The sequence below is a fragment of the Haloferula sp. genome (genome assembly GCF_049672945.1).
Lineage (GTDB): Bacteria > Verrucomicrobiota > Verrucomicrobiia > Verrucomicrobiales > Akkermansiaceae > Haloferula.
The window spans coordinates 1-46,355 of sequence record NZ_JBATWY010000212.1 but is presented as its reverse complement, the minus strand read 5'-3'; the positions used below and the strand labels follow the sequence as shown (position 1 = coordinate 46,355).

Genomic DNA, 46,355 nt, shown 5'->3' with positions numbered 1-46,355 from the left:
CGAAACAGTCAACGTCATGTCCTGACCCATTTAAGCTATCTGATTTGGCGATTCGATTGCCTGTATCAACAAGGCCGGGGCACGAGTTTCTTGAGTCAGTTTCCGGTCGATTCCGGAATGAACTTCGTGCGGAAGAAGCCCCGCTCGGGAAGGGTCTCCGAGAGTGGCACGGTGAGGCGATCGGGGCTTGGATCGACCGACAGTGTGGTGGGATTCCAGGTTTGAAGGTCCAAGCTTGTCTCTACGGTCCATGTGCCGAGCGCCTCTGGATTTCGCGTGCAGGAAAGGCTACGTGACGGGAGGTCAAACTCCTGCCATCCGGCCGCGTCGGAACGCAAGGGATCGGAACCTCGCGCATATTCCAAAGCCAACGGAACTCTGTCGCCATCGTAACTTCCCCGATCGGCCCCGGGGTCGCCGCTGAAGCCGCTGAGGGAAAGCAGACCGCGAGTCCAAACAAAGTCGATGCCCGACAGTCCGTGTCCGACGCCCAACTCAATTTCAAGAACCTCATCGGCGGGATCCGCTCCATCGGCATCGTAGAGTGCAAGGTCATTGGTGCCGCCCTCGATTCCGAAGTAGTTGCTGCCGGCCACGATGGGTCGATTGGCCCGCAGTTTCCGGGGGTCTTTCCGGAGGTCTTGTACGGGGGTCGGTCCTTGCATTTTGCGTTTGCCTACTACTCTGGTCTGGGGTCCGCCTAGTGTCAGGCTCCTCCAAATTCAAAATGCAAGGACGGACCCCCGGACGGACCAGGACCGACCCCCGGACGGACCCCCGGACGACCCCCGGAGATGTAGTCGATGTTCGGGAAACCGAAGCGGTCGGCGGACTGCGGACAGCCAGTGGCGGTTCGGGACGTGAACTCGTGGGCGATTCCTGACAGGTCAGGTTGCAAACACCTCGTCTGGACGGGAGAAGGTTTTGAACTCGAGTGGATTGCCGTCGGGATCGAGGATGAACATCGTGCGCTGCTCGCCGGGAAGTCCCTCGTGACGGATCCGCGGGCGGACGAGGAACTCGACGCTTGCTTCTTCGAGACGAGCTTGGAGCGCGTCGAACGCGGATGCATCCAAGACGCAACCGAAGTGGGGAATCGGAACCCGGATGCCATCAACTTCGCCACAAAAGTCCAGCTCCGGAAAATGGTCCGAGCGGTGGACGGAGAGTTGGTGGCCGAAGAAGTCGAAGTCGATCCACGTATCGGTCGATCGTCCCTCCCGGCATTCGAGCACCTGGGTGTAGAATTTCCGACAGCGCGCGAGGTCGCGGATCTTGAATGAGTAGTGGAAGGGCTGTGGCATTGCGATAGAGATAGTAGCTTGGATCGCGCTTGTCTAACAAATGGAGTGTGACCCTGTCGGAGCTGCGGAGGTAGAGGGTGCCGCCGGTCAGGCAGGATTCGAGGGCTTCCTGGAAGGCCTCCGCATCGGGGCCGTAACCCTGGATGCGTTGGTGTTGCAGAAGGACATGTGGCAGAAGGACACACCTTTAGTAAAGAAGCCGCCTGAGCTTTGGATTTGAGGCTGGCAAGGTCCCACGACTCGGTCGCAGTGGATTGCTCCTTGGAAGGAATCGGTGAAGAACCCGGCGATTTGGCACGGGGGGCTGTTCCGCCATATTCCAGCCGCTTAGGGCCGCTTGAACTGGGGGTTGGCCGCCAATCAGGATTCCAGCGCCTCCGGATCCCGGCGGCGCCAGTTCGCCGTCAGCGTGCGAAGGCTGGTCTCAAGCGCCTGTGGCTCTTCGATGCGGTTCAGGTATTCGGCACCGAGGGCAGGATCCCGCTGGGCCGCAAACCAGACCAAGCCCTGAACGCTGGTGTCGGTGGCGATTTCCGGGTAGGCATCAATGATCGCCGCCGCCTTTTGAGGGTCTCTCTGTGCCGTGGAACGCACGAGCCCGGAGAACGCCTCATCCCGCGCCGAACCTTCCGGTGCCGCAAGGGCGTAGCCGAGTGCAGCCTCGGTGTCGGTCGCGGCCAAGGCAGACACTGCGTCTCGATAGGCCATGTCGCGTCCCGGACCGTCCATTTCGGCGATCCATCGCATCGTGTCCTCCGGAGAGTCCCGGACCAGCGCGGCCGCCAGTTTTGATGTGGCGACGGCCTTCAGGTCGGGATTCTCAAAATAGTCCGGCCAGAGCTTCGCCTCGTCAGGCCCGAGCGATAGAACCTGCGGAATGACCTGACCCAGAATCGATGGCCTCTCTCTGATGGCCGGTTGGGACTCCAGCAACTGCGCTGCCAAGGCCGGCTGGCTGCCGGCGATGCCCTTGGCGACATACAGGATCGAGTTGTTCAAGCCCCCTTGCCCGGACGGATTCCGATTCGCCCAGGATAGCGCGGAAAGGTAGTCGCTCTCGGCCCACTGCGTGAGGACAGTGCCCCGTTCGAAGTCTCCCGTTGGAAGCTCACGTGCGATGTAGGCCAGTGCCTCTTCCGGACGATCCTTGGCCCATTGACCGAAAAGAATCTCATACTCGCTTCGATGTATTTCGAGTTTCCCCAGGCGAAAGGCCGACACGACTTTCTCCATCTGGGAAGGGTCGATGCTGTCGACGAATTCCAACCACTCCCGCGCTCGATCGACCGGATCGGATTGTCCGAGAATTGTTGCAAGCTCGGTGCTGATCCCCTGGACTTCACCGCTCAAGATCTCTCGGAGACGGGCTGATTTTTGTTCCCAAGCCGGGCGTTTTGAAACCGTCCCAGCCGGCCGAACCCTTGGAGCGGGAGGTGCGTCCGCCTCCGGAGGTCGATCCCCAGTTGCCACTTCGGAAGCTGGTTTTGTGGTGAAACGTACAGCAAGAGGGATCACCGCAAGCAACAGGCACCCCACCGTTAGGAGCACAGCCCGTTGTCCATTCACATTCTCGATTTTCATTGGGCCTTGGGTCGAGCCATCATGCCTACGGATGGAATCCGAAGTGAATAGCTCCGTGAAGTTCCAGCCTTCCCCGGTGATTGGGATAAACCCTGAACGATGGGCATGCAAGCAGGCTCACACATTGGCGGCGGAACAGGCAACGGGTTTGTTGGAATGGGTAATAATCAATTGGTTACCGGCGGAGACCGATTTCCCTTTTTATCTGCCATTCAGCGTTTCCGAGGGTCTTCCGGGGGTCGGTCCTTCTTCCGGGGGTCGGTCCTTGCATTTTGCGTTTGCCTACTACTCTGGTCTGGGGTGGGCCTAGTGTCAGGCTCCTCCAAATTCAAGGACCGCCCCCCGGAGAATGTGTTACCGATATGCTCGGTTCGTACCATGGCGGCCGGATGGGTGAAACGATCACCGGGCGCAAGCTGCGATCATCGGGAGTGTTTGGCGACGGTCGTCCCGATGCTTCAGGGTTCATCAACGGGATTGAAGAACTTACGACTGGTGGCTTGAGCCCTGGAGGAGAGTCGCGAGAGATTCTTCAGTGACGGCACGTAGGCGTTTTCATGAAGTTAGGTCTTATCGCTGCGTTCGTTACGATGTCCGTGCTTGAACTCCCGGCTGAAGATGGCCTTCCCAAGTGGCGGAGTTTGTTCAATGGCCGGAATCTGGATGGATGGGTGGACGTCAATACCTCTCCGGAGACCTGGTCGGTGAGGGACGGAATGCTGATCTGCAGTGGGCGGCCGATTGGCGTGATGCGCAGTGATCGGCAGTATGAGAATTTTGTGCTGCGTATCGAGTGGCGACACATGGAGCCCGGCGGGAACTCGGGCATTTTCGTTTGGAGCGAGGGGAAGCCAGCTCCTGAGCGTCCTTTGCCGAAGGGGATGGAAGTCCAGATGCTTGAGCTCGACTGGATCAACAGGAATCCGAAAAAGGATGGGACACCGAATCATCCCGGTTACATCAGTGGAGAGCTTTTCGGGGCGAACGGACTGACCTGCATTCCGGATAATCCCCGTGGCAGTCGCAGCATGGCTACGGAGTTTCGTTGTAAGCCTCATGGCGAGTGGAATACGTATGAGGTGGTTTGTGTCGATGGCACGGTGAAGCTGGCGATCAACGGCAAATTCGTGAACGGCGTGAGGGATTCCTCGGTCAAGAAGGGCTACCTTTGTCTCGAATCGGAAGGTTCCGAGATTCACTTCCGCAATATCTGGATCATGGAGTTACCGCCGGGAATGGTGACCGCTGCCGAGACGGCGCCGGAATGAGGAATGAGTTTAGATTTGCGAAAGGTATGCCATGAGATGCTCCGTATTCCTCAGCTGATCCGTCGTTCCATGAATCCTTCCCGCCTCACTTCACGCCGCCGATTTCTCAAGCAGTCCGCTGCCGGTGTCGGCATGCTGATTCTTCCCTCGGGCATTGTTTCCGGGAAAAATTCTCCGAACAACAAGCTCAACCTCGCGCTGATCGGTACGGCGGGTCGGGCTGCGGCTCACTTCAAGACGGCGAAGAACGAGAACGTGGTGGCCTTGTGCGACGTCGATGAGAAGCACCTTGCCAGTGCGGCGGGTCAGTTTGCCGGGGCGAAGCATTATGTGGATTGGCGGAAGTGCCTTGAGCAGAAGAATCTCGATGGGATCATTTGTTCGACCACGGACCACACGCATGCCCACATCGCGACGTGGGCGATGAAGCGTGGGCTGCATGTTTACTGTGAAAAGCCACTCGCCAACACGGTGGAGGAGGCCCGGATGGCGCGTGAGGCCTATCTGGAGCAGAAGGGAAAGCTGGCCACTCAGATCGGAACCCAGCTTCATGCGGGAAACAACTTCAAGATGGTAAAGGAGCTGATTCGCGCTGGAGCGATCGGCGAGCTGAAAGAAGTGGCCGCCTGGGGAAACCGCAAGATCCCTCGTTCCGGCTACTTGGCTGCCCAGGGCCAAGCGCCGAAAAACCTGCACTACGACTTGTGGATCGGCCCATCAGCATTCCATCCCTACAACCCCGGCTACTTCGATTATGATGCGGCCGGATCGAATTGTCTCAACTGGAACATGTTTTGGGATTTCGGAAGTGGTCAGATCGGGGACATGGGTTCGCATACCATGGATCTCGCCTGGAACGCGATTGATGCGGAAACTCCGACGTCCATCGTAGCTGATGGTGATGCCTACAACGCCGAGGTGACTCCGGTAAGGTTGACCGCCCATTTCCAGATTCCTGCGAATGACTGGCGGCCGGAAATCAAGTTGTCCTGGTTTCAGGGTGGTGCGATGCCGGCTGAACCCATCCCCGGAGCCTTGAGGGGAATCGGGCACGGAGTGCTCTTTGCCGGCACGGAAGGTTGGTTGGTGTCGGACTTCGGATCCCACGTGATCATTCCGAAGGATGCCAAGGAGGGAGATCGGTACAGTCGCACTGGAATCAAGGGTGGGTACGACCATCAAGGCGAATGGATTGCAGCCTGCAAGGGCGGCGCGAAGCCGTCCTGCAACTTTGACTACTCGGGCAGGATGATTGAAACCATGCTGCTCGGATTGGTGGCCTATCGGACTGGTGAGAAAATCGAGTACGACGGCACGATTGGCAGGGTCACCAACAGCGAGATGGCCAACAGCCTGCTCAGCAAAAGCTATCGCGAAGGTTGGCCGCTGGTGGGGTGAGGGTCGGGTGATGCGCTACCCGGGCGTCGCTACTTTTCCGGAGCGTAAACGACCGTTTTTTCCGTCGCATTGTAGCCGTCGGCACAACGATGGAGCGAATTTTTGTATTCAATGAGACATCCATCGCGGGTGAACCGGAGTTCTCTCTCGGTTCCGGGGAGGACATTGATGCCGTTATACTTGGGATAGCCCGAGTAATCGAACGCTCCAGCGCTGACCTCCCAAGTCAGGTCACGCCAGAAGATGTAGTCCGGGCTCGGGCGGTTATCGACGCGGATGTATGCCTGTTCGGACCAGTTTTCACGCTTCGAAACTTCGGCTTTCGCCCGCGCCAGAATGTCGGATTGAGAAGTCGTGTTGCCGCATCCCGAGAAGAGGAGGGCGAGGGGGATAAAGAGGAGTCGGCGCATGGTCGATTTAAGGGAATGGAATGAGAGAACCCGGATTTCGGTCGACATTTAGAACATTCTTTGAGGCTCTACCATTCGAAATCGCGTGTTTTTAGCGATACGGGCGGGCTCTGGCAGAGTTCGCTTTGAAGTTTGCCATTTTGGCGAGGTCAACGCTGTTTGACGCGGTAGAAGCGTCGCGTTTTCCCGATGGCATCGGCGTCCGTGAAGTTGATCAAGGTCGTTCCTTCTTCTCCGGGTATGTGCATGATGCTCTTGAACGAATGAGGTGAGCCTGGATCGCTGGAGGCTTCGATCTCATAGGCTGCATTGAGGAAGGATGACCATTCCAAGGTGCCACTCCCGTCTGATGGATTGGGGTTGAAGCTTAGGATCTGAGGAGCGGGGACTTCGAAGACAGAAACGCTGTTCGCGACATTCCAGTCGCTGTTGCGTGCAATCACATCGGCCAAGGTGGTCGCCTGAATCTCTGCGAGTTCCTCGCTCGAAAAGGGAGACGAACGGTTGGTATTTTCGAACCAGTTGGGATCGCCGTCGCGCAGCCGCGTGAACTGATCGGTCCAGATCCAATGAAAGGTCTCGCCGAGAATCGAGTTCGGTTGATGATCTTCAGCCATGCTGCCGACCCAAAGGTCGACATCTTCCACGTCATCATTGTAGGCTTGGCTCAGGGCGGATTGGATTCGTGGATCGGAGCTGATGTCATTGAAATCCTCAGCCGGGATCAGGCCGAGACCCCTGCGAACCTGATTGTAGCTGCCGAGACCATGGTCGCGTCCGCGCTGAATATTGAGCGCGGCGAGATCGAGTCCGCCGGCACCCGGTGGTCCGAAGAGCATGTTGCGCACTTCATCGACCACCATCGGATCGGTGCTCTCGAGCGGAATGCAGGCCAGCCCGCGGAGGTAGGGTGTGATGCCCATGTCGGCGACTTCGTGAGGAACAAAGTAGGCGGCCGCGAGGGACAGGTGTCCGGCGGCATGCTCATGGTTCGTCGCGTCCATTCTTGGCATCATCGAGGGGAGCATGGAATGACCGACCCTGAAAGCGGCGGTGGCGAACTCGTTGGAAATGCACGGGTCGACACCGGGTTGGTATCCGTTGTAGTCCGGGATCGAGTTTTCGCCCAGCACGGCAGGCAGGAATTCCCGGTAGGTGATGTTTTGGATCAGGGCGACGAGGTGGCGCCTTGCGAGTTGAAAGAGGTCTTCTTCACTCAAACCTGGCCGGGTGGTGCGGAGGCGGCGTGCCAGCCGGTTGTGCTCGCGCAGAAACAGGGTGTGCATGACGAGCAGGCCGCTTTGTTCGTTGCAGCGGATGTCGCCGGCGATAAAGAGCTCGTCTGGATCCAGAGCCGGATTCTCATTGGCGTTCTCGAGGGGCTCGAGCGGATCGTTGTAGGGTGGGAGTTCGCCGTCGGGGCCGGGGCTTGTCCTGAGTTCTCCATGGGAGAAGAGCCGCAGGGCATTGGTTCGGGAATCATCCGATCCGTAGACGGCGGACCCGTCGATCAATGAAGTGATCTGATTGATTTGTTGAAGGGGTGCTCCTGATCCGATGGAGCGGGTCATGGGAATGAGCTTGGTGCCAGTGCTGAAGGGGTCGAATTCAGGGTCGCCGCTTGGGACGGCGATGGGAAGATCATCACCTCCGGCGTGAATGAGGGTGATGTCATGGTCGATGAATTGTCCCCATTGAAAGACCATCGCTGCCAGTGCCTTGCGGCTTGGGAAAGATGCCGTTTGTGTGCAGATCAAATTGCTGATCAGGCGCGCGCTCAGTAGCCCTCCTCCGCCGCGCGGACTGGAGTTCGAGTCGTCGTAGGCCGGTGCGGTGAGCCTGATGAGTGGGGTGCCTGCCGGGCAGGGCGGATCCAGGGGCTCGGCAACTGCCCTTGGTCCCGTGACGAGAAGCAACGATGCCCAAATCCAGCAGCGGAGAAGCAAAGCCATGGGGCAGATTGCCATTCAATGGGTGGCGATGGCAAACCAATGTATGGGTCATGGCGAGAATGGTTCGTCATTTCGGGAGCATGGCACGGGTGATGGGGCTCTTCGTCGATGAATTCTGGTTTCACCGCAAAACAATGACTGATTGAATCCGCGGCTTTCCTACGTTCTCTCGATCTATGACTGAACCGATCTCGCGACGCACCGGCCTCAAGTTGATCACCGCAGGCTCTCTGATGGGCCTTGGAACCCGTGGATCTCTGGCGATCGATGGCCCGGCGGTCAGAGATCCTTGGGAGAAAACCCACGATCGGGTGTTTCTTGGGGGCGAATTCTGGGCGAATCCGATGGAAGACTGGCAGGTGAGTGAAGGAGGTGCCGAATGCCTCAGTGTCGGCCCCGGTCGGAGCGTGCATTCCCTGACCCACCAGATCACCGGCAATGAGAGCTTCACGATGGCGGTGACCCTGACCCGCCTTGAAGTCGTCGGTGAGGATACTGGTGCGGGGTTCCGGATCGGGGTCAAGAGCGAGCTCAATGAGCACCGCAGCAATTGTTTCGTGACTCGGGGGATCGTGGCTGGTTGGAAAGGGAACCGCCTGATTCTCGATAAACGCGCGGTGCCGCTTAGGAGGGCCGCGTCATTGAAGCGCCTCAGGATTGAATTGAAGGGTGAACCCAAGGCCAACGGCTGCAGCCTGACCTTGATCGCGACCGATCCGGGGTCGGGCGTCGAATTGGGGCGCCTGTCACTTGGGTTTCCGCTCGAAAAGGTGCTCGGCAATGTCTCGATCGCCAACAATCTGGGAGGCGCGCAGAGAACCAGGGTGAAGATTGCTCCAAAGGGTCAGGGCAGCCGTTATCGATTCTCGAACTGGATGCTGAGCGGCGAGGCTTTCACGGTGACACGGGCCAATCGCTTCGGCCCGATCCTGTGGTCGATGTATTCGCTCAGTGATTCCCGCGGCGACGAGGGCTTCGTGATGAAGATGAGCGCTCTAACAGGACCGATGGGAGCGATGGATTGTCAGCTTGTGGAGTTACAAATCATGAAGGATGGCGAATGGACATCCCTCGGTGAGGCGAAGCTCGATCCCGATGCCTGGGTTGCGACTTTCCGGATTCCCAATTGGGATGAAAAGCAGGCCTATCCTTACAAACTGATCTATCGCGAAAAGCACCGTGATGGCAGTGAGACTCCGGATGAGTGGACCGGCTTGATCCGCTCAAATCCCGTGGGCCGTCCCCTTCGGATGGCTGCCCTGACCTGCCAGAACGACTATGGTTTTCCCTATGCGCCCGTGGCCGAGAATCTCCGCAAGCTCGATCCGGATCTGATTTTCTTCTCCGGCGACCAGATCTACGAGAGTCATGGTGGATTCGGCATCATCCGCAATCCGGCCGATCGTGCCATCCTCAACTACCTGAGGAAGTTCTATCAATTCGGGTGGGCTTTCCGGGAGACGATTCGCGATGCTCCGACGCTCTGTCTTCCCGACGATCATGATGTTTTCCAGGGAAATATCTGGGGTGAAGGCGGTAAGAAGATGGAGACCGGGGAGAGCCACGGTGCCTCCTCCAAGGGTGGTTATATTCAGCCCGCCCGCATGGTGCGTGCGGTTCACAAGACGACCGTTGCCCACCATCCCGATCCCTTTGATCCCACTCCAATCAAGCAGGACATCAGCGTCTATTATGGCGACATGGTCTATGGTGGTGTCAGCTTTGCGATCCTCGCCGACCGGCAGTGGAAGAACGGGCCGGAGCACGTTGAAACCGGAGAGGGAAGGGCGGATCACGTTCCCGATCCCGAATTCGACATGTCCACGCTGGATAAGCTGGGCCTCGTCCTCCTTGGAGAGCGCCAGGAGGCTTTCCTCAAAAAGTGGGCGGACGACTGGCGCGGCCACAGCTTGAAGGCCGTGCTCAGCCAGACGGTCTTCGCCGGAATGGCGACGCACCACGGGGCTTACGACGGCTACCTCAAAGGCGATCTGGATTCGGGTGGCTGGCCACAGACCGCGCGCAACCGGGCGATCGACATGATGCGTCCTTCGATGGCCCTGCACATCAATGGCGACCAGCACCTCACCACGCTCAGTCAGTACGGGGTGAAGAAGCAGCGCGATAGCAACTGGTCCTTTTGCACGCCGGCGATTGCAGTGGGTTACCCCCGGTGGTGGCGGCCGGACGAAGTCGGCATGACGCATCAGAACCGGCCCCAGCACGGCAACGAATTTACCGGGGAGTATCTCGATGGCTTCGGCAACATGGCCTACGTCTACGCGGTGGGAAATCCCGTCGTTGGCAAGGCACCAAATCGCTACGACAAGGCCCATGAAAAAGGCAGCGGCTTTGGCTTCATCACCTTCGATACGGAGAAGAAGACCTATTTCATCGAATCATTCCGTTTCAATATCGATGCGACCGACATCAATCCGGAAAATCAGTTTCCTGGGTGGCCGGTGACGATTCATCAGAAGGAAAATCGCGGTGAGAACCTCTTGAAGTAGGAGACTTTGGTTGGCACAGCGCCCCGTTTGGCCGAATACTCTGCGCCATGGAAACAAAACACTTCGACTACATCGTTATCGGTGGAGGCAGCGGTGGTTACGCCGCTGCTCGCACGGCCCGGGAAAGCCTTGAACGGGTCGCGATCATCGATGACGCGCAGCCACTTGGAGGCCTGTGCATTCTGCGCGGCTGCATGCCTTCAAAGACGCTGATCTACTCGACGGAGGTGCTTCACCTGGCGCAGATGGGAACGAAGTTCGGCTTGAGCATTCCCGAGGCGAAAGTGGACATGGCGGAGCTCCATCAGCGAAAGCTCAGGATTATTGGTGAGTTCGCCGACTATCGGCAGGAGCAGTTGCATAGCGATCGCTTCACGCTGTTTCGGAGTCGGGCGAAATTCATCGATGAGAAGACGGTCGAACTGACTGACGGGACAAAGTTGACCGCCGATCACTTCATGATTGCGACGGGTTCGGTGGTGGCAGTGCCGCCGGTGAAGGGTCTCGAGGACCTTGACTGTTGGACAAGCGATGAGGTGTTGGAGCTCGATTTCCTTCCGGAAAAAGTGATCGTGCTTGGTGGAGGGATCGTGGCCTGCGAATTGGCTCAGTTTCTGCGGCGTGCTGGCTCAGAGGTCGTCCAGATTCAACGCAGTTCCCATGTCCTCAAGGAGATGTCACCCGAGGCTTCGGATGTGGTCGAGACAGCCTTTCGCAACGAAGGTATTGTGCTCTACACGGACACGCATCTTCACTCGGTCGAATTCGAGGAGGGGGAGTTTATCGCCCGTTTCGAGCATGAGGGTAAGGACGTCACCGTGAAGGCTCCGCATTTGATGAATGCCTTGGGTCGTCGGCCGGCGAGCGATGGACTCGGCCTTGATCAGGCGGGGGTGGAACTTGCGAAAAGCGGGCATATCAAGTGCGACGGCATGCAGCGCACGAGCAACCCCGGGATCTACGCCTGCGGTGATGTGGCTGGGCCACATGAGATCGTGCACGTCGCGATCATGCAGGGTGAGACGGCGGCGAAACATGCCACCGGGCGGCCAGCCGAGGCGGTGAACTACGACACCCTGTTAGGTGTGGTTTTCACCGATCCGCAGGTGGCCAATGTCGGTCTCGGTGAAGCTCAGTTGAAAGAACGGGGAATTGAGTATCTTTCAGCGGACTATCCTTTCGATGATCATGGGAAATCCATCCTGATGGAAGCCAAGTATGGCTACGTGAAGGTTTTCGCGTCCAAGACCGGGACGGTTCTAGGTGCGGAGTGTGTCGGCAAGGATGCCGGCGAGTTGATTCACGCGCTGGCGGTGGCGGTCAGCTTGAAGGCTGATGTTCGTGACCTGCTCAAGGTGCACTGGTACCATCCGACGCTCTCGGAAATCTGGAGCTACCCGATTGAAGACATTGTCGATGAACTGGGTTCTGCGGAGGCTTGAATGGGTGTCGGCTCAGTTCGTCTGAGATTCGCGCGCAAGACTACTCAGAAGAGTTCTCCCTGGGCGGGAGGTGGTTTCTTTTTGACCAGCGGGTTGGGGGCATCGGCGACTTCGAGTAATTCAGGAGCCGGCGTGAAGCTGCGCAAGTCACCAGCGAGATAGGCATCGACTTCTGCGTCAGTGAGAATGGCCGGCATGCGGTGATGAATTTTTCCCACCGTTGAGTTGGCCTGCGTGGTGATCATTGAGAAGCAGGGTCCAAGGGTTTCCGAGTCTTCCCAGATACCGGCCATGAGAAACCATCCATCGTTCGGCGAGGTGAAGCGATGGGTCCGCTTCTGTCCTTTGGGCCCGGACCACTCGTAGAATGCGGCGACGGGGATGAGGCAGCGCCTTGTTTCAAAGGACTCCTTCCACATCGGCGAATCCAGTTTGTCGGAGCGCGAGTTGTTGATCGGCCCGAGACCTTTCCGCTCGAACCCCCAGCGCATCGTGACGAGATCGCCCGCAGAGTTGATGACCGGAGCCTTGTCGGTGCGGCGAATCAGGCGGAATGAGTCGATCGAGAGAAGCTCGCGGATCGTCGATGCCTTGATTTTCGGTGAAAAACTCCCACCCCGCTTTCCGAGCTCGTAGGCGTTGCACATGCAGGACAGATTGGGTTTGGAATGGTGGTTTGGGGAGCGGAAATTGTGGGCCCGGCGTCTTTCCATCCCGTAGTTCATACTGATTGCTAGACCCGCGTTGTAGGATCCGTAAGCTTGGATCATGATGAAACCGACCATTGCCCTTTTGACCTCTGCTGCCTTCGCTCTCGTCACAAGCCTATCGTTCGCTGAAGAAGGATTCACACCGCTGTTTGACGGCGAGACTCTTGAGGGCTGGAAGGTCTCGGAAAATCCCGCGTCGTTCAAAGTGGTCGACGGCTCGCTCGTTGCCCACGGCCCACGAGGTCACGCGTTTTACGTCGGTGATTTCAACGGGGCCAAATTCACGGATTTCGAACTCAGGCTTGAAGCCATGACCAAGGAAAATTCGAATGGTGGTGTGTTCTTTCACACCGACTGGGTCGATGAAGGTTGGCCGCCGAATGGTTACGAAGTGCAGGTGAACAACACCCACAAGGATTGGCGGAAGTCAGGGGGCCTCTACGCGGTGGTGGATAACAAGGAACCTTTTGAGGACGAGACGTGGATGAAGTACGTCATCCGTGTCGAGAACGGTGTCATTACGGTCTCGGTGAATGGCAAGGAACTCGTCAACCACACGCCCGAAGGTGAGGAGAACAGGCTTCAGAAAGAGGGTGGTGCCATCGCCCTTCAAGCCCACGATCCAGGAAGTGTCGTTTACTATAAAAACATCCGGATCAAGCCCTTGAAGTAACATCGCCTGGTGCCTCTACCGAGAAGGCCCCATTCGGTGGGCTATCGATCTTCGAGCTCGGCAACAGGAATCCGCAGCATCGTATCGGTCTCGGTGCCACCACGCGTGACGGACCCGCGTCGGCGGTCGGCGGGAATCTCCGGACCTTCGCTCCAGCGGTCGGAAGAGGGGTCATAGTAGTAGAGTCGATCGACCGGGGTCTCGGCGGGAAATTTTCCGGTGAAGGCGCCGGCGACAAGGACTTTGCCCTGATGGCTGAGTGCCTGAAAGTGGTGAAGTTCGATCGGAGGCTCTTGGCCTTTGGTCCAGGCGGTGGACTGCGGGTCGTAGATGTCGACGGCCTGAATGCGGCGCCCACCGAGGGCCAGGAATTGGTTTTCAACGGCGACAAAAGCGTGCTCGTGACGTTTGCAGGGATCTCCTTTCGATTCGACTTCGTTCCACCGGGAATTCTCGGGAACCACGATTTGAGAGAGGCCGGTGGAGGCGAGGAGGATGAGCGGGAGGGCGAGTCTCATGGAAGGGAATCAAGCAGTGATCGGGCGGCGGGACAATGCATCTGACGAGGACGGGAGATTTTGGCTGGGGAAGGCACCGAAAAGGATGGCCAAACCTCGGATCTCTTTGTGAGCATGCTGGCGTCATTATTTGGCCCGATACTTGTTTAACCCAGATTTCACTTTCTCATGAAAACCCCTCGAACCCTGACTGTTGCTTTTCTCTTCGTGATTTTTCTTTCATCACGACTTCAGGCAGCCACTTGGCATGTCAACGACGACAGCCCGCCCCCCGGTGATGGGACCTCGTGGGGCACTGCCTTTGCCAAGCTTCAGGATGCGCTGGCAGCTGCGTCGGCTGGCGACATGATTCTCGTTGCCGAGGGAATCTACTATCCGGATGAGGGTGGGACGGCGGTCGACAATGATCGCAATGCGAGCTTTCAGCTGATCGATGATGTCCAGATATTCGGCGGCTTCCCCGATGGCGGAGGAACAAGGAACCTGGCGACACACCGGACAATCCTGTCTGGAGATATCGACCAGGATGATGTCGATGCTCCGGTCGGTTCAAACAGCTATTCGGTGGTAACCGGATCAGGCACGGGCACGACGGCGGTTCTCGATGGCTTCACGATTGCGAGGGGCTTGGCCGACGGGCCTTCTGGTGATGCCTTCGATGGACCGACCCGTGCAGGTGGAGGTGTTTACAACCTGAGTGGAAGTCCGACCTTCAAGAACTGCACCTTCGTCAACAACTCGGCGGGCTTTGGAGGGGGGCTTTTTGGCAAGAACTCATCGTCACCCGTATTGATCAATTGTCTGATCGCTGGCAACGAGGCCGGATTCTTCGGTGGTGGAATCAACAACCGGGATTCTTCGTCACCTGTTCTCGTCAACTGCACCATCACCGCGAACTCGGCAGGAAGCAGTGGTGGCGGCGGGGGAATTACGAATTTCAGTTTCTGCAATCCATCGCTGACGAACTGCATCGTGTGGAACAACATCGAGAGTGGGGATGGCACTTCGCCACAGGCATCCATCAATGATTCGGGCAGCTCAACCACCAGTTCTGCGTTCTCACTCATTGAGAATATCAACCCAGGCGGCACCAATCTGGATGGCACCAATTCTGCCAATGGCCCTGAGTTCCTGTTCCCGGGAGATCCGAGTGCCGCGCCGACACAAGAGGGTGATTTCCGACTCGAAGTTGGTTCCCCTGCGCTGAATGTGGGAAGTGATGCTGCCAATATGGAGGCCAAGGACCTTTTTGGAAACCCTCGGATCGCCGATGGACAAATCGATCTAGGGGCCTACGAAGGCGCTTTTGCCCCGATCTTTTTTGATACTCTGCACGTCGATCATCAGGTGCTGAATCCGGGGAACGGGAGCGACTGGTCGCAGGCTTTCGCGACGCTCAATGATGCCTTGAATGGAGCAGTGAGCGGGCAGACGATTCTCGTCGCCAAGGGAAGCTATTTTCCTGATGAGGGTGGTGGAGCATCAGATGGTGACCGCAATGCCTCTTTTCGATTGATCAGAGGGGTCATCATTCAGGGTGGCTACCCGAATGGTGGTGGTCCACGGAATCTCGCAGCGAATGAAACCATTTTGAGTGGCGATATTGACCAGAACGATGCTGGTGCCCCTGCAGGCAACAACAGCTACACCGTCGTGAACGGTTCCAACACCGGTCCTGCCGCCGTTCTCGATGGGTTTACGATCACTGCCGGCTTGGCGAATGCCAATGAGGGGGAGTTCGACGATCCGGTGAACGCGGGTGGAGCGATCCACATCAACGATGGCAGTCCGACGATTCTCAACTGCATCCTGCGTGGAAATTTTGCTCTAACCGGAGGTGCGGGGATGGTGATTGAGAATTCCGATCCGCGATTCATCAACTGCGTGGTCTCCGGCAACAAGACACCTAACTTCGGTGGTGGCTTTCACAACCGAAGCGGTTCCGCCCCGAGGTTCCTCAACACGACATTCTCCGGGAATTCGGCCGGTAGCAATGGAGGGGCAGTGAACAATTTCGGGGCGAGGCCGGTCTTCACCAACTGCATCGTCTGGAACAATGAGGCCAATGGAACGACGACGACCGAAGGTGCCTCGATCAATACGGGAGGAAGTTTCGACGCGACCTACCAGTTCAGCCTCATCGAGAATTTTCCTGCGGAAGGTACGAATTTCGACGGCACCAATCCGGCCAACGATCCGCTTCTTTTTGTGCCGGTTGATCCTTCGACAGCTCCGAGCAACGGTGGAGACCTGCGCCTCACCAGCGGCTCCTTCGCGCTCGATATCGGCGACACCACCGCAAATCCGCAAACCCTTGATGTGGCCGGAAATCCTCGTGTGGACAATCTGGTGATCGATCTCGGTGCCTTTGAAGGCGCGACCATGGCAGTCGATTCCGACGACGACGGGCTTTCGGACTCCTTCGAGTTGGCGAATACGGATCCGTCTTCGGAAACCTCGCTGACTCCGGAGTCGAATGAGGACAAGGATCCGTTCACGGCGATCGAGGAATTTGCGTTCGGCCTTGATCCGGGTGTCAGCAACGCAATCTCCGATGCCTTTTCGACAGCAATCATCGAAGTAGGCTTGGAGGACTATCTGAGCATCACATGGAATGTGAACCAAGCCGCCATTCCGTTCGTCGATATTGTCGCGGAAGGTTCGGAAGACCTGGGATTGATCAATGCTTGGGACGAAGACGAAACGGTCCCGATCATGGCTCCCGCGGGAATGGGAGGCGCTCGATCCGACACTCCGATCAGCAGTCAGCTTGAGGACTTTTTGAGATTGCGGGTCGAGAAAAGGGTGACTCAGGCGAACTAACGAATTCCCGAGCGATCCTTGACCACGTGGTAATAGTGCCACAAGAGTCGGGCCGCCACCGCTCTCCATGGGCTCCAGTCCCGCGCCATCGCACGCAAGGCGGCTTCGCTGGGTCGATCCTGAAGCTCAAAGAGAATCCGGGTGGCTTCCTGAAGGGCAAGATCGCCGGCGGCGAAGGCATCGGCGTGACCGAGTGAGAACATCGAGTAAATCTCAGCGGTCCATCGACCAACTCCCGGGACTTCCGTCAGAATGGAAGTGACCTCTTCGGTCGAGAGTTTCCGGAGCGCCGGGTAGTCGATCCGGGCATCAGCGAGTGCCTTGGCGTAGCGGATTTTCTGACGCGAGAGGCCGCAGGTGCGAAGGTCTTGATCGCTGGCGGCCGAGATCTTCCTGGGGCCTGTGAGTTTTGAGGCTTCCAGCCGCTTCCAAATGGCGTCGCCGGCAGCGACGGAGACCTGTTGGGAAACGATGGCGTCGAGCAAGGCCTCGAAGCCGTCCTTTCTGCGGCGGAGCGGCAGCGCCCCTGCCTTTTTAAGGGCATGGGCGAAACGTGGCTGCTTTCTGGCAAGCCACTTGGTGCCCTCGTGAACATCTTCAAGTGTTTCAATGATCCGCATTTTCAGGATGCTTGCCCGGGTTGCCGACCGTAGCAAGAACGGGCGGATCTTCTCGACAGACTGTGATGTCGAGCGTGGTATAGCTCACGATGAAAGGCGTGATATGCTTGGGAATTCTACTGTTGGGGCAGGTGCAGGCGGAGAACTGGCCGAGTTGGAGGGGCGAGGGCGCTCGCGGCGCTGCGCTCGAGGCGGACGTGCCCGCCAAGCTGGAGGAAGGCTCGAACCTGCTTTGGAAAGCGCCTCTCCCCGGGCAAGGCTGCTCAACACCCGTCGTGTGGGGAGATCAGATCATGGTGACCTGTGACCTCGAGGGGAAGGATGGAGTGATCGCTTTCGATTGGAAAGGGAAGGAGCGCTGGCGGCAGCACTTTGGAGAAGTGGCGGGAACCCGCCACAAGGCTGCGGGGAGCGGTTGCAATCCTTCCGCCCTGACCGATGGAGAGCAGGTCTATGTCTACTATAAGTCTGGTACACTGGCTGCGCTAACACTTGAGGGCAAGGAGGTTTGGAAGAAGAACCTCCACACCGAGTATTCAGCAGATGGCTTGAAATGGGATCTCGGAACCTCACCGATCTTTGCCGGTGGCAATGTCGTGGTTGCCCTGATTCACAATGAGAATCCCTCTTACCTTCTCTCCTTTGACAAGAAGACCGGCAAGGAAGTGTGGAAGACTTCACGCGAATACAAGGCGCCGCGGGAGGCGCAGGATGCGTATACGACGCCGTTTGTTGTCGAAGTTGACGGGGTCGAGACGATCGTGACCTGGGGTTGTGATCACCTCAGTGGCCACGATGCCAGGACGGGTGAGGAACTCTGGGTGCATGGAGACTTTAATCCGAAGCAGCAGTCGAACTGGCGGGTGATTGCCTCGGCGGTCGAGACGGATGGAATCGCCCTCGTGCCCTTCGGTCGCGGCGAGCATGTCGCCGGGGTGAAGCTGGGTGGAAAAGGCGACACCACGAAAACGAATCGACTCTGGACCGTGAAAGGTGTCGGTAGCGATTCCTGCACGCCGGTGGCGATGAACGGCAAGTTCTACATTTTGAATGATAAGGGAAAAGACCGGGGAACCCTCACTTGCCTCGACGCAAAAACGGGTGGCATCGAATGGCAAAGCAAGCTGCCTCGCTCGGCCGCGATCTACTATTCGTCACCCTTGATCGCCGGTGACAAGCTGTTCGCAGGACGCTCGGACGGGACCTTGTTTAGTGGAACGATCACAGCTGACGGATTGAAGGACGTGGTGGAAAACGAACTCAACGACACGCTCGTGGCTTCACCAGTGGCCGTCGGTTCGAAGCTGCTGGTGCGCACTCACGGCTACCTCTGGTGCTTCGAGTAGGGATTTGCCAGCTTGGGACTTGTTCATGGCGCTGATCAGGTGATGGTCGACGGCGTGAAGCCGTTTGTGAATCTGGCCGAGGCCCGCTTGCCCGATGGGACTCTCTATTCCCTGCACAAGCACGATGGGAAGTTCTACCTGAAATACAACGGACTCGACCTGATGAGTACGGCGCTGACCTTTTCGGAGCAGCTATTGGCCGAGAAAGGCTGTGCGAATCTGACAGACGGTCATGCGTCGAGGCCCAAGCATCCTCAAATCCTGATCGGTGGCTTGGGTATGGGCTTTACCTTGAAAAAGGTTCTCGAGCTCGTTGGTCGACCGGCGACGGTTGAGGTGGCGGAGCTGGTTCCCGAGATCATCGAATGGAACAGGAGTTTCCTCGTCGAGCACAACGGACCCTTGATGGAAGACGATCGAACCAAGCTCTACCTCGGTGATCTTTACGACTTGATCACCAAGGGTGAGGCCGGACGCTACGATGCGATCCTGATTGATATCGACGACACGCCGGAAATGCTGATTACGGAGATCAATGGTCGTCTCTACACACCGCGATTTCTGGAGAAGACCAAGCAGGCGCTAAAGCCCGGTGGATGTGTTGCCTACTGGTTGGCGATGCCGACCCCGAGCTTTGAGAAGGGTTTGAAGAGGGCGGGTTTTTCCGTGCAGTCCTTCCCGGCGAAACCGCACGAGAAGTCAAAGCGGACGAGGCACTGCATCTACCTTGCCACCCCGAGATAGGGTGAAAACTCAGGGGGGAGTCGTCCGGCGGTTTTCATTTGAAGAAAAGGGCTTATGCTCACTCCGACACGTGGCGACGAAAAAACATAAGAAGCGCCTGCTGGTAGGCAAGGGCAGGATCAAGGAAGTGAACCGCCTGATTCGACTGGCCCGGACAAAATGGGACGCTCACGAAAATCAGGCCTGCCGCCGAGAGCGCCAACGGGCGATGGAACTGTATGAGACGCTCGACGCGAATGAGCGCGAGCAGGTGCCTCCGGTTTTGAGGGTATGGCTCCGATACCGCAGTGAGAAGTACTTCGGCGAAGGGCGAAAAGGGAATGGGGCCAATAGCTGAGGGCTGAGTAAAACTGCAGGCCCGGCCAGGGAAATGGATGGACGCTCGGAGGGCGTCCAAAAAAAACGACCACGGGTAGGTTTTCCCCTCCCGTGATCGAAGTCGTCAATGGGTAAGCCTAGGCGCGGTTCGCGGTCGGCAGTGGATTGTCTTTGCGGTGCAGGGCGTAGCGCATCTTTTCGAGGGCCTTGTTCTGCAGCTGGCGGATCCGTTCGCGGGTGACCCCGAACTCGCGACCGACTTCTTCAAGATTCATCGGCTTCTTGCCATTGAGCCCGAAGCGCGAGTTGATGATGTGGGTCTCACGCTCGTCGAGTAGGCCGAGAAGGTCATCGAGCTGGTCGTGGAGGTTGGTGCTGGTCAGTGCTTCGAGCGGATCAAGCGCCGTTTCGTCACCGATCACATCACCAAAATTCGTTTGTTCGCCCTCGTTGAGGGGGGCGTCGAGGGAGGTAGGTCGCTGGGCAGCTTGGCGAATCATGGAGAGCTTTTTGAGCGGGATGCCGGTTTCTTCGGAGAGCTCTTCGTTGCTTGGCTCACGTCCGAGAGCTTCGGTCATCAATGAGGTGATGCGGCGGACGCGGGCAATTTTTTCAACGGCGTGGACTGGGAGGCGGATGGTCTTGCCTTGGTTGGCGAGGGCTCGCTTGACGGACTGCTTGATCCACCATGAGGCGTAGCTGCTGAGCTTGGCACCTTTCTCCGGGTCGTAGCGGTCGACTGCGGTCATCAGTCCGATGTTCCCTTCGGAGATCAGGTCGGAGAGCGGAAGACCATAGCCGGCATAATCCTTCGCGATCTTCACCACGAGGCGGAGGTTGGCGTTGATCATGTGAGTCCGCGCTTCCTGATCACCCAACTGGATCCTCTCGGCGAGTTCCACCTCCTGCTCACGGGTAAGGAGCTCCGTTTTGGCGATTTCCCTCATGTAGAGGGCGAGTGTGCGATCGGTGGTGTTGCTAGCAGACATGACAGTTTGGAGGGGTAGTTGTTTAGTTTTCGCAGCGACCCAAGCGCTGCACGTAAACAGTGATGGCTCGAATTCTCTGATCTTGGAAGAGAAAACTTAACAGAAAGTGCACAAAGTACGATTTTTGACGTTCTGTTCATTTTTTGTTTAGCATAAGCGTCGAAATGGTTTAGCTATTCGCCGTGAGCAAGGAAGAGATCGAGGAAAACTACTACGGGATGGGTGCGGTGACGGAGCGCACTGGGCTGAATGCTCCGAATATCCGGATGTGGGAAAAACGTTACCAAGCCGTCGTGCCAATGCGCAGTGAGACCAATCGACGGCTCTACCGGAGTGAGGATGTGGAGCGTCTGATTTTGATGAAGGGGCTAACGGAGCATGGTCATGCGATAAGCCGGATTGCGAATCTAAGCTATGAACAGCTTCAGCAACTGACGAAGGACTTAATTGAGGCGGAGGAACCGGGCAACGGGAGCCTCGAGGAGGAGGAAGAGTCTGTTCGGAGTCGAGTGGCGATCGTCAGCACCGCCTTGGTAGAATTGCTTGAAGACATGGAGCTGTTCGAGGCCGATGTGGTCGGGAAATTGGAAGATCTTGAGGTGGCCGCGAAGGAAACGGATCTGCCGAAAGTGGATCTCCTCGTGGTTGAGGCGGAATCGCTTTTTCTCGAAACGATCTCGAAGCTCCGAAATGTGGTTCAACGCTGCGGCGCCCGGGCGACCCTGGTCGTCTTCCGCTTTGCCTCTTCGAAAACGGTAACGGCTTTGGCGAAAACAATCGACGGAGTCCGCTTATTGAAGGCACCTGTCTCGGACATCCAATTGAGGCGCGAGTGTCTGATCCTCCTGAACTCGGTGAGGAAGGGGGCTACGGATGAAGCGATCCGTCAGCCCGGTCCCGTTCCCGAAAGACTCTACAGCGCGGATCAACTATCGCGCCTTTCCCGGATCTCATCGACCGTGGAATGCGAGTGTCCGCAGCACATGGCGGAGTTGTTGAAGGGGCTGACGGCCTTTGAGAAATACAGCGAGGAATGCGAGGATCGAAATGCGGACGATGCCCTGCTTCACGCCTTTCTGCACCGGACCACCGCTCATGTCAGACGAACGATGGAAGAAGCCCTGAGGCATCTTGTGCAGTCAGAAGGCTTGAATTTTGACTGAAGTCCTCTGATTCGTGTGGCCCGGGTCGGTGGTGCCCGTGAGGCGTGGGCCGTCGTTCCTCAGTTCGAGACGCTTGGCATGGGGTCGAATTTGGCGGACATGTTGAGAGGCATGACCGCACGGGCGGTTTCACCATCTTTGGAAGCTCCCGTGTTGAGTTTGCCGCTCAGATAGATTCGCATCAGGCCCGGTCTGTCGAGATTGACCGTCAGGGAGCCGACGAGCCCGGTTTCCGCGTCGATCACTTCACCATCATCGAGGACCTTGGAGCTTCCTGCCCTGATGAAGCAGTCAATGATGGCTTGCCGTGTGCCATCGGACTTCTTTTCGACCTTGCGGAGTTTCATGAGGCCGCTCACCTGAGGATGCGGGAAGTCACGTTGAAGCGATCTGCGGATGAAGTTCGGTGAGAAGTTCCAGCTTTCTCCGACGGCAACTTCCCGGCCGGGGAGCCATCTCCTGTTTTCGATTCCTTCAAGCATGCTCAACTCTTGTACGGCATCTCCCGTAGCAATACCACTGAGAGAGAATGTCCAATTTCCCGCGCCATTCAGTCTTGCGGTGGCGGTCTTGCCCTCGAGGGGGCCGGTCTTGGTGTCAACCTTGCCGTTGAGGCTTGTCGTGATGCTGTCCTTGAGGATTCGGTAGGAAACTTCTCCGCCGATGGCATCCGGTGTCATGGTGCGTTGCATGAGTCTTTCGCGGGTGATGTCGATCTTCTCCCTGACGGTGCCACCGGGTCCTGCGGATTCGGCCTCGCCGCCTTTGACGACGGTGCTGGTTTCGATCCTGAGGGCGATTTTGGGATCAGGTTCCTTCAGCATCACTCTCTCCTCGGCGGAGGCCTGCAGGATGGTGGTGGAGAAAAGTGCACTGGTGACGAGGGTTTTGAGCAGTGGGTTCATCATGTCAGAGATCTAATCGTCGGGTAGGGGAGTCAGCAAGGCCCATCATGGGATCCTGGGGGGGCTTGATCATGGCCTGTGGTAAGATAGCCGAACTGGCCGTTGACTCATGGGATTGCCAGCGCGTACCTTCTTGGCCATGAAATCACTTGAATCTGGAAACACGTCGCGATTTTTGCCCCTTGCTTGGATTGCTCTTCTATCGCTGGGGGCGCCCGTGGCTTCTGCTCAGGAGGATATGAGCAAGCCGGTGATCACGACCGAGATCCGGAAGGATAAAGAGGGCAAGGACGTGGTCTACATGTTCATTGATGGGATCAAGGTGCATGAGACCGATGTGACGAAGCAGCCGCTGCCGCCGGTGGTGACTCCGGGTGCCGCCGACAAATGCGGTTCTCCGCCGTCGGATGCGGTGGTCCTTTTTGACGGTAGCGAGGATTCCTTCGAGAAGCATTGGATTGGGACCGACGGTGAGCCCAGTCGTTGGAAGGTGGTTGATGGGGCGTTGGAGTCGGTCAAGAAGGCGGGCTATATCCGGACCAGGGAAAAGTTCGGTTCCTGCCAGCTGCATATCGAGTGGATGGCTCCCGTCAAGGTGAAGGGAGAAGGGCAGGGCCGTGGGAATAGCGGCGTCTTTCTGATGGGCAACTATGAAGTGCAGGTGCTCGACAGCTACGAGAACCAGACTTATGCCGATGGCCAGGCGGCAGCTTTGTATGGACGCCAAAAGCCGCTGGTGAATGCGAGCCGCAAGCCCGGCGAGTGGCAGTCCTACGATATCATTTTTCACCGGCCTCGCTTCGACAAGGATGGCAAGGTGATCAAGCGTGCGACTTTCACCGTGCTTCACAACGGAGTTCTTGTTCAGGACCACACGGTCCTCAGTGGAGGGACGGGTTGGAATGGTCCGCATGCCGCCACGGAATATAAAGCCCACGCCGACAAGCTTCCGCTCTCTCTGCAGGATCACGGAAATCCCGTGCGTTTCCGCAATGTGTGGATTCGTGAACTCGAAGACTAAGGATACCTCGCTTCGAGAATCTTGGTGAGCCTGGCGACGACGTCGGGATGGTCGGCGGCGATATTAAGCGATTCGCCTTCCGGTGTCTGGTGGTCGTAGAGCTCCGCGAAACCATCCTTGTGGAGGATCAACCGATAGCGGTCATCTCTCAACGACTTGGTTCCCTGCCAGTGAGACAGCGCGTTGTCGTCACGCAAGCCACCACCTTCGAGATCGGCAAGGAGTGATTCGCCCGACAACTTCTCGGGAACGGGGAGCTTCGTGAGTTCGCACAGCGTCGGGTAAAGGTCGACGCTTTCGACGATGTTGTTGCTGGCCTGCCCGGCCTTTTTCATGCCTGGTGCACGAATGATCAGGGGCGAGTGGAGGGATTCCTCGAAGAGGGTGTGCTTTCCCCAGACGGCATGCTCGCCGAGATGCCAGCCGTGATCACCCCAGAGCACGACGATGGTGTTGTCCGCCTGTCCAAGTTGTTCGAGTTGTTCGAGAATCCGCCCGACCATGGCATCGGCATAGCTGACGCAGGCGGCGTAATGCTTTCTCACGTCGAGAGCGAATAAGGGGTCGGACCAGGCGTCGCGACCGAAGGTATCGTATTGACGGAACTCTCCACTTCCCGCCCAAGTGGTCCTTCCCTTTGGTTTTCCGGGGTGGGGGACGGCCGGGAAATCGGCCTCGACGTAGGGTTCCATGTAGCGGTCTGGAGCGCCGAAGGGGAGGTGGGGTCGGATGATTCCAATGGCCAAAAAGTAGGGTTTTTCATCCGCGGCCAGGCGCTTGAGTTCGGCGATGCCCGTGTCGGTTATCAACCCGTCAGGATAGGAGGTGTCCGGGCCATCATGACTCTGATAGAGCGCCATGGTGTGCTTTTTCTTCCCCCGGATTTCTCCGTTGGCGAGGCCGTGCATCGCTCCGCGCGGGTGCTTCCACGGGCCGGTCGGCATCAATTGACGGCTCCACGAGTCAGGCATTTCCAAGCTGGTCTTGTCATCCCAATCCTCGCCGCCCCAGCCGCCGGGGTGGTGGGAAACTTTACCGATGCTGACCGTGGTGTATCCGTGATCTCGGAACCAAGCCGGCATGCTGGGGATCGCTTGATCCATGTTTTTCGCCCGCTGAAAGAGCGCGTTATTTGAAATTTCCGGTGATCCGTAAAGCCCGGTGAGCAGTGAGTAGCGGGACGGGCCGCAACTGGGAGCCTGCACGTAGTGCCGACTGAACTTGCGCCCTTGGGAAGCGAGTCGGTCGATATGGGGTGTCTTCATGTGGGCCTTGCCATAGCAGCCGAGCTCGGGGCGAAGGTCGTCGATGCAGATGAGAAGAACGTTCTTTTTTTCGGGGTCAGGCAATGCGTGGGACAGGAGTGGAAGTAGGGACAAGATGAGTCCTGTAAGAACGGAGCGGCGCATGCGTGAATGCTAGGGCTCGTAGAATTTCAGGCAAGCTTGGCGGAGGGCACCCAGCTTTCCGCTAGTGGAGATCCAGTTGGGGTAGAAAACTGGTGTTCCTTGCCCGCAGAGGATCGCTGGGTTAATGGACCCAGTCATGAAGCTGCTGAAAGTCCTCTCGCTCTCTCTGGTCGTCCTTTCCTCTGCGTACGGCGAACCTGCCACCACGGGCGAAAAATCCTATCAACTGGTGTCCGAGAAACCCGAGGTCATGCCGGGGCTCAAGCTCACCGTGACGGAAAGCATGACCATGGAGGGAGGCAAATTCACCATGGAGATGCCTGAGGGGCCCATGGAAGGGGCGCTGGATCAGGAAAGCCTGAAAGTCGTGTCGGTCGCGCACGAAACTGCTTCGAAAATCAAGGCAACGATCACCAGTTCCAAGGCCGAGCAGACGATGAGCATGAACGGTCAAGCGATGCCTCAACCGCCCCAGGAGATGCCGCTGATTGACGTGCCCTTGGCGATTACGCTGACAGAAGGGACTTGGAAGGCGCAGCGGGAGGATGGCGAGGAGGCCGATATGCTTGCGCAGGTGGAACTCGCAAATATCGAGCGATTGGTCTCAGGAGTCGAGGATGAGAACGTCTATGGAACCGAACCGCGCAAGCCGGGAGATACCTGGACGGTGGATGCCAGGGAAATGAGCATGGTGGACGCTTCCGACGATGTGGAGGGAAGCGTCAAAATGAAGTTCGACCAGGTGGCTGAGCACGAAGGAATCGAATGCGCTTTTCTAACAGGAGAGATCACGATGAATGGATCTCCTCCTGGCGCGGATGAAGCGGGTGGCGGTAAGATTGAGTTGAGCGGGACCTTCAAGATCATCCGCTCGCTCGAACATCGGATGGATCTTTCGAGAACGATGAATGGGAACATGAAGATCGAGATGAAGACTCCGATCGGCATGATGAAGATGGCAGGTCCCGTGGTGATGAAGAAGACGGTCGAGATTGTGGACTAGTCGAGCCAAGGTCCACGCCGGAGAGGGACAGGCTTAGGAGCGGAACCACCCGCGGGTGCGCTGGCAGAAGCGGACCAGCATCAGCATCAGTGGGACCTCGATGAGGACGCCGACAACCGTGGCCAGTGCGGCACCGGATGACAGGCCGAAGAGCATGACGGCAGTGGCAATGGCGACTTCGAAGTGATTTGAGGCTCCAATGAGGGCGGAGGGAGCGGCATTTTCATAGGAGAAACCGAACCAGCGGGCTGCGGCGTAGGTCAGGGCGAAGATCAGGATGGTCTGAATGGCGAGGGGAATGGCGATCCACAGGATGGTCAGGGGGTTGGCGAGGATGGTCTCGCCCTTGAAGCTGAAGAGCAGCACGAGTGTTGCCAATAGTGCGGTGATGGAGATCGGGGTAAGGAGATGAAGAAATTTCTCTCGGAACCAGTCCGGGCCCTTTGTCTTCATGATCCAGCGCCGTGAGTAGTAGCCGGCGATGAGTGGCAGGCCGACATAGATCGAGACGGAGAGTAGTAGAGCTTGCCATGGCACGGGCATGTGGTTGATGCCAAGCAGCCAACCTCCGAGCAGACCGTAGAGGAGCAGCATGGTTAGCGAGTTGACGGCGACCATCACCAGGGTGAGTCCTTGATTTCCCCGGGCAAGATGGCCCCAGACCAGTACCATCGCGGTGCAGGGTGCGATGCCTAACAGAATAGCTCCTGAGATATAAGAACGATAGAGTTCCACTTCGCCGCCTCCTTTGATGATCTCGGTACCCGGCAGGAAGTCTCTGAAAAGGTAGCCGAGGAAGAGGGTGGCAATTCCGAACATGGTGAAGGGTTTGATCGCCCAATTCACCACCAGGGTCAGGATGACCGGCTTCGGATTGCGACTGGCCTGCACGACTTCACTGAAATCGATTTTCACCATGATCGGATACATCATGAAGAACAGGCAGATGGCGATCGGAAGGGAAACGACAGGTGCGCCGTTCACTCGGAGTGCCATGTCATCGAGCGTTTGCGCGAGTTCCGGTGCCAGCTTGCCGAGGGCGACGCCGGCCACGATACAGAGTGCCACCCAGAGGGTGAGGTGGCGTTCGAAGAAGCCCATCTGAGATTTATCTAGATTCATGGATGCGATTGGTTGGGGATTCTTGTGACGTAGCCTCCGAAGACGGCGAATTTTTGGTAGTCACGCCTGATTTTCAGCGGTCTCTAACTTCATGCCACCGATGGCACTGCGTCTCGGCAGGCGGGATCAATTGGCGAAGGCCTTCCACTGCTTTTCGATCTCCTCGGGTCCGGGTTTCCCGGCGAAGACAAGAATGCGGTAGGCCATGGAAACGGGTTTGTCTTTTTCAAGTTTCCAGTCGTGTTCCTGCTGGGGGACGTAGTTAAAGAAGGGCTCGTCGGGATGAATGCGGATGCGCTGGGGGAAGTCGTGGTTGGTGGGTGCGTTCATCAGGACAACCGAGGTGTCTTCACCGGATCCATCCTTGCCTGTGTAGCGCACCCAGCGGGCGCGGGTCGCATTCCCGTCCTCTCGCGTGTTGCCCTCCGAGGTCAGGACGGTGACCTTGCCCTTGGTCCAGCCGCGAAGCCCGCGGTAGCCTAGGCCTCCACCGTAGCGGTAGGCTGGGAGCTCGATGGCGAGTTTGGGCGTCTGTGTCCATTTATAGTCGATAATGAACGGCTCGGTGCTGTCACGCACGATGACTTCCAGTGACTCCTCGATGGCGATCTTTTCCTCGGGCTTGAGGATGATATGATCCTGTCGAACGACAAAGCCGGTACCACCGCCGTCGGGCTTGGGTAGCAAGGCGTTGACTTTGACAAAACGTACGGTGCCTTCGCCTTTGGCAAGGTTCCAAAAATCCGTGTTGCGTCCCTCGATCACGCTTTGGGTCCAGGGATGCCAGAGGCCCAGATGGTGCCAGTGATTGGGCGGATAAGTGTCGGTGACGATATGGCCGCGCGAGTTCCGCAATGGTCCGATGAAGGCGCTTCGGTCGAAGATTTCCCCGGCGTTCTCCGGCGCTTTCTGTTCTGCCTTGTGATATCTCAATACTTTGACTTCACCCACTGAAATGGTGAGGTGGTCCCCGGTTTCAGTGAGTTTTGGCGTGGCACTCAGGAGGGTGATGAGCAGGGGGAAGGGAAGGGTTCGCTCGAAGAAGTGCATGATGAGAAAAAGTGATGGTTCCGCCGGTTCTTCAAGAAGGGAGATGGCTCCTATTTATCTAACAGTCCTGCGGCGTAGGCGCCGAAGACGGCTTGGATCTCATCGCGGACGCGGCGGAAGACGGCGAATTGTTCGTCTTCGGTTCCGGTGGCGTGGGCGGGGTCGTCGAAGGGCCAGTGGTGGCGGTTCATCTGACCGGGGAAAACGGGGCAGGCCTGGTCGGCGTTGCCGCAGACGGTGATGACGGTGGCGACGTCCTTATCGAGGAATTCGTTGAGGTGCTTGGAGTGATGGGCGGAGGCGTCGATGCCGATTTCTTCCAAGGCACGGAGGGCGAGGGGGTGGACGTAGCCGGCGGGATTCGAGCCGGCGGAGGCGACTTGGTACTGATCTCCAAGGGCGCGCTGGAGGATGGCTTCGGCGAGATGGGATCGGCAGGAGTTGCCGGTGCAGAGGATGAGGATCACAGTTTTGGAGATGGGAGATGGGAGATGGGAGATGGGAGCGGTGAAAGGCACGAGAGTGCGGGGCTGGGAATATGGAGACGGGCTTTGGAAGCCCGTTGTTTGGTGGTGGGAGTTGGTGGTTGGGGAGACGTGTGCTGGGGTGGATTCGATGGTCTCTTGGTGAGGCGAAAGGAGTTGCAAACTCCTTCTCCATATTTCTAACAGCAGCCGGTGGTGGGGTTGCAGGTGGTGTTTTGGCCGGGGATGGCGGGGAGGGTGAAGTCGGGGAGACAGATGTCTTTGGCGAGGCAGTCGGTCTGCTTGTAGGCGAGGTGGAAGACGAGGGTGTCTTGCTTGATTTCGTGCTGCTCGATGGTCAGTTGAGTGAGGACGGGGGCTTCGTGTTCGAGCTCGACGGGGAGATCGTGGTTGGGGAGAAGTTCGGCGGCGCGCTCGAAGATGGTCAGGAGTTTTTCGGCGCGAAGGCGATGATCGGTGTCGTCGGCGATCCAGGTCTGGAGGATGCAGGACTCACTGCGGTGCTGTTTCCCACCACAGTCGAGGAAGGTCTTGGTGGCGTGACCGACTTCCGTGATGTGATAGTGCGGTGGGACGGGGGTGCCGTCGGCGAGGACGAAGGTGAGGGTGTGCTTGGGGTGCTCGCGGAGGAGTTTGAGGAAGGAGGCGATGGTCATGATTGGCAGCAGTTGTTAGAAGTGGCGAGGGTGTCGACGCAGCGAAGGAATTCGTCGAGGCAATCGCAGGCGAGGCGGTAGTGAATGTGCAGGCCCTTCTTTTCGCATGCGAGCCAGCCGGCTTCGCGCATCAGGGTGAGGTGCTTGGATACCGTGGAAAGGTCGCTGCCGATGAGGTCGTGGATTTCCGAGACGCAGAGCGGATGCTTGGCGAGGGACTCGGCGATTTTCAGGCGAGTCGGATGGGCGAGTGCCTTGATCACGGCGATGCGGCGGTCTTCGGTGGCGGCGGGCATTACTTGGCGAAAATGCCAAATAGTTGAGTGGGGTCAAGTGTGGAGTACTGGCTGAAGCTGCCTTTGGGCCAACGGGCTGGGCCTTCCACGAACTGGAAGCTTTGATTTGTCTGGTCGACTTCAGCAGGGGCGATTTCAAGAAGAGTTCGCATTTTTGGGGTTCCTGACTGATAAGAAGGATTGCTATCGATCAAATGGTTTGTTCTATTGATTGATAAAGCGAGGGACTATTGATCATGGAATGGAATTGGCAGAGGCAGGATTGGCCCAATTTTCGGTTCGATTTGGCGGCAACGGAATCGCTGGAGAAGCAGTTTTTGCTTCAGAGCGGGAAGCTCCTTGGTGCGTCCTGTCATCTCTCAGATGAGGATCAGGATCAGATTCGAGTGCAGCTTCTGAGTGATGAAGCGCTGCTGACTTCTCGAATCGAAGGCGAGATTCTGGATCGCGCGAGCCTTCAGTCATCGCTCCAGAGGCAGTTGGGCTTAAGTGCGGATTCTCGTCGGGTCTCGCCAGCGGAGCGAGGTGTTTCCGAGCTGGTCGTTGATGGGTATCGTGGCTTCGATCAGGAGCTGACGCTGGAGCGGATATTGAAATGGCATCGTTTACTGATGCAGGGGCGGGGTGACATTGAGGTGGGGGCGTTTCGTTCGGGCGGCGATCCGATGCGGATTGTGTCCGGTCCGATTCATGATCCGAGAGTTCATTACGAAGCACCGCCTGCAGCCGATGTGATACGGGAAATGCAAGGTTTCATGAACTGGTGGAATGGCGTGGGTCGGTCGCTTCCCTGTTTGGCGCGGGCCTCGGTTGCCCATCTCTACTTTGAGTCGATCCATCCATTCGAAGATGGCAATGGACGTATCGGGCGGGCGCTTTCCGAACTGGCGGTTTCCCAGTCGATCGGGAAGCCAGTGATCCTCTCTCTTTCTCGGGTGATCGATTCGAAGAGGACTGCCTACTATGATGCTTTGGCGCGTGGTAGTCGTACGTTGGTGATCGATGATTGGGTGGCTTATTTTTCCAAGGCCCTTTTGGAGGCTCAAGTTTTGAGTTTGCGCAGTGTGGAATTCCTGATCGGGAAGGCGCGATTTTTTGATCGCCTTGATCGTCAGATCAACGCCCGTCAGGAGAAAGCTCTTCTGCGGATGTTTCGGGAAGGAGTCGACGGCTTTCAGGGAGGGCTGAGCGCATCGAATTACCGTGCGATAACGAAAGCCGGGACAGCGACGACCACTCGGGATCTGGCGGCTTTGGTGGAGATCGGAGCGCTGAGGCGAACTGGTGAACGAAAGCATGCACGCTACCATCTCAATCTGTCGGCCCCTTCATCAGATTGAGCTTTATTCGTTGATCAGCCCAGATCGCAGGGATTCCAGCAGCTACGTTTGCAGGGGTAGCAGCTGGGGAGTTGCTGGTTTTTTCTCTATTGCGCTTCTGGAACCACTCAACACGCGACCGGCATCACTTTATTGCAAGCCCGCCACGGACCTGTTACCTTGGCGGCATGGGAGAAATCGCAATCCAGCTTCCCGCGCACCGCGACCAGACGGCGTTCAATCTCGAACGTTGGGAGGAGATCCTTGCCGATCCCTTTTACTCGGGGCTTGAACAACGGATCGAGACTGACCGTCACGGAAACATCATTATGACCCCGCCTCCCTCATTTTCACATGGCCACAGGGGCTTCCGAATCGCCAAACTCATGGAGAGCCTGATCGATGGCGGGGCAGCGAGCGTGGAAGTCCCTGTCTCCACCTTGGATGGCGTCCGCGCTGCCGATGTCGCCTGGCTTACCGATTCGCAACTCGCCGATGCAAAGAAGGCGAACGTTCTTACCTTTGCCCCTGCGATCTGTGTGGAAGTCATTTCCCCAAGAAACAGCGAGAACGAAATGCGGGAGAAAATGGCACTCTATTTTGATGCAGGTGCGACCGAAGTCTGGCTCTGTGATGATGATGGTTCTCTCCGCTTCTTTTCAAGTCCTGGCGGCCAGATCAAAAACTCTGTTCTCGTTCCCGATTTCCCCTTCTCGATTTAAAGGGGATCTACAAAGCTGCTCGCAATAGGTGAACTCAGGCACGATGGGGTGCTTAGGGCCCCTGCCCTAAGGTTCAAGGGCAGCAGCTGGGGAGTTGCTGGGATTCGCCGGTAGGAGTGACTTCTGATTTGGAGAAATCGGGGAGGGTGTCGTGGAGGCGCCAGGCGAGGATGAGGGCGGTGACGAGGGCGAGGCCGCGTTGGATTTGGGCGAGGCGGATGGGGGTGAGTTTCATTCGCATGCGATGGAACTGATGCTGGGCGAGCCACAGCAGGGGGACAGTGCCGAGTCCGAAGGCGAGGGCGGATTCGGCACCGCGGGCGGCGGAGCCGGAGGCCATCAGGGCGATGAAGACGGCGTAGAGCGGGCCGCAGGGGAGGAAGGGGGTGAGCAGGCCCATGGTGGTGGCACCGCCGACGGCGGAAAATTTGCCGGCCTTGAGGCGGGCGCGGGCCGTCAGGCGATTGAGGATTTTGGGGCGGGGAATTTTCTTATCGAGGCCGCTGGCGAGCAGCAGCAGGGCGGCGACGAGGGCCCAGGGAAGGAGCACGGCGGGGGAGTCGAAGAACCAGCTCAGTGGTTCCTTGCCCAGCGCGCCGCAGATCGCACCGATGATGGTATAGGAGAGGAGTCGGCTGGCATGGTAGAGCGAGGAGGCGGTGAGGCGCTCCGCTTCGGTCTTGGCGATCGCGCCGACACCACAGGCGATGGGACCACACATGCCAGCACAGTGAATACTGGTGGCAAGGCCGACGGCGAGCGCGCCGAAGGTGGTGATGGTGGTCATTTGAAAAGCGGAAAGCGGAAAGCGGAAAGCGGAAAGCGGAAAGCGGAAAAACTGAAAGCTGAAAACAGCGGGTCGGCTATTTACTTCGCGGGGGCTTTGATTTCGATGCGCTCGGGGGTGTGTTTGAGGGCGATGGTGATCATGGCCGACCAGGCGGCGATGAGCAGCAGGAAGGCGAGAACGATGAGGAGCCAGGGACGTTTGACGAGCATGGGATCTGGGGCGTTAGGGCTGGTGAGTGTCTGCATTGGGACCAAGGAAGGTAACGGTTTGTGTGATGGCGACTTCGCCGGGATTGGCGATGACTTGGAAGGTGAGGGAAGTCCGGCCTTTATAGGCGGCGGCGGGAGCGATGGCGACGAACTGACGGCTGATTTCTTCGCCGGCGGTCACTTCGATGGTCTGCTCGCTGCCGCTGAGGATGAAGCCTTCGGGTGGGTCGACGAGGGATACGCTGAAGGAGGCGGGTTGGTTTCGCTTATTGTAGAAACGGAGCTGATAGAAGTTCCGGACACCGGCGTCGTCTGCCTGGAAAGGCATGCCAGCCATGGCGACTTTGGCGAATTGGGCGGTGTAGGGCTTGGCCTTGCGGGTGGCGGCAAGGGTGAAGGCTCCCATGCCAAGCAGGCCGAGAATGGTGTAGGCGATGACGCGTGGGCGAAGGAAGCGCCGTTTCTGATGCGCGAGGCCCTTGAGTGAATCGTAGCGGATCAGGCCGGTGGGCCGATCGATCTTGCGCATGATGTCGTCGCAGGCGTCGATGCAGGCGGTACAGCCGATGCATTCCAATTGCAGGCCGTTGCGGATATCGATGCCGGTGGGGCAGACGGTGACACAGCGGCGGCAGTCGATGCAGTCGCCTTCGGTCGAGCCTTTTTTGCCACGGGGTTCACCACGAACATCATCGTAGCCGACATTGACGGTATCGTCATCGCTGAGTGCGCCCTGCAGGCGTCCGTAGGGGCACATGATGACGCAGAACTGCTCGCGGAAGTAGCCGAAGCAGAACCACAGTACGGCTGTTAGAAAGGCGACGATGCCGAAGGAGGTGGCGTGGGCGAGGGGGCCTTCGCCCATGTAGCCGTAGAGTCTTTCGATCGAGACGAAGTAGGAGATGAAGACGTGGGCGATGAGCGCGGCGCAGAGCGCGTAGAGGCTGTGCTTGATGACTCTTTTGACGACCTTGGTTTTGGTCCACGGGGCGGCGGCGAGCTTCTTGCGGGCGGGGGCATCGCCTTCAACGAAACGTTCGATCCGGCGGAAGATGTGGTCGAGGAAGACGGTGTAGGGACAGGCCCATCCGCACCAGACGCGCCCGAGCAGGGAGGTGACGAAGAAGAGGGTGAAGCCGAGGCCGGTGATCCCGAAGAAGAGGACCCACAGGTCTTGGGGGACCAAGGTCAGCCCGAAGACATGGAAGCGTCGGTTTTCGACATCGAAGAAGAGGGCGGGGGCGCCGTTGATGGGGATCCACGGCAGGGCGACGTAGACCGCGATCAGCGCGAAGCCGAAGATGCGGCGAAGGGTGGTCCACTTGCCTTTGACGTCGGCAGGATGGAGGAAATAGCGGGAGCCGTCCTGATTGATCGTGGTGACCGAATCGAGGTTGGGCTGCTTTGGGGCGGGCGCGGACATCTGGACGCCCGGAATGTGTGCTCGGATGGGAGAATCCGCTCCGCATGGGGTGTGGAGGATCGGGCGTATTATGCGGCGAAATATGCGGAGTCTGTCGTTACTTTGCGATCTTGCGGAGCTTGGTGAGTGAGGGATGGTGGATGGGAGATGGGAGATGGGAGATGGGAGATGGGAGATGGGAGATGGGAGATGGGAGATGGAGAAGAGGGGGTGGGCGAGAGGCTCGGCGATGGGCGTTCGTTTGGGGTCGAAGAAGAGGGAGGGGAGGTTTTGCTCCTTTGGGGGCAATGAAAAACCCAGGGTCGCGGGGCGACTCTGGGTTTTCTGGAGTTCTTGGGACGCTCCTTTTTCGGGGCGTCGGGCTCTACTGGTGTGGCGGAAGGAGTTACAAACTCCTTTTCCGTATTACTGGTAGATGCTGGTGTAGTATTCGGCGGCCATGCGGTCGGAGTCGAAGAATGGGACGACTTCGTTCATCGAGTTCATGACGATTTTCCACCATTCGTCTGGGCGTTCATAGAACATGGGCAGCACGGTTTCCTGGAGAATCCTGTGGATGCCGAGCAGGTCGTGGCGGTCGCGATCTTCGGGGCTGAGCGATGGGTCGGCAGGTGGGACGATGAAGGAGTTGTGACCATCTTTGGCGAATTCGCAAACCCAGCCGTCGAAGGTCGAAAGATTGACGGCGGCATTCATGGCGGCGGTCATGCCGGAGGTGCCGGAGGCTTCGCGGGTGACGACAGGGTTGTTCAGCCAGATGTCGGCGCCGTATTTGAGCAGACGGGAGACTTCGAGTTCGTAGCCGACGACGACCGAGGCATTCGGGTAGTCCTTGGTGAGTCGGATCAGGTGGTTGAAGGTATCGATCGCGCCGTAATCGAAGGGGAAGGGTTTGCCGGCCCAGAGGATTTGGACGGGGCGGTCGGATTGGCTGAGAAGCTCGCGGAAGAGTTTCTCATCGCGAGTGATCAGTTCGGCGCGCTTGTAGCCGGCGAAGCGGCGGGCCCAGACGATGGTCAGGGCTTTGGGATCCATCAGCTTGCCGGTCTGGTCGGCGACCAGACGGAAGAGTTGCTGGCGAAGCTCCCGCTTCCGATCCGCGAGGAATTCGGGGTCGTTGTTGAGGCGGGCGCGTTCCAGACCCCGGTCTTTCCAGTACTTGGCGTTTTGGGAATTGGTGACGTGGCCGATTGGACAGATGCCTTCGTAGTGGCCCCACATCTTGCGCGCGACTTCGCCATGGAGCTTCGACACGCCATTGGCGGTGCGGCTCATGCGCAGGGCGGCGAGCGAGTGGTTGAAAACGTCACCGTCGATGCCGGTCGCCTTGCGCACGGTGGCTTCGTCGAGTTTGCCGAAGAAGCTGGCCTTTTTCAGGAGATCGAACTCGTGCTTTTCGTTGCCGGCTTCCTCGGGGGTATGGGTGGTGAAGACGAAGCGCTTGCGGACTTCCTCGACATCGCCCTTGTGTTTTTCGAGGACGCGGAAGGCGGCGGACAGGGCGTGGGCTTCGTTGAGGTGCCAGACCTCCGGGTCGACGTTGAGTTCTTCCAGAAGGCGTGCACCGCCGGCACCGAGCACGGTGTATTGGGCAATGCGGCGGTAGGGATCGTTGTCGTAGAGACGCTGAGTGATCTGGCGATCATCGTGATCGTTTTCGGGCAGGTCGGTGGTGAGGAAGAACATCGGAACCGTGCCGAAGACTTCGGACGGGAGGAACTTGGCACCGACCCAGACCTGTTTTCCGTAGACTGGAATCTGAAAGCGGATGCCGGTGTCCTGCAGGAAGGCGTATTCCTTGCGGCGGAATTGAACGGCCATCTCGCGGCCTTCACCGCGGGTCTGGTTGTAGTAGCCGCAGGTCCAGTACATGCCGATTCCGCAGAGGTTCTGCTTGATGGCTGCGGCGGAGCGCATGTGGGAGCCGGCGAGGAAACCAAGACCACCGGAGTAGATCTTGAAGGATTGATCGATGGCGAATTCGCAGCAGAAGTAGACGGCGCTTTTGGCGTACTTCGGATCGATCTCGTAGGGGTGCGCGAAAGGAGCGGGAAGAAATGACTCGGGCATGACGATGGGATGTGAAGGGGAAACTCCGGCCTCTAATGTCCTCCAAGGACAAGTGGTTGGGGCCGATGGTCAGAAGGCGTGATGATTTTTGAGGAATGTGCAGCTCAGGTCGTTCCAAGCAGTGGATAAATCGGTGGGCCAATTCGGGCGGATTGTCGAGTCCGACGAATACCTGTCCGAATGGGATGTCGCTTTCTTTCGAGAAAGCCGCAGAAAACGAGCCAATTACCAGTTTTCGAAGCGATTTTGGGAAGGTAATGGCTGAACATCCGCCCAATCCGGCGATTTCGCAGGTTTCGGCGTGGAGACCCAAACAAGCGAAGGTCTGCGGGCGAGGATCCAGGCAAGCACCGCCGCGGCTGCCAGCAGGCCACTGATTCGGCCGGTCAGGAAGGCGGCCTCGACATTGGGAGAAACCGGGGTCGGAAGCACGATCGGGATGGCGGCAAGCGGGAGGGGGGTGAGAATTTGGCCGTCTGGCGGCGCGAAGCGGCCGGGTGGAGTCGCGGTGGCTTGGTAAGCCTCGAATTGCCGAGTGAGGTCGGCGTCATCGATCCGAGCCACCGTGGTTTCGCTGATCAGGATGCCCGGGCTGTCATTTCCGGTGCGTTTCAGCGATTCCAAGATGCTCTGGCGGAGTTGGTGGAGCTTGGTGGACGTTTCGATTTCCTTGGGGAAGTAGTAGTCGTCGAGTCCTTCAACGGCCGACCATTGGCGTTCGCGGTCAAAGCCGGGAAAGCTTTTCGACAGGTAGTCCGCGATCTGCCGGGCATCACTGGCTGAATCGAAACGTGCCTCAATGACGGTGCCTGCCGGAGTCGATGTGATCGTCACTCCCTGCTGCAGTTGGAGCACTGATTCCTTGAAGCTCAGGTCCCAGACTCGGTGCAGCATCAAATCGGAAACAGCTCTCGCGGCGTGGGGGCCCGGCAGAGCGGTTGATCCCCCCGGCTCCCGCTCTTCAGTGAGCACCGCACGGGATTCGTAGATCTTCGGCTGGAGGTAGCAGTAAATGGTGGCTGCGAGGGTCCCCACGCCGTAACCCGCCAGCAGGATCATGATGATCCGGAAAATCGATTTTGGTGGGGATGCCATGAGCTTGGAAAAGAGATTGGCGATGAAGCTAGCGGTTTCCCGCAGTCCGGACAAATCGGAAACCTGTTCTGGCTCGGGCATGTCTGGAGTGGACAGGTGTTTTGCTTGCACATCAGACGGCTGCCGGGGGAGTCTTGTCAGCGGAAGATGAACGCACCGGCCTCCGTCAATATCGCCCGCTTGCTTTACCTCCTCATTTGTGAGGCGGCGGGAGCGGCCCTGGCGTTCAGCACCAAAGGCAATGATGCGCTGGAGATTCCGATCTGGGCTGGCTTGCTCGGTGGTTTGGTGGTGGCGGCCTTTTTCATCTTCGTCGAGAAATTGATGGAAGGTTTCACCCTGCGTGGCTTCTCGACCGCGACATTCGGCCTGCTGGTGGGCTTGTTCTGTGCGTTTTTGGTGACCCGGGTCGGGTTGACGGAGGTGCTGACTTCGGCCTTGAACCGGCAGTTCGAGATGGATAGCGGGCAGGTTCTGTCTGGTCCGGACATCGCGCTGACGATCTCTCTCGGGATCAGCTCGCTGCTGTATGCCAGCTTTGGATTCCTCGGGGCGGTTTTGGCTTTGCGAAGCAGTCACGACGACTTTGCGTTCATTCTCCCGTATGTGCGTTTCCGTCAGGACAGCAGTACGGGTCAGCCCGTTGTGCTGGATGACGACGCGATCATGGATGGCCGTGTGTCGGGTGTGGTTCGCTCCGGTTTCCTGACTGGTCGCTTGATCGTGCCACGCTTCGTGCTCGATGAGATTGAAGTACTGGCGAATTCCCCGTCGGCTGCAAACCGTCAACGGGCCGAACGAGGACTGAGTGCGCTGGAAAAAATGCGTGAGGACAAAGAGCTCAAGGTTTCAATCGAAGAGGCGCGTGGCGTGTCCACCGATGAGACTCTGAACGGGCGACTTCTTCAGACGACCCAGCTGCTCGGAGCGAGGCTGATGACCACCGATGAGAACCTCAGCAAGGTCGCGAAGCTGCGCGGTGTGGATGTGCTGAATCTCAATGAGCTTTCCGAAGCGCTGCGTCCTTCGGTGGTGGTGGGCGAGAAGTTCAGGCTCGCTTTGGTGAGGACAGGAAAGGACGAGCATCAGGCGGTTGGTTATCTCGCCGATGGCACGATGATCGTGGTGAATCACGCGGTGGACAAGATTGGATCAACCCAGGATGTGCTGGTGATCAGCACCTTGCAGACGACGAGTGGGCTGATGGTCTTCGCCGAGTTGGCGGAGAGTTGAACGAGTCTAACGGCGTCTTTGACGCCAGTCGTCGAAGGCACCGCCGAGCTGCGCGATGGTATCGCTGGCCGTCATGGATTCGGGGCTTTGGTGGCCGTGGGTGAGGGCACGTTCGGCGGCTCGACCGCAGAGCCAGGCTCCCAGTGAGGCGGCGTCGATGGGGCGGATCCCCGCTGCAAGCAGGGCTCCGCATACCCCGGCGAGGACATCGCCCTGGCCACCGCTGGCCATTCCCGAGTGGCCGGTGGGATTGAAGCGAATCGACTCACCGGGAGCAGCGATCAGCGTATGGGAACCTTTTAGGAGCAGGGTGCAGGGGTGGCGTTCGACAAAACGGGCGGCGGCTTCGGGACGCGGGAGATCGGCGAGGTCGGGTGCAAGGCGGGCGAATTCGCCGGGATGCGGTGTGATGAGGTACTGGGGATGTAGTAGATCTTGCCGGCTGGCGCTGGCGATCCAGTTCAGTGCGTCGGCATCGAGCACGGCCGGCGTTTCGTCTGTTGCCAGTCGATCCAAAAGGCGGGACTGAACGGCCGACGAGGAATTGCCAAGACCGGGTCCGATGACCCGGGCGTCTGCTCGAGATGAAAAAGCGCCATCAACGCTTTCGGGATGGGATTTCACCATGATCTCGGGTGGAGTGGAGACCTTGGTGTCCGGATGGAGATAGAGCGTGACGAGGCCGGCTCCGGCGCGCAGGGCAGCGGTGGAGGCAAGGCTTGCCGCACCGCTCATTCCTGGGGATCCGGCGAGGATGGCAACACGCCCGGCGTTTCCTTTGTGAAAGTCATGAGGACGCGGCGGAAGGAGGCCGCCAAAGGTGTCGGGACTGAAGAGCTGAATGCCCGGTCGGTCCGGTAGGGGAAGGTCCTTGAGCGGAATGAGAAAAAGTCGACCCGTCGCGTTTGTGGCGGCGTCGGTGAGGAGGCCTTGTTTTGGAATGCCGACGGTCAGTGTGAGGTCGGCGACGACAGCCCCGGGCTGCGATTCACCGCTATCAGCGTCAAGGCCGGAGGGTAGATCCATGGCAGCGATCAAGGCCCCACGACGTTGGCGAAGCTCGGTCATTTCGGTGGCGAGAGAAGCCAGTGGTTCGCGCAGGGGGCCGCGTGCACCGATGCCTAGTAGGCCGTCGAGCAGCAGCAGCGGATGGGCTGGATGAGTAGGGAGGTCCGAGGGGGTGAGCCCAAGACGCCGCAGGCGTTGGCGAGAAAGGGTGCTCCATTCATGCTCCGGGTAGCAGCTGCGAAGGGAGATCTGCCATCCGGCTTGGCGAAGGATCGCCAGGGCGACCAAGGCGTCGCCCGCATTGTTGCCCTTGCCAAGGTAGGCAATGGCGGTGCCGGGGTGCGGAAAGTGATCGAGCAGGCGGGCAGCGATGCCCTCACCCGCGCGGTCCATGAGTTCACCGGGATCGACGCCGCGTTTGAAGGCCGCATTTTCGATGGCGCGCATCTCTTCGACACCTACACAGCTCATGCCGCGAGCGTAGGGTGCGCGGGAGGGGAAGTCGAGAGAGCCGCAGGCTGCAGTGGCGTTTTCGCGCAAAGGGGCTTAGCTGCGCCGAAAGCGCACAATCCCGTCGGCGATGCCTTCAGCGAGCGACTGGCGCCACCAGGCCGACTTCATCCGCGAGCGTTCGGTGGCATTGCTGACAAAGCCGCACTCGACGAGAATGGCGGGGCAGGTGTTGTGGCGAATCACGTAAAACCGGGCGAATTTGACGCCTCGGTTGACGGTTCGGACCTTCTTCATCATGCCCGACTGGACGTAAGCTGCGAGCGGTTTGCTCTTGGAGTTGGTGTAGAAGGTTTCCAGGCCGGAGACACCCTGCTTCCAAGTGTAGTTGTAGTGGACGCTGATAAAGATCGCGTCGCGGTATTTCTTGGTGATCCGGACGCGCTCCGGAAGGGAGATGAAGTAGTCGCTGCGCCGGGTCATCACCGTGCGGAATCCGCGTTTTTTGAGCTCTTTTTCAAGGCGAGCCGAAGTGTCGAGGGCGAGGTGCTTTTCGTAGACCAAGCCCCATTGCCCCCCCTTGTCGTGGCCACCGTGGCCGGGATCAATCACGACCGTGCGAAAAGCTTGGGCCGAATTGCAGAGAAATAGTCCAATCAGGGCGACAAGCACCGCAGGAAACATCGAATTCATGGGGAAAGCAGGAGAAGCGATTAAGTTTTAAAAACTATTTAGATTTCTTAAGCAATCTGAGGGCGGTGTAAAGGAAAAACCGAGTTTGTGGCCTCCGGTTTTTTAGTCGTAGATGAAATCGGGTCTTTCGGAGGCCTTCCTGTTATTGGCCCGCTGTTCGGCTTCGGCTTTTGGATCGTAAGGAACTCCTCCGCTGGCACGGATCGAGCCGTCCTGAAGCTTGACGAGTGAAGGGTCGCCAAACTCGGAATTTTTATAGAGATCGCGTCCCAAAAACTCCCCATCCGGGTTGATTCTCGCGTGTCCCCAGATCTCAGGCGTGACCAGATAGAGCACGTGCATGGTGAGAGCGCCATCGACGGCGACGGTTGGTTTGCGGAAAAAGAGGGACTCGCCGAGGCCGTGGGTCCGGATCACGTAGCCATTGCGGGCGTTGGCGACCTGAACGTAGAGCTTCAGTTTCTGGCCACCGGTAAACTGGATCAATCGGTATTCTCGGGTTTCACCCTTCTTGCCCGGAACTCCGACGACCTGCGACCAGTAGGGCTTGGCAGTGCTGATGGTAAATAATCGGCGCTGCGATTGAAAACCTCCGGAGTGGCGGCCTGGCGGTCGCACGATGGCGTAGACCGAATAATTGCCCAACTCATTGAGAGAAAAGAGTTTATTGAGATCAACGGCGCGCGCGACCGTCTTTCCTGCGGGGATTTTCACCGTGCCGAAAGCAGGGCTACCAACGGCGGTCAAGGGAACCCCCCGACTTGAGTTTACCATGAAATCGATCCATGGCTCGCGGGCGCTGCCTTGAAAAACGAGGTCCTGTCCGGAGAGATTGGTAATGGAGACGCCGGCTTTGACCGCCTCTCCATGGAGGAAGCTCGACTTCTCCATATTGAGAGTGACGGTGACTTGGGACGAAGCACTTGCTGCCAGAACTAAAAGGATGGTGAGTGGTAGGAGGAATCGATGGCCAATCATTCGGGTGAAGCGTTAACGCAGCACTCATGCGACGTCAATCCAACGGATTTTGGCAGGGACCGGGATTCTACGAAAAGATGGGGCAGGGATCGGCTGTTGCGGTGTTTTTTGATGGTCGGGCTTCATGGTGCGGTGGCTTTCGCCTTGATTGTCAGGATATTTGCTGCTTTTTAGCGCCGTGCTTCGATTTGTGACCAGCCTGCTTGTCTTCGGCGTTTTTGCCGGGATGTGCGGGCGACTGCTGATGGCCCACGGCGGGCTGCCGGACCCATGCGTCGAGATTGAGCACGTCTGTGACGCGGAAGGGGATCATCACGCGCCAGCGCCGGATGATCACGGGAACGACCACGATCCTGACTGCCCTCCGGGTCCGCATCATCATCATCACCACGGTCATTGTTCGACGGGTGGAGCCATGGTTTCGGAAAGCGGAACGCGTTGCAGTATGGCGGGGCTTGTGGCGGGTCGGACGATCCTGAATTTTACGGCGGACAAAGCACCGGAGGCACCGGTGTTTTCTTTGGATAAGCCGCCTTTGATCTGAGCGCCCTTTGATCGCGCTCCGGGGCCTCTGTTAGAGATCTCCTCCCTGCTGTCGGCCTCCTTTGGTCGCGGTTTCGGTTCTTATCTCACGAATCCGATCCTTCCGATGTCGAAGGGCGGTTCTCTTCAAATTTTTTTCAATCATTGCTATGCCGTTTTTTCGTTTTGGTGCCTTCGTGGCATGTCTGTCATTGGCCGCCCCGGTGGCGGCGGAGCCGGGGCTTGTCGTGACGCTTGAGAGCGTGGGCGACCGGGTCCGCGCTCAGAATCCGAATCTGGCCGCGGCGCGTTTGCGGATCCGTGAAGCACAGGGGAGGATGAATCAATCGGGTCGGCTTTCGAATCCGGAACTCGAGACCGGCTTCGAGCACAATACCCGATTCGAGGAGGGGTTGTTCGAGATCGGATTGAATCAGCGTTTTCCCCTAACCGATCGCTTGGCTTTGGAAAAGAAGGTCACCGCGACGGAAGTCAAAGCGGCTGAGGCGGAAGTGAGGGAAGTGGAACGACGGCTCATTGCCGAGGCTCGCGAAGGGGTGGTGATGATCTTGTCGAATCACCAGCGCCGCATTCTTTTGGGGAAGCAGTCCGAGCTGTCGGGTGAATTCGCGAAGTTGCTTTCCGAGATCGCCGCGCGGGGCGAGGGCTCCTTGCTGGATGCCGGGCAGGCGAAGCTGGAAGCGGCCAGCCTCAAGGTGCAGATGAGGCAACTCGATGCGGAGGAAACGGCGCTGTTGGGGAGGATCAAGCCGTTGCTGGGAATGTATCCGGCGGAGGCTCTACTGGTCAGCGGCGCGCTCCCGGAAGTCGTGGTCCCGGTCGCCGGGGTGAGTCATGGCGAGCGTCCTGATTTTAAAGTGGCGAGCCTGGAAGCCGAGGCCGCGGCGCAAGGTGTCGAGCTTGAGTATGCGCGTCGACAGGAAGACGTGGAGGCGGGCCTGTTCGCCGGAGTCGAGCGGCGGGAAGATGCGCCGGAAGGATTCGAGACGGAAGGCATTGTCGGACTTCGCTTCAAGATTCCCCTGCCATTCTGGAACAAGAACGAAGGCAAGATTGAAGAGGCGGTGGCGCGAGCGGAGCGAAAGGACAGAGAAGCCAAGGCGCTGGCCCGGACGATTGATCTCGAGGTCGATGGAGCCCGTCGCGAAATGGCCGAGTGGAAGGCGCTGCTCGCGGAGCTCGGCCGTGAGCTGATCCCGCTTGCCGAAGAACAGGTGGCCGGGGCCGAAGAGGCGATCAAGCAGGGGCAGGGCGACATTCAGACGGTGTTCCGCAATCGCGAGAAGTTGCTGCAGCTCTCCGCCGCGAGGCTTGATGCCTTGCGTGAATTCCATCTCGCCCGGGTCCGCTATGAGGCGGCGAAAGGTTCATTCTAATTTTTCCTAACAGGACATGAAATCAATCAATCAAATTGGAGGCATGATGGCTTCGGCGCTCGTGCTCTTTGCCGCACCGAAACTGGTGGGTGAAGAAGACAACTCGAACACGGTGGTGCTCGATGAGACCGGGGTGAAAAATCTCCGAATCGAAACGGTTGCGGTCGAGGAGCAGGACTTCGAAGAGTCGTTCTTTGCGCTCGGCCATATTGAGGCGGTTCCGGAGAGAATGGCAGGGGTGAGCAGTCGGATCGCCGGACGGATCGTCGAGCTCTCGGCCCATCCCGGTGACCGGGTGGAGGCGGGGGAGGTGGTGGCAAAGGTCGAGAGCCGGATGCCGGGAGATCCGCCGCCGGTGATTCCGCTGAAAGCCCCCATCGGTGGATTGGTGACGCACGCGAATGCCCGACTGGGCGATCCGCTCAATCCGGATGTGGCGTTGTTGGAGATCACGGACCTGAGTGAAGTCTATGCGGTGGCAAAGGTGCCGGAGCATTTCGCGGCCCGCATCCAGCCGGGGACCGAAGCGCACATCAAGGTGGTGGCCTTGCCCGACGAGAAGTTCGACGGCAGGCTGATCCGCTTTGGGACGACGGCCGATGAAGAGAGCGGCACGATTGATGCGATCTTTATATTGCCGAACAAGAGCGGGCGGCTTCGTGAGGAGATGAGAGCGGAATTTTCCGTGGTGCTGGACTCGCGAGCGAATGTTTTGAGCGTGCCCCGCGCGGCGCTTCAGGGGGAGGCGAGCAACCGCTTTGTCTACGTGAAGCACTTCGACCTGCCGAATGCCTTCGTGAAGGTACCGGTGCAGACCGGTAAGAGCAACGACAGCTTCGTGGAGATCGAAGGCGGTTTGTTTCCCGGTGACGAAGTGGTGACGAAGGGTGGTTACTCGCTTTCGTTCGCGGGTGCGAGCAGCATTTCACTCAAGGAAGCGCTCGATGCCGCCCATGGCCACGAGCATGCCGAAGACGGCTCCGAACTGTCGCCTGAAGCTTTGGCGGAGGAGGAAGCGAAGAAGCGGATGGCCGCCGGGCTTCCAGTTGAAGGCACGGCGGAGAGCCCCATGTGGAAGATCACAAGTGGCGTGCTCTTTGTGCTACTACTCCTCTCGTTGCTGCTCCGCAAAGGCTCGGATCATCCTGAAGAAGTCGAGGTTTCAGAATCCAACCCGAAAGCTTCCTGAGTCATGTTGAACAAGATGATCCTATGGTCGCTCGCCAATCGGGCGATCATTATCGGAGTCTCGCTGCTGATCATGGTCATGGGTTTCCGCACGGCGACCCAGCTGCCGGTCGAGGTGCTGCCGGATCTGACCAAGCCAACGGTGACGATTCTCACCGAAGCGCCGGGACTTTCTCCTGAAGAGGTCGAGGCCCAGGTGACGGTGCCGATGGAAAGCGCGATGATGGGCGTGTCGGGTCTGACCCGTTTGCGCTCCAACTCGGACGTCGCGCTTTCATTGATATACGCGGAGTTCGATTGGGACAGCGACATCGATAAGTCGAGGGTGCGGGTGCAGGAGCGATTGCAGTCGGCACGCGAGCAATTGCCGGAAGGTGTCGAGCCCTTCATGACGCCGGTCGCTTCGTTGATGGGGGAAATCCTGCTCGTCGGGGTGCGCTCGACGGTGCCGGAGGGCGAGCCGGGTTACCTTTCGCCGAGCGAGGTCCGGACCCTCGCCGATTGGACGATCAAGCCGCGGCTCCAGGGCATTTCCGGGATTGCGGAAATCCTCAACATGGGTGGTGGGGTGCGGCAGATCGAGATTCAGCCGGATCTTTACCGGATGCGGGCCAATGGCATCAGCCTCGAAGAACTTGAGTCGGCAGCGGAGCAGGCGGCCAGCCGGACGACAGGGGGATTTCTCAATACCGGGCCGACCGAGATCATGGTGCGCAATCTGGCGATGAGCGTGGAACTCGATGACATCGGAAAAACGGTGATCAAGAAGATCAACGACCGTCCGATTTCGATCGCGGATGTCAGCGAGGTGGTGTGGGGCATCGAGCCGATGCGTGGCGATGCCACGATCAGCAAGCACCCGGAAAAGTCACCGACCTACGGCGTGATCATGTCGATCACCAAGGCTCCGGGAGTGGATACGCGGATGCTCACTGAAGAGGTCGGCAGGGCCTTGGGTGAATTGAAGGACGGACTGCCGGAAGGGGTGGAAACCACGATGCTCTTCCAGCAAAAAGACTTCATCGACCATGCCATCGGCAACCTGACCGAAGCGATTCGCGACGGGGCGATCATGGTGACGATCGTCTTGTTTCTGTTCCTGCTGAACTTCCGTACGACCTTCATCACCCTGACCGCGATGCCGATGTCTTTCGCGATCACCTTTCTCGTCTTCACGGGTTTTGATATCAGCGTCAATTCGATGACCCTGGGTGGGCTGGCGGTCGCGATCGGGATGGTGGTGGACGACGCGATTGTTGATGTGGAGAACGTCTTCCGACGATTGAAAGAGAATGCGGCGAGGTCGGTTCCGAGGCCTCGACTGGAAGTGATCGCGAAGGCCTCCGGTGAGGTGAGGAACTCGATTTTCTATGCTACGGTGCTGATCATTCTGGTCTTCCTTCCGCTGCTGGGTTTGACGGGTGTCGAAGGCAAGCTGTTCGCGCCGATTGCGATTGCGACCATTGTTTCGATGATCGCGTCGTTCGTGGTTTCACTGACGGTGATTCCCGTACTTTGCTCCTTCCTGCTACATCCCAGGGG

General features: G+C 58.3%; 43 protein-coding genes. 18 read left to right on the top strand and 25 right to left on the bottom strand.

The features are described 5' to 3' along the window. Positions 1-95: 95 nt before the first annotated feature. The 3 genes from WBG04_RS18610 to WBG04_RS18600 form a co-directional block, all read right to left on the bottom strand. Positions 96-665, bottom strand: coding sequence for a hypothetical protein (locus tag WBG04_RS18610; protein WP_424316219.1), 570 nt, complete (start codon positions 663-665; stop codon positions 96-98). 222 nt (positions 666-887) lie between these two features. Next, complete coding sequence (locus WBG04_RS18605; RefSeq protein WP_424316218.1) at positions 888-1,304, bottom strand: VOC family protein; 417 nt, start codon at positions 1,302-1,304, stop codon at positions 888-890. 360 nt (positions 1,305-1,664) lie between these two features. Next, positions 1,665-2,654, bottom strand: coding sequence for a hypothetical protein (locus WBG04_RS18600; RefSeq protein WP_424316217.1), 990 nt, complete (start codon positions 2,652-2,654; stop codon positions 1,665-1,667). A 788-nt stretch (positions 2,655-3,442) separates the two neighbouring features. Here WBG04_RS18600 and WBG04_RS18595 point away from each other — a divergent pair. Continuing rightward, entirely contained in the window at positions 3,443-4,153 is a 711-nt protein-coding gene (locus tag WBG04_RS18595; RefSeq protein WP_424316216.1) for a 3-keto-disaccharide hydrolase, read from the top strand. A gap of 69 nt (positions 4,154-4,222) precedes the next feature. Next, positions 4,223-5,551, top strand: a complete 1,329-nt coding sequence (locus WBG04_RS18590; RefSeq protein WP_424316215.1) for a Gfo/Idh/MocA family protein — start codon at positions 4,223-4,225, stop codon at positions 5,549-5,551. 29 nt (positions 5,552-5,580) lie between these two features. On the opposite strand, the gene WBG04_RS18585 is transcribed toward WBG04_RS18590, so the two are convergent. Both WBG04_RS18585 and WBG04_RS18580 read right to left on the bottom strand, forming a co-directional pair. Beyond that, on the bottom strand, positions 5,581-5,961 hold the full coding sequence (locus tag WBG04_RS18585; protein WP_424316214.1) for a hypothetical protein: 381 nt from the start codon (positions 5,959-5,961) through the stop codon (positions 5,581-5,583). Between the two features lie 149 nt (positions 5,962-6,110). Continuing rightward, complete coding sequence (locus tag WBG04_RS18580; RefSeq protein ID WP_424316213.1) at positions 6,111-7,913, bottom strand: peroxidase family protein; 1,803 nt, start codon at positions 7,911-7,913, stop codon at positions 6,111-6,113. 176 nt (positions 7,914-8,089) lie between these two features. Between WBG04_RS18580 and WBG04_RS18575 the strand changes: the two genes are divergently transcribed. Together WBG04_RS18575 and WBG04_RS18570 are read left to right on the top strand one after the other, a co-directional pair. Continuing rightward, positions 8,090-10,423 carry an alkaline phosphatase D family protein gene (locus WBG04_RS18575; protein WP_424316212.1) on the top strand — a complete coding sequence of 778 codons (2,334 nt, stop codon included), beginning with the start codon at positions 8,090-8,092 and terminating at the stop codon, positions 10,421-10,423. 47 nt (positions 10,424-10,470) lie between these two features. Then, a complete protein-coding gene (locus tag WBG04_RS18570) occupies positions 10,471-11,865 on the top strand; it encodes a dihydrolipoyl dehydrogenase family protein (protein WP_424316211.1) in 1,395 nt (464 codons plus the stop codon). A gap of 44 nt (positions 11,866-11,909) precedes the next feature. Here the strand turns inward: WBG04_RS18570 and WBG04_RS18565 are convergent, their stop codons facing one another. Continuing rightward, positions 11,910-12,635, bottom strand: a complete 726-nt coding sequence (locus WBG04_RS18565) for an SOS response-associated peptidase (protein WP_424316210.1) — start codon at positions 12,633-12,635, stop codon at positions 11,910-11,912. Here WBG04_RS18565 and WBG04_RS18560 point away from each other — a divergent pair. After that, positions 12,634-13,248, top strand: a complete 615-nt coding sequence (locus tag WBG04_RS18560) for a 3-keto-disaccharide hydrolase (RefSeq protein WP_424316209.1) — start codon at positions 12,634-12,636, stop codon at positions 13,246-13,248. The two genes, WBG04_RS18565 and WBG04_RS18560, sit on opposite strands and share 2 nt — an antisense overlap. 41 nt (positions 13,249-13,289) lie before the next feature. On the opposite strand, the gene WBG04_RS18555 is transcribed toward WBG04_RS18560, so the two are convergent. Next, positions 13,290-13,766 carry a hypothetical protein gene (locus WBG04_RS18555; protein WP_424316208.1) on the bottom strand — a complete coding sequence of 159 codons (477 nt, stop codon included), beginning with the start codon at positions 13,764-13,766 and terminating at the stop codon, positions 13,290-13,292. A gap of 168 nt (positions 13,767-13,934) precedes the next feature. Here WBG04_RS18555 and WBG04_RS18550 point away from each other — a divergent pair, with 168 nt between their 5' ends. Then, positions 13,935-16,589 (top strand): choice-of-anchor Q domain-containing protein, encoded by a 2,655-nt coding sequence (locus WBG04_RS18550; RefSeq protein WP_424316207.1) that lies wholly within the window; start codon positions 13,935-13,937, stop codon positions 16,587-16,589. Here WBG04_RS18550 and WBG04_RS18545 read toward each other — a convergent pair. Next, positions 16,586-17,209: a DNA-3-methyladenine glycosylase family protein gene (locus tag WBG04_RS18545; protein ID WP_424316206.1), complete on the bottom strand. Its 624-nt coding sequence runs from the start codon at positions 17,207-17,209 to the stop codon at positions 16,586-16,588. The genes WBG04_RS18550 and WBG04_RS18545 overlap by 4 nt on opposite strands. 89 nt (positions 17,210-17,298) lie before the next feature. Between WBG04_RS18545 and WBG04_RS18540 the strand changes: the two genes are divergently transcribed. The 3 genes from WBG04_RS18540 (at position 17,299) to WBG04_RS18530 (ending at position 19,636) form a co-directional block, all read left to right on the top strand. Further along, the gene (locus WBG04_RS18540; RefSeq protein ID WP_424316205.1) at positions 17,299-18,555 is read left to right on the top strand and encodes a PQQ-binding-like beta-propeller repeat protein; all 1,257 of its coding nucleotides are present in this window, start codon (positions 17,299-17,301) and stop codon (positions 18,553-18,555) included. Between the two features lie 12 nt (positions 18,556-18,567). Then, entirely contained in the window at positions 18,568-19,299 is a 732-nt protein-coding gene (locus WBG04_RS18535; protein WP_424316204.1) for a spermine synthase, read from the top strand. 70 nt (positions 19,300-19,369) lie between these two features. Further along, positions 19,370-19,636, top strand: coding sequence for a Precorrin-3B methylase (locus tag WBG04_RS18530; RefSeq protein ID WP_424316203.1), 267 nt, complete (start codon positions 19,370-19,372; stop codon positions 19,634-19,636). A gap of 118 nt (positions 19,637-19,754) precedes the next feature. On the opposite strand, the gene WBG04_RS18525 is transcribed toward WBG04_RS18530, so the two are convergent. Further along, positions 19,755-20,606 (bottom strand): sigma-70 family RNA polymerase sigma factor, encoded by an 852-nt coding sequence (locus WBG04_RS18525; protein ID WP_424316202.1) that lies wholly within the window; start codon positions 20,604-20,606, stop codon positions 19,755-19,757. 182 nt (positions 20,607-20,788) lie between these two features. Here WBG04_RS18525 and WBG04_RS18520 point away from each other — a divergent pair, with 182 nt between their 5' ends. Next, on the top strand, positions 20,789-21,769 hold the full coding sequence (locus tag WBG04_RS18520; protein ID WP_424316201.1) for a MerR family transcriptional regulator: 981 nt from the start codon (positions 20,789-20,791) through the stop codon (positions 21,767-21,769). Positions 21,770-21,828: 59 nt separating this feature from the next. On the opposite strand, the gene WBG04_RS18515 is transcribed toward WBG04_RS18520, so the two are convergent. Continuing rightward, positions 21,829-22,677 (bottom strand): hypothetical protein, encoded by an 849-nt coding sequence (locus WBG04_RS18515; RefSeq protein ID WP_424316200.1) that lies wholly within the window; start codon positions 22,675-22,677, stop codon positions 21,829-21,831. Between the two features lie 214 nt (positions 22,678-22,891). Here WBG04_RS18515 and WBG04_RS18510 point away from each other — a divergent pair, with 214 nt between their 5' ends. Further along, complete coding sequence (locus tag WBG04_RS18510) at positions 22,892-23,695, top strand: 3-keto-disaccharide hydrolase (protein ID WP_424316199.1); 804 nt, start codon at positions 22,892-22,894, stop codon at positions 23,693-23,695. On the opposite strand, the gene WBG04_RS18505 is transcribed toward WBG04_RS18510, so the two are convergent. Then, the gene (locus WBG04_RS18505; protein ID WP_424316198.1) at positions 23,692-25,044 is read right to left on the bottom strand and encodes a sulfatase; all 1,353 of its coding nucleotides are present in this window, start codon (positions 25,042-25,044) and stop codon (positions 23,692-23,694) included. The genes WBG04_RS18510 and WBG04_RS18505 overlap by 4 nt on opposite strands. Before the next feature lie 196 nt (positions 25,045-25,240). Between WBG04_RS18505 and WBG04_RS18500 the strand changes: the two genes are divergently transcribed. Next, positions 25,241-26,107 (top strand): hypothetical protein, encoded by an 867-nt coding sequence (locus WBG04_RS18500; RefSeq protein ID WP_424316197.1) that lies wholly within the window; start codon positions 25,241-25,243, stop codon positions 26,105-26,107. Positions 26,108-26,140: 33 nt separating this feature from the next. Here WBG04_RS18500 and arsB read toward each other — a convergent pair whose 3' ends face one another. The 5 genes from arsB to WBG04_RS18475 all read right to left on the bottom strand — a co-directional run bounded on the left by arsB (position 26,141) and on the right by WBG04_RS18475 (position 29,716). Beyond that, positions 26,141-27,229, bottom strand: a complete 1,089-nt coding sequence (arsB, locus tag WBG04_RS18495; protein WP_424316196.1) for an ACR3 family arsenite efflux transporter — start codon at positions 27,227-27,229, stop codon at positions 26,141-26,143. 126 nt (positions 27,230-27,355) lie between these two features. After that, positions 27,356-28,279, bottom strand: a complete 924-nt coding sequence (locus tag WBG04_RS18490) for a DUF6807 family protein (protein WP_424316195.1) — start codon at positions 28,277-28,279, stop codon at positions 27,356-27,358. Between the two features lie 50 nt (positions 28,280-28,329). Continuing rightward, a complete protein-coding gene (locus tag WBG04_RS18485) occupies positions 28,330-28,746 on the bottom strand; it encodes an arsenate reductase ArsC (protein WP_424316194.1) in 417 nt (138 codons plus the stop codon). A gap of 197 nt (positions 28,747-28,943) precedes the next feature. Then, positions 28,944-29,420 carry a DUF6428 family protein gene (locus WBG04_RS18480; RefSeq protein WP_424316193.1) on the bottom strand — a complete coding sequence of 159 codons (477 nt, stop codon included), beginning with the start codon at positions 29,418-29,420 and terminating at the stop codon, positions 28,944-28,946. Then, entirely contained in the window at positions 29,417-29,716 is a 300-nt protein-coding gene (locus WBG04_RS18475; RefSeq protein ID WP_424316192.1) for an ArsR/SmtB family transcription factor, read from the bottom strand. The genes WBG04_RS18480 and WBG04_RS18475 overlap by 4 nt, the downstream gene beginning before the upstream one ends. Before the next feature lie 236 nt (positions 29,717-29,952). Here WBG04_RS18475 and WBG04_RS18470 point away from each other — a divergent pair, with 236 nt between their 5' ends. Both WBG04_RS18470 and WBG04_RS18465 read left to right on the top strand, forming a co-directional pair. Beyond that, on the top strand, positions 29,953-31,056 hold the full coding sequence (locus tag WBG04_RS18470; RefSeq protein ID WP_424316191.1) for a Fic family protein: 1,104 nt from the start codon (positions 29,953-29,955) through the stop codon (positions 31,054-31,056). A gap of 167 nt (positions 31,057-31,223) precedes the next feature. Further along, positions 31,224-31,757 carry a Uma2 family endonuclease gene (locus tag WBG04_RS18465; protein WP_424316190.1) on the top strand — a complete coding sequence of 178 codons (534 nt, stop codon included), beginning with the start codon at positions 31,224-31,226 and terminating at the stop codon, positions 31,755-31,757. A gap of 73 nt (positions 31,758-31,830) precedes the next feature. Here WBG04_RS18465 and WBG04_RS18460 read toward each other — a convergent pair whose 3' ends face one another. The 5 genes from WBG04_RS18460 to WBG04_RS18440 all read right to left on the bottom strand — a co-directional run bounded on the left by WBG04_RS18460 (position 31,831) and on the right by WBG04_RS18440 (position 37,425). Continuing rightward, positions 31,831-32,544 carry a sulfite exporter TauE/SafE family protein gene (locus WBG04_RS18460; RefSeq protein WP_424316189.1) on the bottom strand — a complete coding sequence of 238 codons (714 nt, stop codon included), beginning with the start codon at positions 32,542-32,544 and terminating at the stop codon, positions 31,831-31,833. An 80-nt stretch (positions 32,545-32,624) separates the two neighbouring features. Beyond that, positions 32,625-32,756: a hypothetical protein gene (locus WBG04_RS18455; RefSeq protein WP_424316188.1), complete on the bottom strand. Its 132-nt coding sequence runs from the start codon at positions 32,754-32,756 to the stop codon at positions 32,625-32,627. 13 nt (positions 32,757-32,769) lie between these two features. Next, positions 32,770-34,179, bottom strand: coding sequence for a cytochrome c oxidase accessory protein CcoG (gene ccoG, locus WBG04_RS18450; protein ID WP_424316187.1), 1,410 nt, complete (start codon positions 34,177-34,179; stop codon positions 32,770-32,772). A 405-nt stretch (positions 34,180-34,584) separates the two neighbouring features. Beyond that, complete coding sequence (glgP, locus tag WBG04_RS18445; protein ID WP_424316186.1) at positions 34,585-36,249, bottom strand: alpha-glucan family phosphorylase; 1,665 nt, start codon at positions 36,247-36,249, stop codon at positions 34,585-34,587. 225 nt (positions 36,250-36,474) lie between these two features. Further along, the gene (locus WBG04_RS18440; protein ID WP_424316185.1) at positions 36,475-37,425 is read right to left on the bottom strand and encodes a hypothetical protein; all 951 of its coding nucleotides are present in this window, start codon (positions 37,423-37,425) and stop codon (positions 36,475-36,477) included. Between the two features lie 66 nt (positions 37,426-37,491). Here WBG04_RS18440 and WBG04_RS18435 point away from each other — a divergent pair, with 66 nt between their 5' ends. After that, positions 37,492-38,577, top strand: coding sequence for a PIN/TRAM domain-containing protein (locus WBG04_RS18435; RefSeq protein ID WP_424316184.1), 1,086 nt, complete (start codon positions 37,492-37,494; stop codon positions 38,575-38,577). 6 nt (positions 38,578-38,583) lie between these two features. Here the strand turns inward: WBG04_RS18435 and WBG04_RS18430 are convergent, their stop codons facing one another. From WBG04_RS18430 to WBG04_RS18415, 4 genes are all read right to left on the bottom strand, one after another. Further along, positions 38,584-40,125, bottom strand: coding sequence for an NAD(P)H-hydrate dehydratase (locus tag WBG04_RS18430; protein ID WP_424316183.1), 1,542 nt, complete (start codon positions 40,123-40,125; stop codon positions 38,584-38,586). Positions 40,126-40,131: 6 nt separating this feature from the next. Beyond that, on the bottom strand, positions 40,132-40,728 hold the full coding sequence (locus WBG04_RS18425) for an N-acetylmuramoyl-L-alanine amidase family protein (RefSeq protein WP_424316182.1): 597 nt from the start codon (positions 40,726-40,728) through the stop codon (positions 40,132-40,134). Positions 40,729-40,830: 102 nt separating this feature from the next. After that, the gene (locus WBG04_RS18420; protein ID WP_424316181.1) at positions 40,831-41,706 is read right to left on the bottom strand and encodes a hypothetical protein; all 876 of its coding nucleotides are present in this window, start codon (positions 41,704-41,706) and stop codon (positions 40,831-40,833) included. A 151-nt stretch (positions 41,707-41,857) separates the two neighbouring features. After that, entirely contained in the window at positions 41,858-42,103 is a 246-nt protein-coding gene (locus WBG04_RS18415) for a hypothetical protein (protein ID WP_424316180.1), read from the bottom strand. 295 nt (positions 42,104-42,398) lie between these two features. On the opposite strand from WBG04_RS18415, the gene WBG04_RS18410 reads away from it, so the two are divergent. From WBG04_RS18410 to WBG04_RS18400, 3 genes are all read left to right on the top strand, one after another. Beyond that, a complete protein-coding gene (locus tag WBG04_RS18410; RefSeq protein ID WP_424316179.1) occupies positions 42,399-43,625 on the top strand; it encodes a TolC family protein in 1,227 nt (408 codons plus the stop codon). A gap of 16 nt (positions 43,626-43,641) precedes the next feature. Beyond that, entirely contained in the window at positions 43,642-44,814 is a 1,173-nt protein-coding gene (locus WBG04_RS18405) for an efflux RND transporter periplasmic adaptor subunit (RefSeq protein WP_424316178.1), read from the top strand. A 15-nt stretch (positions 44,815-44,829) separates the two neighbouring features. Next, positions 44,830-46,355 (top strand): efflux RND transporter permease subunit (locus WBG04_RS18400; protein ID WP_424316177.1); only part of this gene is annotated, 1,526 nt, incomplete at its 3' end.

Excerpts from the sequence above, each read along its gene's own strand:
- WBG04_RS18605 (WP_424316218.1), bottom strand. The coding sequence starts at position 1,304 with ATGCCACAGCCCTTCCACTACTCATTCAAGATCCGCGACCTCGCGCGC.
- WBG04_RS18545 (WP_424316206.1), bottom strand. The coding sequence starts at position 17,209 with ATGCGGATCATTGAAACACTTGAAGATGTTCACGAGGGCACCAAGTGG.
- ccoG (WP_424316187.1), bottom strand. The coding sequence starts at position 34,179 with ATGTCCGCGCCCGCCCCAAAGCAGCCCAACCTCGATTCGGTCACCACG.
- WBG04_RS18460 (WP_424316189.1), bottom strand. The coding sequence starts at position 32,544 with ATGACCACCATCACCACCTTCGGCGCGCTCGCCGTCGGCCTTGCCACC.
- WBG04_RS18540 (WP_424316205.1), top strand. The coding sequence starts at position 17,299 with ATGAAAGGCGTGATATGCTTGGGAATTCTACTGTTGGGGCAGGTGCAG.
- WBG04_RS18565 (WP_424316210.1), bottom strand. The coding sequence starts at position 12,635 with ATGATCCAAGCTTACGGATCCTACAACGCGGGTCTAGCAATCAGTATG.
- WBG04_RS18585 (WP_424316214.1), bottom strand. The coding sequence starts at position 5,961 with ATGCGCCGACTCCTCTTTATCCCCCTCGCCCTCCTCTTCTCGGGATGC.
- WBG04_RS18580 (WP_424316213.1), bottom strand. The coding sequence starts at position 7,913 with ATGGCTTTGCTTCTCCGCTGCTGGATTTGGGCATCGTTGCTTCTCGTC.
- glgP (WP_424316186.1), bottom strand. The coding sequence starts at position 36,249 with ATGCCCGAGTCATTTCTTCCCGCTCCTTTCGCGCACCCCTACGAGATC.
- WBG04_RS18465 (WP_424316190.1), top strand. The coding sequence starts at position 31,224 with ATGGGAGAAATCGCAATCCAGCTTCCCGCGCACCGCGACCAGACGGCG.
- WBG04_RS18550 (WP_424316207.1), top strand. The coding sequence starts at position 13,935 with ATGAAAACCCCTCGAACCCTGACTGTTGCTTTTCTCTTCGTGATTTTT.
- WBG04_RS18555 (WP_424316208.1), bottom strand. The coding sequence starts at position 13,766 with ATGAGACTCGCCCTCCCGCTCATCCTCCTCGCCTCCACCGGCCTCTCT.
- WBG04_RS18610 (WP_424316219.1), bottom strand. The coding sequence starts at position 665 with ATGCAAGGACCGACCCCCGTACAAGACCTCCGGAAAGACCCCCGGAAA.
- WBG04_RS18515 (WP_424316200.1), bottom strand. The coding sequence starts at position 22,677 with ATGATGAACCCACTGCTCAAAACCCTCGTCACCAGTGCACTTTTCTCC.
- WBG04_RS18425 (WP_424316182.1), bottom strand. The coding sequence starts at position 40,728 with ATGAATTCGATGTTTCCTGCGGTGCTTGTCGCCCTGATTGGACTATTT.
- WBG04_RS18490 (WP_424316195.1), bottom strand. The coding sequence starts at position 28,279 with ATGCACTTCTTCGAGCGAACCCTTCCCTTCCCCCTGCTCATCACCCTC.
- WBG04_RS18470 (WP_424316191.1), top strand. The coding sequence starts at position 29,953 with ATGGAATGGAATTGGCAGAGGCAGGATTGGCCCAATTTTCGGTTCGAT.
- WBG04_RS18440 (WP_424316185.1), bottom strand. The coding sequence starts at position 37,425 with ATGCCCGAGCCAGAACAGGTTTCCGATTTGTCCGGACTGCGGGAAACC.
- WBG04_RS18575 (WP_424316212.1), top strand. The coding sequence starts at position 8,090 with ATGACTGAACCGATCTCGCGACGCACCGGCCTCAAGTTGATCACCGCA.
- WBG04_RS18595 (WP_424316216.1), top strand. The coding sequence starts at position 3,443 with ATGAAGTTAGGTCTTATCGCTGCGTTCGTTACGATGTCCGTGCTTGAA.
- WBG04_RS18590 (WP_424316215.1), top strand. The coding sequence starts at position 4,223 with ATGAATCCTTCCCGCCTCACTTCACGCCGCCGATTTCTCAAGCAGTCC.
- WBG04_RS18560 (WP_424316209.1), top strand. The coding sequence starts at position 12,634 with ATGATGAAACCGACCATTGCCCTTTTGACCTCTGCTGCCTTCGCTCTC.
- WBG04_RS18410 (WP_424316179.1), top strand. The coding sequence starts at position 42,399 with ATGCCGTTTTTTCGTTTTGGTGCCTTCGTGGCATGTCTGTCATTGGCC.
- WBG04_RS18420 (WP_424316181.1), bottom strand. The coding sequence starts at position 41,706 with ATGATTGGCCATCGATTCCTCCTACCACTCACCATCCTTTTAGTTCTG.
- WBG04_RS18415 (WP_424316180.1), bottom strand. The coding sequence starts at position 42,103 with ATGACCGTGGTGATGATGATGATGCGGACCCGGAGGGCAGTCAGGATC.
- WBG04_RS18475 (WP_424316192.1), bottom strand. The coding sequence starts at position 29,716 with ATGCCCGCCGCCACCGAAGACCGCCGCATCGCCGTGATCAAGGCACTC.
- arsB (WP_424316196.1), bottom strand. The coding sequence starts at position 27,229 with ATGAATCTAGATAAATCTCAGATGGGCTTCTTCGAACGCCACCTCACC.
- WBG04_RS18480 (WP_424316193.1), bottom strand. The coding sequence starts at position 29,420 with ATGACCATCGCCTCCTTCCTCAAACTCCTCCGCGAGCACCCCAAGCAC.
- WBG04_RS18455 (WP_424316188.1), bottom strand. The coding sequence starts at position 32,756 with ATGCTCGTCAAACGTCCCTGGCTCCTCATCGTTCTCGCCTTCCTGCTG.
- WBG04_RS18570 (WP_424316211.1), top strand. The coding sequence starts at position 10,471 with ATGGAAACAAAACACTTCGACTACATCGTTATCGGTGGAGGCAGCGGT.
- WBG04_RS18435 (WP_424316184.1), top strand. The coding sequence starts at position 37,492 with ATGAACGCACCGGCCTCCGTCAATATCGCCCGCTTGCTTTACCTCCTC.
- WBG04_RS18405 (WP_424316178.1), top strand. The coding sequence starts at position 43,642 with ATGAAATCAATCAATCAAATTGGAGGCATGATGGCTTCGGCGCTCGTG.
- WBG04_RS18525 (WP_424316202.1), bottom strand. The coding sequence starts at position 20,606 with ATGTCTGCTAGCAACACCACCGATCGCACACTCGCCCTCTACATGAGG.
- WBG04_RS18500 (WP_424316197.1), top strand. The coding sequence starts at position 25,241 with ATGAAGCTGCTGAAAGTCCTCTCGCTCTCTCTGGTCGTCCTTTCCTCT.